This window comes from Fontimonas sp. SYSU GA230001 (genome assembly GCF_040066175.1).
Lineage (GTDB): Bacteria > Pseudomonadota > Gammaproteobacteria > Nevskiales > Nevskiaceae > Solimonas.
The window spans coordinates 1-56070 of record NZ_JBEAAM010000004.1; the positions used below are offsets into that span (position 1 = coordinate 1).

The window sequence follows — 56070 nt, forward strand, 5'->3', positions numbered from 1 at the left end:
ATCATCCTCCGATGATCCCGCCGCCCCGCCGGCCTTTCAGGCTCACTTCACGTTGGAATCACGCACCCCCTTCAGGCTCATGTGTCATTGGAAGAGGCTCCGCCTTGTGATCATGCTGTGGAAAAAGCTAATATATTGGACTTTGCAACGATCGACGATTATTCAAGTTTGGAGCTGGCAGCAATGAGTGTGACGGCAGAACGCAAGGCGGACGTGGTCAAGAAGTTCGCCCGCAACAACAAGGACACCGGGTCGCCCGAAGTGCAGGTCGCGCTGCTTACCGAGCGCATCAACGCGCTGACCCCGCATTTCGAGCAGCACAAGAAGGACAACCATTCGCGGCGTGGGCTGCTCAAGATGGTCAATCAGCGCCGGCGGATGCTCGACTACCTCAAGCATTCCGACGAAGGCCGCTACTCCAAGCTCATCGCCGAGCTCGGACTGCGCCGCTGATCGCAGCATCGCACGTCGTCGAGGGACGGAAGACCCACAGTGATCCTCCGGGTGTCACTGGGGTCTTTCGCTTTTGGCGATGCGTGCAAGTCCCTGACCTCCGCCGCCCGCACGGCGGCCAGCCTTAGCAATTGAGAATACCCATGGCCGTTCCAGCCACTCCCGCAGCACCTGTGCGCAAGTCGTTCCAGTACGGCAATCGCACCGTGACTTTCGAGACTGCCGCCATTGCCCGCCAGGCCACCGCCGCGGTGATGGTGAGTGTCGATGAAACCGTCGTTCTGGTGACCGTCGTCGCCAAGAAGGATGCCAAGCCCGAGCAGGATTTCTTCCCGCTCACGGTCGATTACATGGAGAAGTTCTACGCCGGCGGCCGGGTGCCCGGCGGTTTCTTCAAGCGTGAAGGTCGTCCGACCGAGAAGGAGACGCTGACTTCGCGCCTGATCGATCGTCCGATCCGTCCGCTGTTCCCGGAAGGCTTCTACAACGAAGTCCAGATCGTGGCGACGGTGATGTCGCTCAACCCGGATGTCGATGGCGACATCCCGGCGATGCTCGGCGCCTCCGCGGCGCTGGCGCTGTCCGGTGTGCCTTTCATGGGGCCGATCGGCGCCGCCAAGGTGGGTTACAAGAACGGGAACTACATCCTCAATCCGAGCGAAACCGAGCTGGAGAGCTCCGAGCTGGATCTGGTCGTCGCCGGCACCAAGGATGCCGTGTTGATGGTCGAGTCCGAGGCCAAGATGCTGCCCGAGCCGGTCATGCTCGGCGCGGTATTGTTCGGTCACGAGCAGATGCAGGCGGCGATCAACGCGATCAACGAATTCGCGGCGCAGGCCGGACGCCCGAAGTGGGAGTGGACGGCACCGGATCGCAGCGCGGTCAAGGCCTTCGTGGCCGCCTTCGAGAGCCAGATCGCCGAAGCCTACGGCTATACGGACAAGCAGACCCGCTACGGCAAGCTGGATGAGGTCGTCAAGGCGGCCAAGGCTGCGCGCCCGGCCGACGCGCCGTTCACCGAGAACCAGCTCAAGGCCGAACTGGAAGAGCTGAAGGCCAAGATCGTCCGCAACCGCATCCTCGATGGCGCGCCGCGCATTGATGGCCGCGACCGCTACACCGTGCGCCCGCTGGCGATCAGCACCGGCGTCCTGCCGCGCGCCCACGGCTCGGCGCTGTTCACCCGCGGCGAGACGCAGGCGATCGCGATCACCACGCTGGGCACGGGCAAGGACTACCAGATCATCGATGCCATCGATGGCGAGTGGCACGAGCACTTCCTGTTTCACTACAACTTCCCGCCGTACTGCGTCGGCGAAACCGGCCGCCTGAATGCACCCAAACGCCGCGAGATCGGCCATGGCCGACTGGCCAAGCGTGGCGTCGCCGCGGTGATGCCGGATCTGGAGAAGGAGTTCCCGTACGTGGTGCGCGTGGTCTCCGAGATCACCGAGTCGAACGGCTCCTCGTCGATGGCCTCGGTTTGCGGCGCCTGCCTGTCGCTGATGGACGCCGGCGTGCCGATCAAGGCGCCGGTCGCCGGCGTGGCGATGGGTCTGATCCTCGAGGAAGGCCGCTGGGCGGTGCTGACCGACATCCTCGGCGACGAGGATCATCTCGGTGACATGGACTTCAAGGTGGCCGGCACCGAGAGCGGCGTGACCGCGCTGCAGATGGACATCAAGATCGCCGGCATCACCGGCGAGATCATGGCGCAGGCACTGACGCAGGCGAAGACCGCGCGTCTGCACATCCTCGCCCAGATGAACCAGGTAATCGCCAAGCCGCGCACCGAGCTGTCGCCGTATGCGCCGCGCATCACGACGATCAAGATCCACCCGGACAAGATCCGCGAAGTCATCGGCAAGGGCGGGGCGACGATCCAATCGATCACCCGCGACACCGGCACGACGATCGACATCGACGACGATGGCACCGTCAAGATCGCCGCGGTGGATGGCAAGGCGGCCGAGGCCGCCGTGGCCCGCATCACCGCGCTGACGCGCGATGTCGAGGTCGGTGCGATCTACGAGGGCAAGGTCGCCAAGATCATGGATTTCGGTGCATTCGTCACGATCGCGCCGGGCAAGGATGGTCTGGTGCACATCTCGCAGCTCGCCGACAAGCGCGTCGAGAAGGTCGAAGACATCGTCAAGGAGGGCCAGATGGTCAAGGTCAAGGTCCTCGAAGTGAGCCGCGACGGCAAGATCCGCCTGTCGATGAAGGCGCTGGACGTCGAATCGGCCGTCTAATTGCTTGATCCAGGCCGGATTCTGAGCAAGAATCCGGCCTTCTCTTTTTTGACCTCCGCGCAGACTCGCTGTGCAGGAGGGCCTTTCTGGGGAGAGAGGTGAAGACCGTCCGCCGACGCAGCGGACAAAAAAAGAGCCCCCCGGGGGATTGGGGGGCAAGGTGCGAGAAAGGCGCATGGCCTTTCTGGAGGAGACTGGTCAGACCCGGCAGATCCCAGCGATCGCGCCGGGTTCTTTATTTCCGAATCATGTTGCAGTGCAGTATAAGGACGGCTGACTCCGATGTCAATAATGGCTGTCCAAGAATAAAGTCTTTTTCGTCAATGCCTTGCACGTGTGACCACGCTGATTGGTGACGTGCACGTCATTGGTGCGCTGCACTGCACCATGACGGCAGCGGGCCTTTTCCCTAGGAATCCAGCGACTTCAGCTGGTCGGGTTGCCATCCTGTTCGTCGATTCCGGCGCGGCGTTTGATCGACCGGGCGGTGGACGACAGATTGCGCAGAAACTCGGCGCGGATCGAGCGCCAGATCGGCACCTGGCGATCCGCCAGTTCCTTGAGCGTCTGCAGGGGCTGCTGGGCCTGGCCGAGCAGGTCGCGCAACTGCTCGGTGAAATGGTGCTGCTGTTCCTGGAAGATGCGCGCGGACAGTTCCAAATAGCGGCCGATGCTCTTCTGCATCGGATCGCCGTAGTAGCGGATGATGAACTGCAGCAGCTCAGTGGTGAAAATCGGGTTGCCGCCTTCTTCCTGCTCGGCGATGACCTGCAGCAGGATGCTGCGCGTGATGTCCTCCTGGGTGCGCTTGTCCTCGACGCGGAAGTCGATGTGGTTGAGGACCAACTGCCGGATTTCCTCCAGCGTGATGTAACGACTGATGTGCGTGTCGTAGAGGCGCCGGTTCGGATACTTCTTGATGATGCGCGGTTCGGTCATAAGCCCTTTATTCGCCTCGAATGTTGCAGTGCGTTTGCTGCGGGGCATCATGCCAGACTCAGGCCCATGGCTCCACTTGCACGCCGTGCTGCGCCGGTACCCGGTCGGGGTTCCAGTGCGCCGCGGCCCAGGCGAGGATTTCCGCAACGTCGGCCCCGTGCAGTGCGGCTGGAGGGTGCTGACGCAGCGCCTGCAGGCAACGCAGCAGATTCCGTCCGGCCGATGCAGCGTCGATGGGCGGTGCGTGATTCTGCTTCGACAGTTTGCGGCCATCGGCCGCCATCAACAGCGGCAGGTGGCGGTAGGCGGGGCCGTGCAGCCGCAGCCGATCCATGACGTAGCGCTGCATGAACGTCGAGCCGAGCAGGTCGCAGCCGCGCACGACTTCGGTGATGCCCTGCGCCGACTCGTCCACGGCACAGGCGAGCTGGTAGGCCGGCAGGCCGTCGCGCCGCCAGACGACGAAGTCGCCGATGTCGCGGGCCAGCACACAGCGCTGTGTGCCCTGCCAGCCGTCGTCGAACGCCATCGTCTCGTTGCCGACGCGCAGACGCAGGGCGCGGTTCTGTTCCGGCAGCGCCCGGTTCCGGCAGCGACCGCAGTAGATCGGCCCCTCCGGACCGGGCCGTGACTCCGCTTTCAGCCGTGCACGTGAGCAGCCGCAGGCATAGAGAGCGCCGGTTGCGCGCAGCTGCGCCAGCGCGTCGCGGTATGCGTCGAGGTGTTGAGTCTGGTAACGGGGCGGATCATCCCAGTGCAGTCCATGTGCTTCCAACTGCCGCAGGATGACGTCCGCCATCCCGGGCCGGCAGCGCTCGCGGTCGAGGTCGTCGATGCGCAGGAGCCAACGCCCGTTGTGCGCACGCGCCTGCAGCCAGCTCGCCAGCGCCGTGAGCAGCGAGCCCAGGTGCAGCGGGCCGCTGGGTGTCGGTGCGAAGCGACCGCGGTAGGTCGGTGCAGGGGAGGATGAGATGTCCGGCAGATCCGCCAAATGGATCACAAATGTCGCGAGACCGCATGCTACATTAACTCAGCTTCGTAACACGCTGATCGCCTGTTGAATGCAATCCGGCAAATTCCCGCTGCAGCGGACCATGCAATGACTCTGCGGGCCGTGCTGTTCGATGTCGATGGGACACTCGCCGACACCGAGGCGCTGGGGCATCGGCCCGCCTACAACCGGGCGTTTCGCAAGCTGGGCCTGCAGATGCGCTGGGGCCCCAAGCTGTACCGGCGGCTGCTCAAGCTGCCGGGTGGCAAGGAACGACTCAAGCACTACATCGAGCACTATCGCCCCGATCTGGGTGCGGAGCAGGCGGAGGTCGAACGTGATCTCGACGCCTGGGTCGCGAAGGTCCACGAACTCAAGTCCAAGTATTTCAAGCGCCGTATGCGTAACGGCCGCGTGCCGCTGCGCGCCGGCATCGCGCGCATCATGCGCGAGGCGCGCCAGCAGAACCTTCAGCTGGCGATCGTGACCAATGCCAGCCTCAAGACGCTCAAGCCGGTGCTGAAGTACTGCATGGGTCCCGAACTGGCCGCCGAGATCGAGGTCATCGCCAGCGGAGAAGAGGTCGCACACAAGAAGCCGGCACCGGACCTGTACCGTCTGGCCATGCGCCGGCTCGGCGTCAGACCTGCGGAATGCGTCGCGCTGGAAGATTCGGAGATGGGGTTCCGCGCGGCGACTGCGGCCGGTGTGCCCACGGTGATCACCGTCAACAGCGACACGCTCGAACAGGATTTCGCCGGTGCCGCGCTGGTGGTCAGCAGTCTGGGCGAGCCCGGTGCGCCGGCACGTGCGCTCAAGGGTGAGCTCGGGGTCCTGCCCTGGGTGACGGTCGAGACGCTGCGTCGCGTCAACGCCACTGCCGGGGCTGTCGCGCGCGCCGCCTGATACTGCGTGGCATCTGCGGTCAAGCCGCAGCCCGTGGGTCTGCCTATACTGCCCCACTCGCGATGACGGAGAACGGGCGTGCGGCGTTGGAACGGCTGGGGAGAGGACAGCGACGAGTTCGCGCTGGGTGAGGACGCGCGGGCATTCCTGAGCGAGCGGGTCGGCCCCGGCAGTGCGCCGCAGGACGCGACACTGGAACAGGCGCTGGCGACGGTGCCGGAGAGCCGCTTGCCCGCGACGAGTCCGTTCCAGACCGATCCGTTGCTGCGCCTCGTGCATGCGCGCGGGCACAGCTTTCCCGACTGGGTCGCGATGCGTTCGGGGCGCATGGGGCCGTATGCCGACGCTGTCGCGCTGCCGACGCGCCACGACGAGGCGGCACAGGTGCTTGCCGCAGCGCGCAGTCTCGGCGCGATCGTCGTACCTTACGGAGGCGGCACCAGCGTGGTCGGGCACCTGAACGTGCCGCGGACCGATCGCCCGGTGGTCAATATCTCGCTGGAACGCATGAACCGCCTGCTGGCGGTGGATGACCGCGCCTGGCTGGCGACGCTGGGCGCCGGCACGCCGGGTCCGCAGGTGGAAGCGCAGCTGCGCACCCATGGCTTCATGCTCGGTCACTATCCGCAGTCCTATCCGTACTCCACCCTCGGCGGCTGGGTGGTCACGCGTTCATCGGGGCAGCAATCGCTGCGCTACGGGCGCATCGAGCAGCTGTTCGCGGCCGGGCGCTTGAGCACGCCGCGTGGCGAACTGCGCGTCGGCGGTGTGCCTGCGTCCTCGGCCGGACCGGATCTGCGCGAAGCCGTGCTGGGTTCGGAAGGGCGGCTCGGCCTGTTGACCGAGGTCACCGCACGCCTGCGCCGCATCCCGGATTGCGAGGACTTTCACGGCGTGTTCTTCCCGGACTGGGATTCGGCGATCGAGGCCACGCGCGCGCTGGTGCAGGCGGATCTGCCGCTGTCGATGCTGCGCCTGTCCAATGAAGTGGAAACGGAGACCCAGCTGCGGCTGGCCGGGCACGCGGCGCTGATCCGCTGGCTGCAGCGCTACCTGGGCATGCGCGGTATCCAGCAGGGGCAGTGCATGCTGATGATGGGCGTGACCGGATCGGTCGCGGAATGCCGGCGCATGCGCCGCGACGCGCTGGCGGTCGCGCGTCGCTTCCGCGGCGTGCACGTCGGCAAGTCGATCGGCAAGGGCTGGGCGAAGAACCGCTTCCGGGGCCCGCTGCTGCGCAACGCGCTGTGGGATCTCGGCTACGCGGCCGACACGGTCGAAACCTGCGTCAACTGGCCGAAGGCGACTGCACTGATGCGCGCCATCGAGCAGGCGGCGCGCGACGCGCTGGCGGCCGACAACGAGCGCGTGCATGCCTTCACGCACTTGTCGCACATGTACCGGCAGGGCTGCAGCATCTACTCCACCTTCGTGTTCCGTTCCGCCGGCGACCCGGATGCCGATCTCGAACGCTGGCGCCGCCTCAAGACGCGCGTATCCGAGACGATCGTCGCCCACGACGGCACGATCAGCCACCAGCACGGCGTCGGTGTCGATCATGCGCCGTATCTACCGGCCGAGAAAGGTGCGCTGGGCATGGACCTGATCCGCGCGATGGCGCGCGAGTTCGACCCCGATGGCATGATGAACCCGGGCAAGCTGTTTCAATGAGCCGCACGACGCGCTGCGGTTTCGCGGTCGTCTATCAGTGGCGCATCAAGCCGGGCAGGGAAGCGCAGTTCCGCGATGCCTGGGCGCTGCTGACCGCGGTGCTGCTCGAACAGCGTGGCGCGCGCGGCTCGCGTCTGCACCGCACCGACAATGGCACTCTGGTGGCGTATGCACAGTGGCCGGATCGCGGCACGTGGGAGCGGTCCTGCGCGCTGCACGAACTCGACGACGAGCTGTCGCGGCGCATGCTCGATGCGGTCGAGGAAACCTGGCCGCCGATGCTGCTGACCACGGTCGCGGACCAGCTGATCCCCGAGCACGCGGCACACGAGCGGCCCGATGACCTCACGCATTGACGCGCTCGACGCGCATTACGATCTGATCGTCGTCGGCGGCGGCATCACCGGCGCCGGGATCCTGCGCGAGGCGGTGCGCAGCGGAGCGAACGTGCTGCTCGTCGAGGCGCGCGATTTTGCCTCCGGTACCTCGTCGGGTTCGTCGAAGCTCGTGCATGGCGGCCTGCGCTACCTGAAAAACGGCCAGTGGCGGCTGACGCTCGAATCCGTGCGCGAGCGCCAGCGCCTGCTCGACGAGGCGCCCGGCCTGGTCGAGCCGCTGCGCTTCCTGATGCCGATCCATGCCGACCGCAAGCCGTCGCGCGCGCTGATGCAGATCGGCCTGCGCGTGTACGACTGGATGGCCGGCGTGCGCCGCTCGCGCTGGCTGCCGGCCGACGAGGCACTCGCCGCCGAGCCGGACATCGACCGGCAGGCCCTGCGCGGTGCGATGCTCTACGAGGACGCGCGCACCGACGACGCACGCCTGGTGCTGCGTCTGATCCTCGAAGCGCGGGCGCTGGGCGCAACGGCGCTGAACCATGTGCGTGCGGAGATCGTGCAGGCGCAGGGGCGCGTGCGCGGCGTGCGCCTGCAGGACGCGGTTACACAGGCGCAGCGTGACCTGACCGCGGACGTGGTCGTCAACGCCACCGGCGTATGGGCCTCGCAGCTGCCTGGTGCGCCGCCCGGCGCACCGAAGCTGCGCCCGCTGCGCGGCAGCCACCTGTTGTTTCGGGCGCAGCGTTTCCCGCTACACCATGCCGTGTCCTGGCTGCATCCGCGCGATGGGCGTCCGGTGTTCGCCTACCCCTGGGAGGGCGCGGTGCTCTACGGCACCACGGATCTGGACCATACCGACGATCCGTGGGAACCACGGATCTCGGCGGCCGAAGTCGCGTATCTGCTCGAAGGTCTGACCCGCCAGTTTCCGCGGCTGCGCCTGCAGGCCAGCGATGCGATCAGCAGCTATGCCGGTGTGCGTCCGGTGGTGGACAGTGGCAAGGCCGATCCGTCCGCGGAGTCACGCGAGTCGGCGCTGTGGAGCGGACCGGGCTGGGTCAGCATCACCGGCGGCAAGCTGACCACGTTCCGCACCACGGCGCGCGAGGTGCTGCAGCAGGTCGCGCGCCAGGCCGCGCGCTTCGATCCGGGGCCCGACCGGCCCGTGTTCACGCCGAGTCGAGCCACCGACCAGCTGCGGCTGCGCGGCCGCCTGGGCGATGCCGCGGCCGACGCGCTGCTGCGCGAACTGCCGGCCGACGAACTGCAGGCCGTCGGCGATACGCCGTACTGCTGGGCCGAGCTGCGCTGGGCGGCGCGGCACGAAGCGGTGATCCATCTCGACGACCTGATGATGCGGCGCACGCGCCTGGGACTGGTGGCGGAGCAGGGCGGCGAAGCCTATCTGCCGCGCATTCTCGACCTGTGCGCGCAGGAGCTGGACTGGAGCGCCGCGCGCTGCGCCGAGGAGGCGCAGCGTTATCGCGCGTACTGGCAGGCCCGCCACGCACTGCCGGGTGCCGCGTGAAACCGGTGCGCATCCTCAGTCTGGACGTCGGCACGCAAAGCGCGCGCGCGATCGTGTTCGACGCGCAGGGCCGTCTGCTGGCCAAGGCGCAGCGCGTGTTCGAGCCGACCTATGTCTCGCCACAGCCGGGCTGGGCCGAGCAGGATCCCGAGGTCTATTGGCGCGCCATCGCCGACAGTTGCCAGGCCCTGTGGCAGCAGGGGATCGTGCGGGCCGACGAGATCGGCGCGCTGACGCTGACGACGCAGCGCGCGACGATGATCTGCACCGATCGCGAGGGCCGCGTGCTGCGTCCGGCGATCCTGTGGCTGGACCAGCGCCGCTGCACGGCGCCGCCACGGCTGTCCGCGCTCTGGCGCACGGCGTTCGCGCTGGCGGGCGCGACGCCGCTGGTTGCGCACCTGCAGCGCGAGGCCGAGGCGAACTGGCTGGCGCAGCACGAGCCGGCGCTGTGGCGCGAGACCGCGCACTTCCCGTTCCTGTCCGGCTGGCTGAGCCAGCGCCTGGTCGGCGAATACGTCGATTCGGTCGGCTGCCAGGTCGGCTTCGTGCCGTTCGACTACCGCAGGCTGGACTGGGCCGGCCCGCGCGACTTCAAGTGGCAGGCGGTGGCGGTGCGGCGCGAACAGCTGCCGCGCCTCGTGCCGCCGGGCCAGCGCCTCGGCACGCTGACGAAGGTGGCGGCCGAGGCGCTGGGCCTGCCGGCCGGCCTGGCGGTGATCGCCGCGGCCGCCGACAAGGCCTGCGAGGTGCTGGGCTGCGGCGTGCTCGATCCGGACGTCGGCCAGCTGAGCTTCGGCACCACCGCGACGATCAACACCACGCAGTCCCGCTATGTCGAGGTGCAGCGCATGCTGCCGCCGTACCCCGCCGCGGTGCCGGGCGCGTACAACACCGAGATCCAGATCTACCGCGGCTTCTGGATGGTGTCCTGGTTCAAGCGCGAGTTCGCGCACCGCGAACAGGCGCTCGCCGCCGAGCGCGGCGTGCCGGTCGAGGCGCTGTTCGACGATCTGATCCGCACGGTGCCGCCGGGCTCGATGGGCCTGATGCTGCAGCCGTACTGGTCACCGGGCGTGCGCGATCCGGGGCCGGAGGCCAAGGGCGCGGTGATCGGTTTCGGCGACGTGCACACCCGTGCGCACTTTTACCGCGCGATTCTCGAGGGCCTGGTGTACGGCCTGCGCAGCGGCCGCGAGCAGATCGAGAAGCGCATCGGCCGGCGTCTGACACGGCTTTGCGTGGCCGGCGGCGGATCGCAGTCCGACCAGGCGATGCAGATCACCGCGGACGTGTTCGCGCTGCCGGCGGAGCGCCCCGAGGTGTACGAGACTTCTGCGCTCGGCGCCGCGATCAATGCCGCGGTGGGGCTGGGCGTGCATCCGGACTATCCGGCGGCGGTGCGCGCGATGACGCGCAGCGGCCGGTGCTTCGAGCCGGATCCGCAGGCGGTGAAGATCTACGACGCGCTGTACCGCGAGGTCTACCAGCAGATGTACCGCCAGCTCAAACCGCTGTACGCGCGCATCCGCGCGATCACCGGCTATCCGCCTTAGGCGCTACCGGCTGCCGGCTTCCAGGTTGCGCAGCCAGCCGCCGCTGAGCACGAAGCGCGGGAAGGTGATGAACTGCTCGGCAACGATGCGCCGGACGAAGTCCCAGGCCCCGGCGAAGGCCTGTGGCTGCAAAGCCTCGCGGTCGTGGCCGATGCCCTGGGCGAACAGCGACAGCGCCATCAACAGCAGCCCGCCCAGCGCGGCGAACAGGCCTGAGAACAGCAGCGCGCCGAGCGCGTTGATGCTGCCGATCCAGAACAGCGGCACGGCCACGATGTGGATCAGCAGGTTGACGCGGTCGCGGTGGCGCTCCGCGTACTCCGACCACTGGACTTTCAGCAGCTCTTCGAAGGTCATGGTGTCTGCCCCTGGCCGGTCGGATCGACGTGCCACGCCGGCGGCGGCAGGCTGCCGGCCCAGCCGGCCTTGCGGTATTCGGCGCTGACGTGCGTATAGACGCCGCCGCGCACGTTGAACACCGCGGTCAGGCGCATGAAGCGTGGCTGTGTCGCGGCGACGAGGTCGTCGAGCATCTGATTGGTCACGGCCTCGTGGAACGCGCCTTCGTTGCGGAAACTCCAGATATAGAGCTTGAGGGATTTCAGTTCGACACAGGTGCGGTCGGCCACGTACTCCAGGTACAGGGTGCCGAAGTCCGGCTGCCCGGTCTTCGGGCACAGGCAGGTGAACTCCGGCAGGCGCATGCGAATCGCGTAATCGCGCTGTGGTGCAGGATTCGGGAAGGTTTCCAGCGTCTTGCTGGGCTGGGTTGACATGCGCGGTGGGTCCGACGTCCGGGAACTTGGGTGAAAATCCCGCAGGCAGCTGGATGCTGGACGGCGGGCGTTCATAATTTACACTACGCGGCCTCCGGCACCCTGCCGGGGCTCGAATCCGACGCCAAGAACAGCGCCCCGCAGGGGGGCGAGAGAAACCCGAGCGCATGCGACTTTCTGGCATCAAACTCGCCGGCTTCAAGTCCTTCGTGGACGCGACGCAGCTGCCGCTGCCGGCCAACCTGACCGGCGTCGTCGGTCCCAACGGCTGTGGCAAGTCGAACATCATCGACGCGGTGCGCTGGGTGCTGGGCGAAACCAGCATGAAGAACCTGCGTTCGTCGGATGCCGAGGACGTGATCTTCAACGGCTCAAAGACGCGCAAGCCGGTCGGCCGCGCCTCGGTCGAACTGATCTTCGACAACAGCGACGGCACCATCGGCGGCCCCTACGCGGCCTACAGTGAAATCTCCGTGCGCCGCGAGCTGGTGCGCGACGGCGGTTCGCAGTACTACCTCAACGGCGCCAAGTGCCTGAAGCGCGACGTCACCGACCTGTTCCTCGGTACCGGCCTGGGCGGCAAGAACCAGTACGCGATCATCGAGCAGGGCATGGTGTCGCGCATGATCGAGGCCAAGCCCGAGGAGCTGCGACAGTGGCTCGAAGAGGCCGCCGGCATCTCCAAGTACAAGGACCGCCGCCGCGAGACCGAGTCGCGCATCAAGCAGACGCGCGAGAACCTCGCCCGCCTCAACGACCTGCGCTCGGAAATCCAGCAGCGCCTCGAAGTGCTGTCCAAGCAGGCGGCGAACGCCGAGAAATACAAGGAATACAAGTCGCAGGAGCGTCGGCTGCGCGCCGAGATCCTGGCGCTGCGCATGCGCCAGCTGCAGGCGCAGAGCGAAGGACACGAAAGCGCGATCGCCGAACTGGAACAGGCGCTGGACCAGGCGCGTCTGCGCGTCAATCAGGCCGGCGACGCGCGCGTCGCCGCCGAGGTCGAGAGCCGCGCGCTGTCGAACCGGCTCAACGACGAGCAGAGCAAGGTTTACGAGGCCGAAGCAGGTCTTGCGCGCCAGGAGCAGGGCCTGCAGCACGCACGCGAACTCAAGCAGATCAAGGCGCGCGAGCTGGACCAGATCCTGCGCCAGCTCGGCGAACTGGAAGCGCGGCAGACGCGCGAGCAGCAGCGTCTGGACGAAGCCGGCCGTCAGCTGGCCGATCTCGAGCGCCAGGTGCAGACCTCCGAGGAATCCGAAGGCGAGGCACAGTCGGCGCTGATTGCGGCCGAGGAAGAGGCGCAGGAGGAACAGCGCCGCTGGGATGGCTTTGTGCAGGATGCGGAAACGCCGCTGACGCAGACCGAAGCCGAGCGGGTGCGCGTGCAGCAGCTGGAGCGTGCGCGCTTCCAGAACGAGGAACGCCATCGCCGGGTGCAGGCCGAGCACGCCGCGCTCAATGTCGAACCGATCCGCAACAGTCTCATCGAAGCCGACCAGGAACTGGGCGCGCTCGGCCAGGAGCTGGCCGCCGCCGAGGAGCGGCTCACGGCCGTCGATGCGGAGCTGCAACGCTTGCGCGACGAGCGAAGTGCGGCCGAGGCCGGACTGCACGAGGCCCGGCAGACGCTGCAATCCGCCCGCGGTCGTGTCGCTTCGCTGGAGACGCTGCAGCAGGCCGCGCTGCGCGAGGACGACGCCGAGCTGAACCTGTGGCTGCGGCAGAATCAGCTGTCCGAGTGCCCGCGTCTGGCGACGGCCTTGCAGGTCGATGGCGGCTGGGAGACGGCGGTCGAGCAGGTGCTGGAAGGTCTGCTGCAGGCGCCGCTGGTCCCGGCGTTCGAAGAGCGCCTGCGCGCACTGGGGCCGGCGCCCAAGTCCGGTGTCGCCCTGCTGGCCGATAACGGCAGTCGCGGTGCATCGGGACTGGCGGCGCAGGTGAGCGGACCGCAGGCGGTGATCGACCTGCTGTCCGGCATCCACACCGCCGAGTCGCTGGACGAGGCGCTGGCGCTGCTGCCCGGCCTGCCGGCGGCGCAATCGGTGATCACGCGCGAGGGTATCTGGTGCGGTCGCCATTTCCGCCGCTATCCGAGGCAGGGCGACGACCGCGGCGGCGTGATCGCGCGCAGCCAGCTGCTGAAGCAGCTCAGGCTCCAGGTCGAGGAACTGCAGCAGCAGGTGCTCGACCGCGAGAAGCTGCTCGGCGAGCTGCGCGGGCGCACGCACGCGATGGAGCAGGAGCGACGCGAGCTGTCGTCGAAGTTCGACCAGACGCGGCATCGTCAGGCGCAGAAGCTGGCGTTCCGCCAGGCCCAGGCGGTGCGCCTCGAACAGGTGCAGGCGCGCGAACAGGCACTGGCGAAGGAGCTGGAGACGCTGGAGCAGGCGCGGCTGCAGCAGCAGCACGAGCTGGACGAGTCGCGTACCCGCCTGCTGTCGCTGGAGCAGGTCGCGCAGGAACTGCGCGAGCGCCGTGCGCAGATGCAGCAGACCTTGCAGAAGAAGCGCGACGCGGTCGGCAGGGCACGCATGCTCGCGGCGCAGGCGCAGCAGGCGCGCAATCAGCTGCAGGTGCAGCTCGCCGGCCGGCGCAGCGCAGTCGCCGCGCTGGAGCAGGCGATCAAGGACATCCACGCCAGCCGCGAGTCGCTGCAGATCCGTCGCGTCGAGGAGGAGCAGAACGCCGCCGATCTCGATGCGCCGTTGCAGGATCGCGCCGCCGAAGTCGAGCAGGCACGGGCGGTCGTGCAGGCGGCACGCGAGCAGTTGCGCGCGGTGCGCGAGCAGGTCGAGGCCGCCGAACAGATCCTGCAGGCTGCCGTGCAGGCAGCCCGCGCCGCCGAGCAGGACAAGGACGCTGCGCTGGAACGCGTGCAGCAGGCGCGCCTGGAGTTCGAGAACCTGCGCGCGCATCGCGAGAGCCTCGACGAACAGATCGCCGAGACCGGTTTCGAGCGCGAGGCCCTGTTCGGCGGTCTGGCCGAAGACGCCAGCCTGCCGGACTGGGAGGAGCGCCTGGCCACGGTCACGCGCCGCATCGAGCGTCTGGGCGCCATCAACCTGGCCGCGATCGAGGAGCTGGAGGAGGCGCGTGGGCGCGAGACCTATCTTGCCGAGCAGCACGCGGACCTGCACGGCGCACTGGAGACCCTCGAAGAGGCGATCCGCAAGATCGATGTCGAGACCAAGGAGCTGTTCAAGCAGACCTTCGACAAGGTCGATGGCGTGTTCCGGGATCGCTTTCCCAAGCTGTTCGGCGGCGGCGAGGCCTATCTGGAGCTGACCGGCGAGAATCTGCTCGATACCGGCGTGCGCGTCATGGCGCGTCCGCCCGGCAAGCGCAATTCGACGATTCACCTGCTGTCCGGCGGCGAGAAGGCGATGACCGCCGTGGCGCTGTTGCTGGCCTTGTTCCAGCTCAATCCCGCGCCGTTCTGCCTGATGGACGAGGTCGATGCGCCGCTGGATGACGCCAACGTCGGGCGCTTCTGCGAGATCGTCCGCGAAATGTCGCAGAACGTGCAGTTCATTATCATTACCCACAACAAGATCACCATGGAGCTGGCGCAGCAGCTGCACGGTGTGACGATGCAGGAGCCGGGCGTGTCGCGGCTGGTCAGCGTCGACATCCAGCAGGCGGTTGAACTGGCCACAGAGCAGGAAACGCAGCAATGAGTCCATTGCAATGGGCGCTTCTGGTCGTCGGCGCCGTCGCGGTCGTCGCGATCTATGTCTATAGCCGCCGCGAGCAGGGCCCGTCCAAGTCATCGGGCGCGCCGCCGCCTGGGAAGATGCCGCCGATTCCCGCGGCCGACCAGATGGACATGTTCGCGCGCCAGGGCGAGTTCGACGAGTTCGGCGTCGGCAAGCCGCGCAAGCGGGTCGCGCCGAGCCTGTCGGGCGGCGCGGCGCCGGGTGAATCACCGACGGCCGCGGCCAGCGCGGCCCCGCGGGCGGTCGAAGAGCGCCTGGTGGCCGTGCTGATCGCCGAGCGTGAGGGCACGGCAATCTTCGGTCCGAAGATCCACGCTGCGCTGCGTGCGCAGGGACTGCAGTTCGGCGAACGCAAGATCTATCACCGCATCGACGCGGGCCGGCCGGTGTTCTCGGTCGCCAGCCTGATCAAGCCGGGCTATCTCGATCCCGCAGAGCAGCACGCCTTCTCGACTCCGGGGCTGTCGGTGTTCATGGTGCTGCCGGGGCCGATGCCGGCGGAAACCGCAGTCGGTGACATGCTCGGCACCGCGCGTGCGCTCGCCCAGCAGCTCAATGCCGAGGTGTTCGACACCAACCGCCAGTTGCTGACGCCGGCGGCCGAGAAAGCGATGGTCGCCGAGATCCGGACCTGGGCGCGCCAGCTCGGGCTGTGAAGATCCCCGAGGCGGTGCGCCGGCGCGCCGAGGCGCTGCGCCGGCAGCTCGACGAGCACAACTATCGCTACTACGTGCTCGACCAGCCGACCGTGTCGGATGCCGAATACGATCGCCTGTTCGACGAACTGCAGCGGCTGGAACAGGACCATCCCGATCTGGTGACGCCGGACTCGCCGACGCAGCGGGTCGGCGGCGCGCCGCGCGCCGATTTCGCGCCGGTGCGTCATGGTCAGCCGATGCTGTCGCTGCGCAAGGTGACGACCGAAGCGGAGCTGCAGGACTTCGACCGCCGCGTGCGCGAGACGCTGGGCGTGGCGTCGGTCGATTACGTCGGTGAGCCCAAGCTCGACGGGCTGGCCGTGTCGCTGACCTACGAGCACGGCGTGCTCGTGCGCGGCGCGACGCGCGGCGACGGCGAAACCGGCGAGGACATCACCGCCAATCTGCGCACGATCCGCCGCATTCCGTTGCGGCTGCGCGGCGAGGCGCCGCGCAGCATCGAGGTGCGCGGCGAGGTCTATCTGCCGCTGGCCGGCTTCCGGCGCTGGGTCGAGGAGGCCACGCAGCGCGGCGAGCGCGCCCCGGTGAATCCACGCAATGCCGCCGCCGGCAGCCTGCGTCAGCTCGATCCCGCCGTCACCGCGCGCCGGCCGCTGGCGTTCTACGCCTACGGTGTCGGCCAGCACGACGGCTGGGAGCGGCCGGCCCGGCACATGGAGGTGCTGGACTGCTTGCGCCACTGGGGCTTTCCGCTGTCCGACCTGATCGAGCGCGTGCGCGGGCCGGACGGCTGCCAGCGCTATTTCGAGGCGATGCAGGCACGGCGCGCGCATCTGCCCTTCGACATCGACGGGGTCGTGTTCAAGCTCGACGACCTCGCCGGCCGCGAGGAACTGGGCGCGGTGTCGCGCGAGCCGCGCTGGGCGGTGGCCTACAAGTTCGCCGCCGAGGAGGCGCAGACGGTGATCGAGGACATCGATTTCCAGGTGGGCCGCACCGGCGTGCTGACACCGACCGCGCGGCTGCGCACGGTCTTCGTCGGCGGAGCTCATGTGTCGAACGCGACGCTGCACAACCTCGACGAGATCGCGCGCAAGGACATCCGCATCGGCGACTGGGTCGTGGTGCGCCGTGCCGGCGACGTGATCCCCGAAGTCAAGGAAGTCGTGTTGGCCAAGCGTTCGCACCACGTGCGTCACGCGCAGGTGCCGCAGCGTTGTCCGGTCTGCGACAGTCCGGTGGTCCGCGAACCCGGCGATCCGGTCGCGCGCTGCAGCGGCGGCCTGACCTGCCCGGCGCAGCTCACGCGTGCACTGCAGCACTTCGCGAGCCGGCGCGCGCTCGACATCGAGGGGCTGGGCGAGAAACTGCTCGGCCAGCTGATCGAGCAAGGGCTCGTGCGCAAGAGCAGCGACATCTACCACCTCGACGTGCAGCGCCTGGCCGGTCTGGAGCGCATGGGCGAGAAGTCGGCGCAGAACCTGATCGACGCGATCGAGCGCAGCAAGGAGACGACGCTGGCGCGTTTCGTCTATGCGCTGGGCATCCCGCAGGTCGGCGAGACCACGGCACAGGCCCTGGCCGCGCACTTCCGCACGCTCGACGCCCTGATCGCGGCGGCGCTCGCCGACGCACCGACGGCGGACGCGCAGGGTCTGAAGGACAAGGAGCGCTTCCCGCGACTGCGCGAGGTGCCGGATGTCGGGCCCGAGGTCGCGCGGCAGATCAGCCTGTGGTTCGCACAGGACAAGCATCGCGCACTGATCGACGAACTGCGCGCCGCCGGCGTGCGCTGGCCGCAGGCGCAGGCACCGCGGGAAGGGCCGCTCAACGGCAAGACCTTCGTGCTGACCGGCACCTTGCCGGGCATGAGCCGCGACGAGGCCAGCGCGCTGATCGAAGCGCAGGGAGGCAAGGTGGCCGGCTCGGTGTCGAAAAAGACCGACTATGTCGTCGCCGGCGACGCGGCTGGTTCCAAGCTGGCGAAGGCGCAGGCGCTCGGCGTGCCGGTGCTCGATCTCGACGGACTCAAGGCGCTGCTGAAGGGAGGGGCGTGATGGAACTCGTGACTTCCTTGATGAGCCTGCTGCCAGCGCAGCCGGCGCGGGCCAGCGCGGTCATTCTCGTGCTGGCCGTCGTGGTGGTCGTGTTCCTGCATCGCCTCGTCAGCGGTCTGAACACCGGGCGGACGTTCTGGCAGCGCCGCCTGCGTGCCCGTCTGGGCGTCGCCCAGGGCAGGGTCATCGGCGAGCTGCGCTGGATGCTGCTGTCGTTCCATCTGCTGCTCTGGCCGGGCGTGACCTGGGCGGTGCTGCACGTCTGGGGCCTGCACGAGACCGGCAGCGACCTCGTCGCGCGTCTGTTCTCGACCGGCTTTGCATTCGGCAGCGTCCATCTGGTGCCGGGCAAGCTGCTGCTGGGCGTGGTCTATTTTCTGGTCCTGTTCACCTTCACGCGCTGGCTGAAGAACAAGATCGAGTACGACTGGCTGCCGCGCGCGGGCGTCGAAGCGAGCACGCGCGAATCGGTCGCGACACTGTTCGGCTACGTCACGTTCGCGCTGGCGGTCGTCGTCGGGCTGTCGTCGGCTGGGTTCGATTTCACCAAGCTGGCGATCGTCGCCGGAGCGCTGTCGGTCGGCATCGGCTTCGGCCTGCAGAACATCGTCAACAACTTCGTGTCCGGCCTGATCATCCTGTTCGAGAGGCCGGTGCGCACCGGCGACTACGTGTTCGTCGGCCAGACGCAGGGCTTCGTGCGCCGCATCCGCATCCGCTCGACCGAGATCCAGACCTGGGACCGCGAATCGGTGATCGTGCCGAACTCGGACCTGCTGTCGAGCCACCTGCGCAATCTCAATCTGCGCGACAACTACGGGCGGGTGATCGTGCCGGTCGGCGTGGCCTACGGATCGGACACGGCGCGAGTCAAGGCAGTGCTCCTGGAGGTCGCCAATGCGCACCCGCTGGTGATCCGCGACAACCAGGTCGAGGGCATCAACGGACCGGGCGTGCTGTTCGTCAACTTCGGCGCCAGCTCGCTGGATTTCGAACTGCGCGCCTATGTCCGCGAGGTGGACAAGCGCATGGCGGTGGCCAGCGATCTGCGCTTCGCCATCGACACGGCCTTCCGCGCCGCCGGCATCCAGATTCCGTTCCCGCAGCAGGACGTCTGGCTGCGGTCCGAGCCTCAGGCCTCGCCGGGGGCGCGGGCCGACAGCGACAAGGCGTGAATGTCGGACGGCATCATGTCGCCCAGTGCGGCATAGACCGCGCGGTGCCGCTGGATCGGGCTCATTCCGGCGAACGCGGTGCTGACGATCTCGATGCGATAGTGGCCGCCTCCGGCGGCGGCACCGGCGTGACCGGCATGCAGATGGCTTTCGTCCTCGATGTGCAGGCGCTGTGGCGCGAAGGCCCGTTCGAGCGTGCTGCGGATGCGTGCGACGCGACTCAAGGCAGTGCGCGCACGAAGGGTTGCACGATCACGCGCTCGAACACGCCGGCCTTCGCGTAAGGGTCCTGCCGCGCCCAGGCCTGCGCGTCTTCCAGCGTGGGGAACTCGGCGACGATCAGGCTGCCGTGAAAGCCCGCGTCACCCGGATCGGTACTGTCCACGCGCGGGCGCGGGCCGGCCAGCACGAGCCGGCCCTGGTCGATCAATGCGCGCAGGTGCTGCAGATGCGCCGGCCGCGTGGCGCGCCGTGCGGGCAGGCTGTCGGGCGCGTCGTCGGCGAGGATCATGTAGAGCATCGGCGCTCACTCCTCCGGCAGGTAACGCTTGAGGAAGGGCACGTGTGCGATCAGGAACACGAACATCAGGGCGGTGAAGCCGAAGGTCTTGAACTGCACCCAGGTCTTCTCCGAGAAGTGCTGGGCGACATACACGTTCAACACCGCCGACAGCGCGAAGAACGCCGCCCAGGCCAGATTGACGCGCCGCCAGATTTCGTCGGGCAGCTGGATGGTGGTCTGCGGCAGGCGGGCGAGCAGCACCTTGTCGCCGACCAGGTGACTCAGCAGCAGCGCGAGCGCGAACACCGCATACACGACCGTCGGCTTGTACTGGATGAAGGCCGGGTCGTGGATCCACAGTGTCAGCCCGCCCAGCGCGGCGGCGACGACCGCCGTGATCGCGTGCGACTTGTGCAGCCGTTTCTCCTTGAACCAGTAGATCGCGACCAGCACGAACAGCGCGACGATCAGCACGGCGGTCGCGACGTAGATGCCGTAGAAGTAGTAAGCGCCGAAGAACAGCAGGGCGGGCGCGAAATCGAGCAGCATGTTCACTGTGTACGTCCTATGCCAGCCGGCGCCGTCCTTGGCGGCCGACTTTCGAAACCAGCGGGTGGGCGGGAAGCCTTATTGTAGGCCGACATCGTGGGTAGAATGCGCGCTCCTCGCGAGGACCGACGTGGCCGACTGGTTCCAGCTCCATCCGCTGAATCCGCAGAAGCGCCTGCTGGCGCAGGTCGCCGTGCGCGTGCGCCAGGGGGCGGTGATCGCCTATCCGACCGATTCCTGCTATGCGCTCGGCTGCCATCTGGACGACCGCGAAGCCGCCGAGCGCCTGCGCCGCATCCGTGACTTCGATCGCCATCACCAGTTCACGCTGGTGTGCCGCGACCTGTCCGAGATCGCGACCTACGCGCGCGTCGACAACCGCCAGTTCCGCATGCTCAAGACGCTGACGCCGGGGCCGTACACCTTCGTGTTGCTGGCGACCAAGGAACTGCCGCGGCGCATCGCGCACGAGCGGCGCAAGACCGTCGGCATCCGCGTGCCGGAGCACGTCATCGCCCAGGAGCTGCTGGAGACGCTGGGTGAGCCGCTGATTTCGTGCACCCTCCAATTCCCCGGCGAGGCGCGGCCGGTCGGCGATCCGGAAGACTGGCGCGAACAGCTGGACCGCGCGGTCGATATCGTCGTGGACGGTGGACCCTGTGGAGACGATCCGACCACGGTGCTGGACTTGAGCGACGATGCCGGTGTGCAGCTCGTGCGGCAGGGCAAGGGAGACGTGTCGCGGATCGGGCTCTGAACCGGCCCTGCGGCCGGCCGGCGAGCCGGCGCCTGCCGCTTGCGCCGGCGCGCGCGTCCTGCCCCCGTATAATGCGCCATGCCCATCGAATTGACGCTGGTCCAGAAGATTGCGGTCTGGGCCTTGCCGGTCCTGTTCGCGATCACCGTGCACGAAGCCAGCCATGGCTACGTGGCGCGCCTGCTCGGCGACCGCACCGCGGAGGCGGCCGGCCGCCTGAGCCTCAACCCGCTGCGTCACATCGACCCGGTGGGCACGGTCCTGGTGCCGGTGCTGTTGCTGGCGCTCGGCGGTTTCCTCTTCGGCTGGGCTAAGCCGGTGCCGGTCAATTTCCGCAATCTGCGCCATCCGCGCCGCGACATGGCGGTCGTCGCCATCGCCGGCCCGCTGTCCAATTTCGCCATGGCGATCGGCTGGGCGCTGCTGCTCAAGATCGCCCTCGGGGCGGCTGTGACCGAGGGACTGTGGCTGGGCCTGCGTTACATGGCGGTCGCCGGAATCCTCATCAACCTGGTGCTGATGGTGCTCAACCTGTTGCCTCTGCCCCCACTCGACGGTGGTCGCGTGCTCAATGGCCTGGTATCGGAGCCGGTGGCGCGGCGCCTGGATCGCATCGAACCCTACGGTCTGGTCATTCTGGTCGTGCTGATGGCGACCGGTGTGCTCGGACAGATCCTGCAGTGGCCGCTGGCGCTGGCTCAGTTCGTCGTCCTCAGCCTCGTCGGGCTGCCGGCCGCTTCCAATTTCTAGCCTCCGGTTTCACTCGTGACCACCGTGCGCAAACCCGTCGTCCTGTCCGGCATCCAGCCGTCCGGCCATCTCACGCTCGGCAACTACCTGGGCGCGATCAAGAACTGGCTGCCGCTCAACGAGCGCTACGACTGCTACTACATGCTCGTCGATCTGCACGCGATCACCGTGCGCCAGGACCCGGCGGTGCTGCGCGAGCGCTGCTACGAGTTCCTTGCGCTGTACATCGCCTGCGGACTCGATCCGGCGAAGAACGTGCTGTTCGTGCAGTCGCACGTGCCGGCGCATGCGCGCCTGGCCTGGGTGCTGAACTGCTACACGCAGATGGGCGAGCTCAGCCGGATGACCCAGTTCAAGGACAAGTCGGCAAAGAACGCCGACAACATCAATGCCGGTCTGTTCGACTACCCGGTGCTGATGGCGGCGGACATCCTGCTGTACCAGGCCAATGCCGTGCCGGTCGGCGACGATCAGAAGCAGCACCTCGAGCTGACCCGTGACGTCGCTATCCGCTTCAACAACCTGTATGGCGAGGTGTTCACCGTTCCCGAGCCGATGATCCCGCCGGTGGGCGCGCGCATCATGGGGCTGCAGGAGCCGACGAAGAAGATGTCGAAGTCCGACGATGCGCCGACCAACGCGCTCTATCTGCTCGACGAACCCGACGTGGCCGTGCGCAAGATCAAGCGCGCCGTGACCGATCTGGGCAACGAGATCCGCTACGACCCCGCCGGCAAGCCCGGCGTGTCGAACCTGATGTCGATCCTGTCCGCGTGCACCGGCCAGTCCTTCGATGCGATCGTCGAGCAGTATCACGGACAGGGTTACGGCAGGTTCAAGCAGGCGGTGGCCGACGCCGTGCTCGACATCCTCAAGCCCATACAGGCGCGCTACCGCGAGGTGCGCGCCGACACCGATGGCCTCACGCGCGTGCTGCGCGCCGGCGCCGAGTCGGCGAGCGCGCGCGCCGATGCGACGCTCAGGCGCGTGCACGATGCGCTCGGCTTCATCCCGGAGTAGATCCGTGAACGAAGCCATGCCAGCGACCGAGTCCGCGCCGCCGATCGAGCCCACCATGCGCGCGCCCAAGGTCCACGGCCAGCCGATCGACAAGCTGCCGGAGGATCTTTACATCCCGCCGGACGCGCTGGAGGTGTTCCTGGAGGCCTTCGAAGGACCACTCGACCTACTGCTGTATCTGATCCGCCGGCAGAACCTGAACATCCTCGACATCCCGGTGCTCAAGATCACGCAGCAGTACATCCAGTACATCGAGCTGATGCGCGAGCTCAAGCTGGAACTCGCCGCCGAATACCTGGTGATGGCGGCGCTGCTGGCGGAGATCAAGTCGAGCATCCTGCTGCCGCGCCCGCCGCCGGATGAGGCGGTGGAGCAGGGCGATCCGCGCATGGAGCTGGTGCGGCGCCTGCAGGAATACGAGCGCTTCAAGACGGCCGGCGAGAACATCGAGAAGCTGCCGCGGGTCGGCCGCGACGTGTTCGTCGCGCAGGCGCGGCCGGAAGTGATCCCGCAGGTCGCGCAGGTGCCGATGCCGACGCTGCGCGAGCTGGTGCTGGCGTTCCGTGACGTGATGGAGCGCAGCGCGCTGTTCAAGCACCACGAGGTGTCGCGCGAGCCGTTGAGCGTGCGTGAGCGCATGTCGCGCATCCTGTCGCGCGTGCGTCAGGGGCCCGCGCGCTTCGTCGATCTGATCGATGTCGAGGAGGGGCGACTGGGCGTGGTCGTCTGTTTTCTCGCCGTGCTCGAACTGGCACGTTCGACGCTGATCGCCGTGCGTCAGGACTCGCCTTTCGATCCGATCCTGCTCGCACCGCCGGACCGATACGTGGAGCCGACCATCGAGGGAGAAGTGACATGAGCCAGGACAGCGTTCCCGATCTGATCGAGCCCGCGCTGCCGCCGGTGGACGAGGACCGCGGCCGCATGCTGGAGCGCGTGCTCGAGGCCCTGCTGCTGGCGTCCGACCAGCCGCTGTCGATCGAGCAGCTGCAGCGCATGCTCGGCAACGAGCTGGGCGTGAGCAAGAAGGATCTGCGCGATGCGCTGTCGCGGCTCGATGCCGCGCTCGCGGATCGCGCGGCGGAGTTGCGCGAGGTGGCGTCCGGCTTCCGCATCCAGGTGCGTCAGGAGTACGGCGAGTGGGTCGCCCGCCTCTGGCAGGAAAAGCCGCCGCGCCTGTCGCGGGCGCTGCTGGAGACGCTGGCACTGATCTGCTACCGCCAGCCGATCACCCGCGGCGAGATCGAGGAAGTGCGCGGCGTCGCCCTGTCGCCGAACATCATCCGCACGCTGCTGGAGCGCGGCTGGATCCGCGAGGTCGGCGTCAAGGAAGTGCCGGGCCGGCCGTCGCTGTTCGGGACCACGCACCAGCTGCTCGACGATCTGAATCTGAAGTCGCTCGACGATCTGCCGAGCCTGCCGGAGATCAAGGACCCGCAGCAGCTCGAAGCGGCCTTGCAGAGATTGGGTGAGCAGCTGCACGAGGTGTCGCACGTCGCCGATGGGGCCGGTGCCGAAGATGAAGACGAGGCCCGGCCGGTGGACGCTCCGCCGGACGCGACCGTGCACTGATGTCCGAGCGCATCCAGAAGGCACTGGCGACCGCTGGCATCGCGTCTCGCCGCGAGATCGAGCGACTGATCGCCGAGGGGCGCATCCTCGTCAACGGACGGCCCGCCCAGATCGGACAGTCCATCGATCGCGACGACAAGGTGCGCGTCGATGGCCGGCCGGTCGCACTGCAGCGCAAGGCCGATAGCCCGCGCGTCCTGATCTACAAGAAGCGCGTCGGCGAGGTGGTGACGCGCGATGACCCCGAAGGTCGGCGCACGGTGTTCCGCAAGCTGCCGAAGCTCGAACAGGGCCGCTGGATCGCGGTCGGCCGCCTCGACATCAACACGTCCGGCCTGTTGTTGTTCACCAATCACGGTGAGCTGGCGCGCCGGCTGACCCACCCCAGCTTCGAGATCCCGCGCGAGTATGCGGTGCGCGTGCACGGCGTCGTGGACGACGACCTGGTGCGCCGCCTGACCACGGGCGTCGAACTCGACGACGGTCCGGCGCGTTTCGATACGATGCGCCCGGCGCCCGGCGAGGACGGCGAAGCCTCGAACCAGTGGTACACGGTGACGCTGCGCGAGGGGCGCAATCGCGAAGTGCGGCGCCTGTTCGAGTCGCAGGGCCTGCAGGTCAGTCGCCTGATTCGCGTGCGCTACGGACCGATCGAACTGGGCCGCGGCATCAAGTCCGGCACGGCGCGCGAGGCGACCCCCGCCGAAGTGCAGGCGCTGATGGCGGCGGTCGGCCTGGAGGAGCCGGAGCGGCGCGCCGCCCGGGCCAAGTCGGGGCCACGCGCGCAGCGGTCATCGGCGCCGCGATCGGCCGGGCCGGAACCGCGGCGGTCGGCGAACAAGCCGCGCGCTCGCCGCCCGACGCGTTGATTACAGCGCCTGACCGCTGACGCCGCGACTGTCCGGTCCGAGCAGCCACAGCAGCTTCGGCGCCACGGACTCGGGGGGCTGGACCTGGGTGATCGACTCGCCGGGATAGCCGCGCAGGCGCACGCCCGAGCGCATCGGGCCGGGATCGAAACTGTTGAGGCGCAGGTGCGGCTTGCCGTCGAGCTCGGCCGCCCAGATCTTCATCATCTGTTCGATGGCGGCCTTGGCGATGCCGTAGACGTTGTCGTAGGCGTGCGCGATGCGGCCGTGACGGTCGGAGACGAACACCACGGACGCGTCGGCGGCGGCGTCGAGCAGCGGCAGCAAGTGCCGTGTCAGCGCGAACGGGGCGGTCAGATTGACTTGCAGACTCTCGATCCAGTCCTTGGGATCGATGTCGGTCATCGGCGTGAAGGCCTTGAAGTGGACTGCGCAGTGCAGCAGGCCGTCGAGGCCGCCGAACTCGCGTTCGACGGTGTCGGCCAGATCGCCGTAATCCTTCCAGCTCGCGCCGCTCAGATGCAGCGGGTAGATCGCCGGTGTCGGTCCGCCAGCTTGTTCGATCGCGTCGTAAGTCGATTCCAGCTTCCTCACCGTGCGGCCGAGCAGGATCACGGTCGCGCCATGCGCAGCACAGGCAAGCGCCGCGGCGCGGCCCAGGCCGTCACCGGCGCCGGTGATGAGGATGCGGCGGCCGGCGAGCATGTCCTTCGGCGGATGGTAATCGTCAGGCGGCAGTGCGGGCATGGAATCGGATCAGGCGTGGAGCAGTTCGGTCAGGGTGTTGGGCGTTTCGACGATCGCGTCGGCGCCCCAGTCGGAGATCGCCGCGCCATTGCCCAGATAGCCCCAGGCCGCCGCGATCGTCGGTATGCCGGCGGCACGGCCGGCGACGATGTCGCGTTCGTCGTCGCCGACATAGACGCAGGCCGATGGTTCGAGCCCGAGCAGGGCGCAGGCGCGCAGCAGGCTGTCCGGCGCGGGTTTGGCCTGGGCGACCTCGTCGGCGCTGACCGAGCACGCACAGCGTGCACTGAGGTCCAGTGCGTCGAGCAGCGGCCGCGTCAACCAGGACGGCTTGTTGGTGACCACGCCCCAGCGCCGGTCGCCGGATTCGATGCGCCGCAGGAGGGTGTCGATGCCATCGAACAGGCGCGAGCGCTCGGCGATGTGTGCGCGGTAGTGAGTGAGGAACAGCTCGCGGTGTGCCGGGTAGTCCGGGTGCTCGGGACCGATGCCCAGTGCCTTGCCGATCAGGCCGCGCGCGCCGGCCGACGCATGGCTGCGGTACTCGGCCAGCGGCAGCGGTGCCAGTCCGGCGCGCTCGCGCACGACGTTGGCGGCGGCGCCCAGGTCGGGCGCGGTATCGACCAGCGTGCCGTCCAGATCGAACAGCACCGCCCGTATCGCCGTGCCCTGCCAGCGAGGCGCAATGACGGATTCCCGGTTCACGGTTTCTGGCAGTGCATCAGGTAATTCACATCGACGTCGTCGGCAAGCGTCGCGCTGCGCAGCAGCGGGTTGTAGCGCAGGCCCTTGAGGCCGACGATGTCCAGGCCCGCTGCGCGCGCCCAGTCGCCCAGCTCCGACGGGCGGATGAACTTCTCGTACTGGTGCGTACCGCGCGGCACCAGGCCGGTCAGGTACTCGGCGCCGACGATCATCAGCGCGAAGGACTTGGGATTGCGGTTGATCGTGGAGAACACCAGCGTGCCGCCCGGGCGGGCGAGTCGCGCGCACGCGGCGACGACCGATGCCGGATCGGGCACGTGCTCCAGCATCTCCATGCAGCACACCACGTCGAAGGATTCGGGCCGCTCCGCCGCCAGTTCCTCGACGGCGATCCGACGGTACTCGAGGGCCAGACCCTTCTGCCGCGCATGGGCGCGCGCGACGTCCAGCGCCTCGCCGGCCAGGTCGATGCCCAGCGCCTGCGCGCCCGCCTCGGCCAGGGCCTCGGTCAGGATGCCGCCGCCACAGCCGACATCGACGGCAGACTTGCCGCGCAGGCCGCCGGCGCAGCGTTCGACATAGCGGGTGCGCGGGCCGTTGATCGCGTGCAGCGCCTGCATCTCGCCCTGCGGGTCCCACCAGCGTGCGGCGAGCCGGTCGAAGTGGGCGATCTCCTGGTCATCTACATTGGTCACGGTGCGATTTTCCTGCGCCATTCCTCGGCACGCGCGAGGATGGCGGTCTCGTCGAGCGTCATGAGCTGGCGCTCCCGCATCAGCGCCTTGCCGGCGACGTACACGTCGCTGACCTGCTCGCGTCCAGCGGCATAGACGAGCTGCGACAGCACGTGGTACACCGGCTGGGTGTTGGCGGCCGATAGATCGACCGCGATGAAGTCCGCGGACTTGCCTGCAGTGAGGCTGCCGATCTCCGCATCCAGGCCCAGCGCGCGCGCGCCGCCCAGCGTCGCCATGTGCAGCGCCGTCGCCGCGGGTACGGCACGGGCGTCGGCGGCGACGGCCTTGGCCAGCAGCGCCGCCGTGCGCATCTCGCCGAGCAGGTCGAGGTCGTTGTTGCTGGCCGCGCCATCGGTGCCGATCGCGACGTTGGCGCCGGCGCTGATCAGACTGCCGACCGGCGCGAAGCCGCTGGCGAGCTTGAGGTTCGACTCCGGGCAGTGCGCGACGTGCACGCCGAACTCGGCGACCTGCGCGATCTCCTCGTCGGTCAGCTGGGTCATGTGCACGGCGATGAAATCCGGTCCGAGCAGGTCCAGTTCGCGCAGGCGCTGCCACGGCCGCTTGCCGCTGGCCTGCACCGCCATCGCCACCTCGCCGGCGGTCTCGTGGACGTGCATGTGGATGCCGATGCCCAGTTCGTTGGCGTACTGGCGGATTTTCAGCAGCGGCGCATCGGACACGGTGTAGGGCGCGTGCGGGGCGAAGACTGTGCGCACCCGCGGTTCGTGCTTGAGCGCGTCGTGCAGTTCGAGGCCCTTGTGGATGTACTCGTCGGCGGATTTCGCCCAGGCGCTGGGGAAGTCGATCGCGATCAGGCCGACCGTGGCACGCAGCCCCGCCTCGACGGCGACACGCGCGCTGGCGTCCGGGAAGAAGTACATGTCGTTCACGCAGGTCGTGCCGCCGCGGATCATCTCGGCGAAGGCCAGGCGCGCGCCGTCCTCGCAGAAGCGTTCGCCGACGTGCGTGCCCTCGGCCGGCCAGATGTGGTTCTGCAGCCAGTCCATCAGCGGCAGGTCGTCGGCGACGCCGCGCAGCAGGCTCATCGCCGCGTGCGTGTGCGCGTTGACCAGACCCGGCATCAGTGCGTGCCGTTCCAGCGCCAGCGTCTCGCGCGGCGCATAGCGGCTGCGCGCCTCGGCCAGCGGCAGCACATCGAGGATGCGGCCGGCATCGACGACCAGCGCGTGTTGTTCGAGCACCGTGCCGGCGGGCACGATCGGAACCAGCCAGCGCGGTGCGACCAGCAGGTCGACGGTCATCATGGTGAGGGCGGCCAAACGTACAATGCGGGCTCGCATTCTAGCCGAGCCCCTGCATGTCATCCGTCGTCCGCCCCGTCGCCTGGCTGTCCGATTCGCTGCGCCTGCTCGACCAGCGCGTGCTGCCGCAGGAAGAGCGCTATCTCGATTGCCGCACGGCGGGCGAGGTGGGCGAGGCGATTCACGCGATGGCGGTGCGCGGCGCGCCGGCGATCGGCATCGCAGCCGCTTACGGACTGGTGCTGGCGGTGCGTGCACAGCCCGACGACTTCGACCGCGCCTTCGAGATGCTGGCGGCCTCGCGGCCGACGGCGGTGAACCTGCGCTGGGCGCTGGAGCGCATGCGCGGCGTCTGGCTGACGCGGCGTGACGTCGCCAGCCTCGAAGCGGAGGCGGTGCGCATCCACGAGGAAGACCTGGCGCAGAACCTGCGCATGGGTGAACTCGGCGCCGAATTGCTGCCATCCGGCGCGCGCGTGATCACGCATTGCAATACCGGCGCGCTGGCGACCGGCGGGCATGGCACGGCGCTGGGCGTGATCCGCAGCGCGCACGCGCGCCATCGCATCGCGATGGTTTACAACACCGAGACGCGGCCGTGGCTGCAGGGCGCGCGGCTGACCGCCTGGGAGCTGCAGCAGGAGCGCATCCCGGCGCGCCTGATTGCCGACGGCGCGGCCGCGCACCTGATGTCGTGCGAGAAGATCGACTGGGTGATCGTCGGCGCCGACCGCATCGCCGCGAACGGCGACACCGCGAACAAGATCGGCACCTACGCGCTGGCCGTGGCGGCACGGCGTCACGGCGTGAAGTTCATGGTCGTCGCGCCCAGCGGCACCTTCGACCTGCGCTGCCGCAGCGGCGCCGAGATTCCGATCGAGGAGCGTCCGGCATCCGAGCTGACCGGCTTCCGCGGGCAGCCGGTCGCGCCGCAGAACTACGATGCCTTCAATCCCGTGTTCGACGTGACCCCGGCCGAGCTGATCGACGCCCTGGTCTGCGAGCGCGGCGTGGTGTTGGCGCCGACCCGCGACACGGTCGCGGCGCTGCTGGGCTAAAAGACCCGGGCAAGGGTCGGTCCGTGTTAAGATTTATCGACAAATAGACGGGCCTCTCCGGACCCGCGATCCGCTCGATTGTTCGACCGAGAGCCGGCCGCTTCAGGCGCGCCGGCGGGTACCTGCCATGACCGATTTCGCCAAGGAAGTCCTCAGCGTCAATCTCGAAGACGAGATGCGGCGCAGTTACCTCGATTACGCGATGAGCGTGATCGTCGGCCGCGCGTTGCCGGACGCGCGTGACGGCCTCAAGCCCGTGCACCGTCGCGTGCTCTACGCGATGAAGGAACTGGGCAACGACTACAACAAGCCGTACAAGAAATCGGCGCGCATCGTCGGCGACGTCATCGGTAAGTACCACCCGCACGGCGACTCCGCCGTGTACGACACGATGGTGCGCATGGCCCAGGACTTCTCGATGCGCTACGTGCTCATCGACGGCCAGGGCAACTTCGGTTCGGTCGATGGCGACGCGCCGGCGGCGATGCGTTACACCGAAGTGCGCATGGCGCGGCTCGCGCACGAGCTGCTCGCCGACATCGACAAGGAAACGGTCGATTTCCAGCCGAACTATGACGGCTCGGAAACCGAGCCGAGCGTGCTGCCGACGCGCATCCCGCAGCTGCTGGTCAACGGCAGCTCCGGCATCGCGGTGGGCATGGCGACCAACATCCCGCCGCACAATCTCTCGGAAGTGATCGACGGCTGCGTCGCGCTGATCGACAAGCCGGACATCGAGCTGCGCGAGCTGATGCAGCACATCCCGGCGCCGGATTTTCCGACAGCGGGCCTGCTGCTCGACGCGCATGGCCTGGTCGATGCCTACGCCACCGGGCGTGGCCGCATCGTCATCCGCTCGCGCACGCATTTCGAGGACATCGGCAGCGACAAGCAGGCGATCATCGTCACCGAGTTGCCGTACCAGGTGAACAAGGCGCGGCTGCTGGAAAAGATCGCCGAGCTGGTCAAGGACAAGCGCATCGAGGGCATCACCGAGCTGCGCGACGAATCGGACAAGGACGGCACGCGCGTCGTGATCGAACTGCGCCGCGGCGAGAATGCCGAGGTCGTGCTCAACAACCTGTTCCAGCACACGCAGCTGCAGGACAGCTTCAATCTCAACATGGTCGCGCTCGACGGCGGCCAGCCGCGCCTGCTGTCGCTCAAACAGCTGCTCGAAATCTTCGTGCGCCATCGCCGTGAGGTGGTGACGCGACGCACGCGCTATCTGCTGCGCAAGGCGCGCGAACGCGCCCACGTGTTGGAAGGCCTGTCGGTCGCGCTCGCCAACATCGACGAGATCATCGAGCTGATCAAGCGCAGCCCCAGTCCGGCCGAAGCGAAGGCGGGACTGATGGCGCGGCTGTGGTCACCCGGGCCGGTCAGCGCGATGCTGGAACGCGCGGGCAGCGATGCGTCGCGGCCGCAGGATCTGGCCGCCGAGTTCGGCATCGTCGATGGCGGCTACCGCCTGTCGGAAGCCCAGGCCCAGGCGATTCTCGATCTGCGTCTGCACCGCCTGACCGGTTTGGAGCAGGACAAAATCCACGACGAGTTCAAGGAGCTGCTGGACAGCATCCTCGATTACCTCGACATCCTCGGCTCGGAAGCGCGGCTGCTGGCGGTGATCCGCGCCGAGTTGCTCGAAATCAAGGAACAGTACGGCGACGCACGCCGCACCGAGATCACCGACGCCGCCCTGAACATGGCGCGCGAGGATCTGATCCCGCCGCAGGACATGGTGGTGACGCTCTCGCACGAAGGCTATGTCAAGGCCGTGCCGCTGGACGAGTACCAGGCGCAGCGCCGCGGCGGGCGCGGCAAGCTGGCGGCGACCACCAAGGACGAGGATTTCGTCGATCGCCTGTGGGTTGCGCACTCGCACGACACGCTGTTGTGCTTCTCCAGTCAGGGCAAGTGCTACAAGCTGCGTGTGTTCGAGCTGCCGTCGGGTTCGCGCGGTTCGCGCGGCAAGCCGTTCAACAACCTGCTGCCGCTGGAAGAGCGCGAGAAGATCAACGCGGTGCTGCCGATCAAGGCTTTCGACCAGCCGCCGCCGAACGCGACCGCGCCGGGCCAGATCCCCTACGTGTTCATGGTCACGCGTCGCGGCACGGTGAAGAAGACCGAGCTGACCGCGTTCCAGAACGTGCGGGCGAACGGCATCATCGCCGTCGATCTGCGCGTCGATGACGAACTGGTCGGCGTGGCGCTGACCAACGGCGACAACGACGTGATCCTGATCTCGGATGCCGGTCGCGCGATCCGCTTTCACGAGGGCGACGTGCGCAGCATGGGCCGCGGTGCCACCGGCGTGCGCGGCATGCGCCTGCTCAAGGCGTTCGCCGGCTCCGAGGACGAGAGCGAGGAGTCCGTCGCCGACGAGTCGATCGACGAGGGTGCCGACACCGCCGCAGAAGGGGCGCGCGTGATCGCGCTGATCGTCGCCAACGGTGCCGACATCCTCACCGTCTCGGAACTGGGCTACGGCAAGCGCACGGCGGTCGATCAGTTCCCGCGCCGCGGCCGGGGTGGCCAGGGCGTCATCGCGCAAGCCCTGTCCGACAAGACCGGACGCCTGATCGGCGCGGTCGCGGTCGGCGAGAGCGACGAGGTGATGCTGATCTCCGAAGCAGGCATCCTGATCCGCTTCAAGACCAGCGACGTGCGCAGCATGGGCCGCAACACCCAGGGCGTGCGCCTGATGCGGCCGGGCGAAAACGACCGCCTGGTCGGCGTCGATCGCATCGTGGGCGAGGATGTGGACGGGAGTGAATTGGCGGCGGCGCCCGAGTCCGAATCCGAGTAGTCGGGCGTCGCGCCGGCCGTCCGGGCCGTGGAGTCTGCGGATCCACGGCCTTTTGATCGGCTAATTGACTAACATGACCTGTTAGGTGAGACTACGCGTATGAATTTCAGCGTGCATTTCGACGAAGCGACGCTCGCGCGCCTGAACCAGGCGGTGGAGCGCTCGGGTATGACACGCAACCGCATCATCGTGACCGCGGTGCAGGAATGGCTGGCGCGCAACGAGGAACGCGACTGGCCCGATGCGCTGCGTGCGCACTTCCGCAACCCGGCGCCGGAACTGACCGAGGACACGCTGGACTTCCAGGCCTGGCGCGCAGCGATCCCGGCCGAGACCGAGGTCCGGTGGTGAAGTACCTGCTCGATTCGGACATGCTGGCGGCGGCCGTCAAGGGCCGGTTGCCGGTGGTGCTGCGCCTCGCGCAGCTCAAGCCGACCGAGGTGGCGGTGTCGGTGGTCGCGCGCATGGAGGCGGAAACGGCGCTGCGGCTGCAGCCGCGCGGCCAGGCGCGCTACGGCAGGCTGCTGAAGGAGTTCCTGTCGGCGGTGAAGGTGCTCGACTTCGGCGCGGCAGAGGCGCAGCAGGCGGTGAATCTCGGCGCCTACCTGCAGGCGGCCGGTGACAAGCTCGCGGCGCTCGACCTGCTGCAGGCGGCCACCGCGCTCGCGCATCAGCTGGTGCTGGTCACCGACCGCGCCCAGGCGTTCGCCGCGGTGCCGAATCTGGACGTCGAACGCTGGTCGTGACAGGACATCATTCCCCACTTTCGCTTTTCAACCCAAGAGGCTGACATGAAAAGAATTATCAACTTCAGCGCCGGCCCTGCGACGCTGCCGCTCAGCGTGCTTCAGCAGGTTCAGGCCGAACTGCTCGACTGGCAGGGCTCGGGCATGTCGGTGATGGAGATGTCGCACCGCGACAAGGAGTTCATGAGCATCGCGCAGGACGCCGAGAAGACCTTGCGCGAGATCGCCCACATCCCAGCCAACTACAAGGTGCTGTTCCTGCAGGGCGGCGCGACCGGCCAGTTCACTTACGTGCCGATGAACCTGCTGCGCGGCAGGGCCGGCGTCGATTACGTGCTGACCGGCGACTGGGGCAAGAAGGCGGCGAAAGAGGCCGGCAAGTACGCCAAGGTCAACATCGCGGCGTCGAGCGAGGCCGACAAGTTCACGCACATCCCGGATCCGGCGGGCTGGAAGCTCGACCCGGATGCAGCCTACGTGCACATCACGCCCAACGAGACGATCCACGGCGTCGAGTTTCATCAGGAGCCGGACACGCACGGCGTGCCGCTGGTCGCCGACATGTCCTCGAACATCCTGTCGCGCCCGATCGACGTCACCAGGTACGGCCTGATCTACGCCGGCGCGCAGAAGAACATCGGTCCGTCGGGCATCACGATCGTCATCGTGCGCGAGGACCTGATCGGCCAGGCGCTGCCGACGACGCCGGGCATCTTCGATTACAAGCAGATGGCCGACAACGAGTCGATGCTCAACACGCCGCCGTGCTTCGCGTGGTACGTGTCGGGCCTCGTGTTCAAGTGGATCAAGGACAACGGCGGGCTGCAGGCGGTGGGTGAGCGCAATGCGCGCAAGGCGGCGCTGCTGTACGACTACATCGACTCGCAGTCGTTCTATCGCAACCCGGTCCGGAAGGAACATCGGTCGCGCATGAACGTGCCGTTCACGCTGGCCAATGCCGAACTGGACGCCGATTTCCTCAAGGGCGCGAAGGCGGCCGGCCTGTCCGGCCTGAAAGGTCACCGCTCGGTCGGCGGTATGCGTGCGTCGATCTACAACGCGATGACGCTCGAAGGCGTGCAGGCGCTGGTCGATTACATGAAGGAATTTGCGCGCACGCGCGGTTGAAACGACGGGAATCGGGAATCGGGAATGGGGAATCGTCAAGACCTGCCCAGAACCCGCTTTTACGATTCCCGACTCCCCATTCTCGGTTCCCGGTATTCATCCATGTTCAAGATCCTGACCCTCAACAACATCTCCATCAACGGTCTCGAGCGCCTGCCGCGCGAGAACTACGAGATCGCGTCCGAGATCGCGCATCCAGACGCGATCCTGGTGCGCTCGGCGGACATGCACAAGCTCGACATTCCGGCCACGGTCAAGGCGATCGGCCGCGCCGGCGCGGGCACCAACAACATCCCGGTGGCCGCGATGTCCAAGCGCGGCGTGCCGGTGTTCAATGCGCCGGGCGCGAACGCCAATGCGGTCAAGGAACTGGTTCTGGCCGGACTGTTCCTCGCAGCGCGCAACATCCCGCAGTCACTGGACTTCGTGAAGAAGCTCGACGGCGACGACAAGGCGATGCACGAGGCGGTCGAGAACGGCAAGAAGAAGTTCGTCGGTTTCGAGCTGCCGGGACGCACGCTCGGTGTCATCGGCCTGGGCGCGATCGGCGTCAAGGTGGCCAATGCGGCGCTGGAACTGGGGATGACGGTGTACGGCTATGACCCCGCGATGACCGTGCAGAATGCCTGGCAGCTCAACTCCGGCGTGCGCCAGGCGCTGTCGGTGGACGACCTGATGTCGAAGTCGCAGTTCGTTTCGGTGCACGTGCCGCTGCTCGACGCGACGCGCAAGCTCGTCAATGCCGAGCGCATCAAGCTGATGAAGAAGCAGGGTGTGGTGCTCAACTTCGCGCGCGAGGCGATCGTCGATGAGACTGCGGTGATCGAGGCGCTCAACGATGGCAAGCTGCACGCCTACGTCTGCGATTTCCCGTCCAACGCGCTCAAGGGCCACCCGCGTGTCATCGCCACGCCGCACCTGGGTGCGTCCACGATCGAGGCTGAGGACAACTGCGCGGTGATGGTCGCCGACCAGCTGCGCGAGTTCCTCGAAGCCGGCAACATCCGCAACTCGGTGAACTTTCCCGAGGCCGTACTGCCGCTGCTGCCGGGCAAGACCCGGCTGTGCATCGTCAACGAGAACGTGCCCAACATGGTCGGCCAGATCTCCACGGCGCTGGCCAAGCGCACGCTCAACATCGCCGACCTGCTCAACAAGTCGCGCGGTGATCTGGCCTACACGATCGTCGATGTCGATTCGCCGGTGTCGGAGGATGCGGCTGCGGAGATCCGTGCGATCCAGGGCGTGCTCGCGGTGCGGGTGATCTCGGCGCGCTGACACCGTTCGGAACGGCAGGGGGAGTGACTCGGTGTCATTCCTCCTGCAGTCGAACGCGGGCGGGGGTGCGGTGCAAAACTGCGTACAATCGCGCTCCCAGCCATTTCCGATCCATCCATGACGCAGAACGAACTGGCCCAGGCACGCCAGCAGATCGATGCGCTGGACGAACAGATCCAGTCGCTGATCTCGCAGCGTGCGCGTATCGCGCAGGCGATCGCGCACATCAAGCAGCGCATGGGCGACACGGGCGATCACTATCGTCCGGCGCGCGAGGCCGAAGTGCTGCGCGCGGTGATCGCGCGCAATCAGGCCAACGGCGGGCCGCTGACCGACGAGGCGATCGCGCGGTTGATGCGCGAGATCATGTCGGCCTGCCTGTCGCTGGAGTCGCCGCTGACCGTCGCGTACCTGGGCCCCGAAGGCACCTATACGCAGGCCGCCGTGCTCAAGCACTTCGGTGACAGCGTGCGCGCGCGGCCGATGCACGCGATCGACGAGATCTTCCGCGACGTCGAAAGCGGCGCCGCGGACTACGGCGTCGTGCCCGTCGAGAATTCGACCGGCGGTGTCGTCAGCCACACGCTCGACGAACTGGTGTTCACCAAGCTGCGCATCTGCGGCGAAGTCATGCTGCCCGTGCACCACCACCTGCTGTCGGCCGGAACCGATCTGGACAAGGTGACCAAGGTTTACTCGCACCCCCAGTCGTTCGCACAGTGCCGCAAGTGGCTCGACGCCAAACTGCCCAAGGCGATCCGGGAGACCGTCTCCAGCAACGGCCAGGCGGCCGCGCAGGCCCGCGCCGAAGGTGTGGGCGTCGCAGCGATCGCCAGCCTTCAGGCTGGCCGCATCAACGCGCTCAACATCCTGGCCTCGAACATCGAGGACGATCCCAACAACACCACGCGGTTCCTGGTGCTGGGCAAGCAGGATCCGGCGCCGACCGGGCAGGACATCACGTCGATCGTGCTGTCCGGACATCGCAACCAGCCGGGCTCGCTGCTGAAGCTGTTGCAGCCGCTGGCCAACGCGGGTCTCGACATGACGCGCATCGAGTCACGCCCGGTGCGCGGCTCGGCGGTGCAGGATTACTACTTCTTCATCGACTTCGTCGGCCACGCCGCGACGCCGGCAGTCCGCAAGGCGCTGGACGAGGTCAGCGCCGCGGCCGGATTTTTCAAGATTCTGGGTTCGTATCCCCGGGCCGTCGTCTGATTCTTTCGGGATCGCAATGGGACAGACACTCCACACGCACGCCGCGCCGGGCATCCTCGGCATCGAGCCCTATACGCCGGGCATGCCGATCGACGAACTGCAGCGGCGCCTGGGCGTCAAGAGCGCGATCAAGCTCGCGTCGAACGAAAACCCGCTGGGCATGAGCCCGAAGGTCCGGGCGGCACTGGCCGAGGCCGTGGCCAGCCAGAATCTGGCGCTGTATCCGGACGGCAGCGGTCATCGGCTCAAGCAGAAGCTGGCGCGGATGTTCGACATCGCGCCGGAACGCATCACGCTGGGTAATGGTTCCAACGACATCCTGGAATTTCTCGCGCGCGTCTATGCCGGACCCGGCCGTGCGGTGATGTTTTCGGAGTACGCCTTCGCGGTGTACCCACTCGCTGCCCAGGCGCAGTCGGCCGAGAGTGTCGTCGTGCCGGCCAGGCCGGCTGAGGATCCGATGCCTTACGGGCACGACATGGCCGCGTTCGCGCGCGTGCTGCGCGGCCGGCCGGATGTGGCGCTGGTGTTCGTCGCCAATCCGAACAACCCGACCGGCACCTGGCTGGAGCCGCAGGCGATCGAGGACTTCCTGCGCCAGGTTCCGCCGGACGTCATCGTCGCGCTCGACGAGGCCTATTTCGAGTATCAGGACCCGGCACTGCGTCCCGATACGCGACGCTGGCTCGACCAGTTCCCGAACCTGCTCGTCGCGCGCACGTTCTCGAAGGTGTACGGGCTCGCCGGGCTGCGCGTCGGCTATGCGTTCTCGCATCCGGACGTGGCCGATCTGCTCAACCGCGTGCGCCAGCCGTTCAACAACAACAGTCTCGCGCTGCTCGCCGCCGAGGTGGCCCTGGACGACCAGGCGCACGTCGCCCAGTCGGTGGAACTGAACGCGCGCGAACGTGCGCGCCTGACGCGCGAGCTGCGGGCGCTCGGCCTGGGCGTTCTGCCATCGCAGGCGAATTTCGTCACCGTGGATTTCCACCGCGATGCCCAGCCCATCCACCAGGGTCTGCTCGAACGCGGCGTGATCGTGCGGCCGATGGGTTCCTACGGCCTGCCGAATTTCCTGCGCGTGACCGTCGGCACCGTCGCCGAGAACGATCGTTTCCTGGGTGCGCTGAAGGAGGTTCTGCGGGGATGAGTGCGCCGCGTCTGGCGATCATCGGCCTGGGACTGATCGGCGGTTCGCTGGCGCGAGCCTTGCGCGAGGCCGGCGCCGCCGGCCCGATCGCCGGTTACGATCCCGATCCGGCACAGCGCGACGCGGCCCAGCGATTGCGCGTCGTCGATCACGTGCACGACACCGCGGCCGCGGCGGTGGGCGACGCGGACGTCGTGGTGCTGGCCGTGCCGGTCCTGCACACCGCCGAGGCGCTGCGCGCGTGTCTGCCGGCGCTCAAGGCGGACGTGATCGTCACCGACGTCGGCAGCACCAAGCAGTCGGTGCTCGATGACGTCGAACGCGTCTGCGGCAAGCTGCCGCCACGGTTCGTCGCGGCGCATCCGATCGCCGGCACCGAGAAGAGTGGCGTTGCCCATTCGCAGCCGGACCTGTTCCGCCGGCATCGTGTGATCGTCACGCCACATGCGCAGCAGGACAGGACCGCACAGGCGCTGGTCACCCGTCTGTGGGAGGCGGTCGGCGCGCGGGTGGTCGAGATGGACGCGCGCCGTCATGACGCGATCTTCGCCGCGACCTCACATCTGCCGCATGTGCTCGCATACAGCTTCGTCGATATGCTGGCGCAGCTCGATCGGGACCACGACATCTTCTCCAATGCCGGCGGCGGTTTCCGCGACTTCACGCGCATCGCGTCGAGTTCGCCGCAGATGTGGCACGACATCGTGCGCGCCAATGCCGCGGCCGTTGGCAGCCTGCTCGACCGGCAGATCGACGAGCTGCGGCAGATCCGGACGATGATGCGCGAGTCGCGCTGGGATGATCTGAAGCGGCTGTTCGAGCGGGCGCGCGCGGCACGCGAACGCTATCTCGCGCAGATCGAATGAGCGTAGCGATGCCGCCCTTTCTGGACCTGGCGCCGATCCGCGGGGCGCGCGGTACCTTGCGGCTGCCGGGTTCCAAGAGCGTATCGATCCGCGCGCTGCTGCTGGCCAGTCTTGCACAAGGCGAGACGCGGCTGACCGGTCTGCTCGATTCCGACGACACGCGCGTGATGCGCGAAGCCCTGCGCGCCTGCGGGGTGCCACTGCACGATGAAGGTGAGGCGGGTCTGTGTGTGCGCGGAGCGGCGCGTTTTCCGCTGCGCGAGGCGCAGATTTTCGTCGGCAACTCCGGATTGTCGATCCGCACGCTGGTCGCGGTGCTGTGTTTCATGGACGGCCGTTACCGGCTGTCGGGCGTGCCGCGCATGCACGAGCGGCCGATCGGTGATCTCGTCGATGCACTGCGGCCGCTAGGCGCGCGCATCACTTACCTGGAGCGTGAACGTTTTCCGCCACTGCTGATCGAGCCTGCGCTGCCGCGCGTGGCGCAGCCGGTGCGCGTGCGCGGCGACGCGTCCAGCCAGTTCCTGACCGGCATCCTGCAGGCGGCACCTCTGCTGGCGCGCGAGCAGCCGCTGACCGTGCAGGTCGAGGGCGAGCTGATCTCACGTCCGTACATCGACCTGAGCATCGCGCTGATGCGGCGCTTCGGTGTCGAAGTGGAACGCGGTGCAGGTGCATCGGGCGCCCCGCGCTACACCGTCGCCGCCGGTGCGCGCTATTGCTCGCCGGGCGTATTCGCCGTGGAAGGCGATGCCTCGTCGGCATCATACTTCCTGGCGCTCGGCGCACTCGCCGGCGGGCCGGTGCGCGTGCTCGGCATGGGTCGCAGCAGCCTGCAGGGCGACGTGCGCTTCGCCGAGGTGCTCACGGCGATGGGCGCCGAGATCGCGCAGGGTGATGACTGGACCGAGGCGCGCTCGATCGGACTCGCCGCGGGCTTCCGTCCACGTGCGATCGACGCCGACTTCAACCACATTCCGGACGCGGCGATGACCGCGGCAGTGATCGCGTTGTTCGCCGACGGACCGAGCGTGCTGCGCAACATCGGCAGCTGGCGCGTCAAGGAGACCGACCGCATCGCAGCGATGGCGACGGAGCTGACCAAGGTGGGCGCGCGCGTCGAGGTCGGTGCCGACTACCTGCGCATCGAACCGCCGACCGTGCTGCGTGCGGCGAGCATCGACACCTACGACGACCATCGCATGGCGATGAGTTTCTCTCTGGTTGCCTGCGGTGGCGTGAACGTCCGCATCAACGACCCCGGCTGCGTCTCCAAGACCTTCCCGGATTACTTCGCGCAGCTGGCTGCACTGACCTCGACCTGACATGGCCCGGCCGTCCACGCCCCAGGACTCAGGTCTCACGCATCGCGGACCCGCGACGCCGGTCGTCACCGTGGACGGTCCCAGCGGCGTCGGCAAGGGGCTGGTGACGCGCTGGCTGGCACAGCGCCTGCCGGGCTGGCACCGGCTCGACAGCGGCGCGCTCTATCGCATTCTCGCCCTGGCTGCGCACCGGCGCGGGATCGACCTGCATGACGCGGGCGCCGTCGCAGCGCTGGCACCGGCGCTCGACATCCGCTTCGCGGGGATGACCGAGGACGACGAGGCGATCCTGGTCGGCGGCGAGGACTGGACCCACGACGTGCGCAAAGAATCGACCGGCGCGCTCGCGTCGCTGATCGCCGCGGCGCCGGCGGTGCGTGCCGCGCTGCTGCAGCGGCAGAAGGATTTCCGCCGTGCACCGGGATTGATCGCGGATGGCCGCGACATGGGCACGATCGTGTTCCCCGACGCGGTCCTCAAGATCTTCATGGACGCGAGTCCCGAGGAACGCGCGCTGCGCCGGCTCAAGCAGTTGAGCGAAAAAGGGATAAAGGCTACACTCGCGCCCCTTTGCGAGGAGATTCGCGCCCGCGACGAGCGCGACCGCAACCGCGCCATTGCGCCGCTCAAGCCGGCCGATGATGCGGAAGTGGTTGATACGACAGGGCTTTCCCCCCAAGACGTGCTGTCGAAGGTGGAAGCGCTGCTGCAGCGGCACCGCTTGGCGTAGCGTGCGTCTCCAAGACAAGACAGGTCCGGCTCCACAGGGATGTGCAGCCGGCGGTTTCCTTTTGACGGGCCCCCGAGCAGGACGCGAGGGGATGTTCAACTTTTCGAGTGATTAGATGAGCGAAAGTTTCGCTGAGTTGTTTGAGGCCAGCCTCAAGAGTGGCCAGTCCATGCAGTCCGGCACCATCGTCAACGCCAAGGTGCTGGAGGTCAAACCCGATGTCGTGATCGTCGATGCGGGCCTGAAGTCGGAGGGCGTGATTCCGATCCAGGAGTTCATGATCGACGGCGAACTCAAGGTCGCGGCCGGCGATGACGTGGAAGTGGCGCTGGAAACTGTCGAGGACGGCTTCGGCGAAACCAAGTTCTCCAAGGAAAAAGCCGAGCGCATCAAGACCTGGGAGCGCCTGGGCAAGGCGTTCGAGAACAAGGAGACGGTGGTCGGCACGATCACCGGCAAGGTCAAGGGCGGCTTCACGGTCGATATCGGTTCGGTCCGCGCGTTCCTGCCCGGCTCGCTGGTGGACGTGCGTCCGGTGCGCGACACGGCCTACCTCGAAGGCAAGCCGCTCGAGTTCAAGGTCATCAAGCTCGACAAGCTGCGCAACAACGTGGTGGTCTCGCGTCGTGAAGTGCTCGAGGCCGAGTACAGCGCCGAGCGCGACACGCTGCTCGCCAACCTGCAGGAAGGCGTGGTGCTGCGCGGCGTCGTCAAGAACCTGGTCGAGTACGGCGCCTTCGTCGATCTCGGCGGCATCGACGGCCTGCTGCACATCACCGACATGACCTGGAAGCGCGTCAAGGACCCGAGCGAGGTCGTGACGGTCGGCCAGGAAATCGACGTCAAGGTGCTCAAGTACGACCGCGAGCGCCGTCGCGTCTCGCTGGGCCTCAAGCAGCTGGGTGCCGATCCGTGGGTCGATATCGAGCGTCGCTACCCGGACAAGACCCGCCTGTTCGGCAAGGTCACCAACATCACCGATTACGGCGCTTTCGTCGAGATCGAGCCCGGTGTCGAAGGCCTGGTGCACGTCTCGGAGATGGACTGGACCAACAAGAACGTCAATCCGGCGAAGGTCGTGCAGGTCGGCGACGAGGTCGAGGTGATGATCCTCGACATCGACGGCGAGCGCCGCCGCATCTCGCTGGGCATGAAGCAGTGCCGCCCGAACCCCTGGGAGGAGTTCGCGCAGAACCACCAGAAGGGCGACCGCGTGCACGGTGCGATCAAGTCGATCACCGACTTCGGCATCTTCATCGGACTGGACGGCGGTATCGACGGCCTCGTGCACCTGTCGGATCTCGACTGGAACGAGCCGGGCGAAGTCGCGGTCCGTCGCTACCAGAAGGGTCAGGAACTCGATGCCGTGGTGCTGGCGATCGACGCCGCGCGTGAGCGCATCTCGCTGGGCGTCAAGCAGGTCGGTGCCGACCCGCTGGCCGAGTTCATCGCCCGCAATGCCAAGGGTGCGGTGGTCAAGGGGATCGTGCGTTCGGTCGAGCCGCGCGGCGCCGTGATCGACCTGGGCAACGGGGTCGAGGGCTACATCCGTGCCAACGACCTGGCCCGCGAGCGCGTCGAGGACGCGACCAAGGTGATCAAGGAAGGCGACACGCTCGAGGCGCGCTTCGTCGGTGTCGATCGCAAGAACCGCACGATCCAGCTGTCGGTCCGCGAAAAGGAGATCCAGGAAGAGCAGGAGGCGGTGGCCGAGTACAGCCGCAATGCCGCCACTGGCAAGACCAGCCTGGGCGATCTGCTCAAGGAACAGATGGGCGGAGGCAACAACTGATACCGGTCCGGGCGCGGCGCCCGGAGTGCGCTATCCAGATCGGGGGCCGCGCTTGCGCGGCCCTCTTTTTTTCTTTATCGTTCAAGCTGATACGAATACTCAGCGCCTAGCGCCATGACCAAGTCGGAATTGATCGAGCGGCTGGCCAACCGCCAGTCGCACCTGATGTACAAGGACGTGGAACTGGCGGTGAAGCTGGTGCTCGACCAGATCAGCAACGCACTGGCACGCGACGAGCGGGTCGAGATCCGGGGCTTCGGCAGCTTTTCGCTGCATCACCGGCCGGCGCGCGTCGGGCGCAATCCGAAGACCGGTGCGCCGGTGACCATCCCGCCCAAGCGCGTGCCGCATTTCAAGCCGGGCAAGGAGATGCGCGAACGGGTCAACCTCAGTGACAGTGCGTCCCCCGCCGCGCCGATGCCCGTGACCGGCAGCGCGGACTGAGCCTCGACATGTCGCGCATCGTGCTGATGGGCGGGTTGATCCTGGTGCTGGTGCTGGGTGCGGCGATCGGGTATTTCAACGCACAGCCCGTCCACTTCGATTATCTGGTCGGCGTCCTGGAGCTGCCCTTGATCGCCGTCCTGATCCTTGCGTTCTGCGCAGGCGTCGTGGTCGCCTTGCTCGTGGTCGGTGCGCGCCTCCTCAGCCTGCGTCTCGAGCTGCGGCGCAGCGCGCGCCAGCTCCGCGAGCTCGAGATCGAGCTGCGCAACCTGCGCAATCTGCCCGTGACGACCGAAACCGGCGCCAGCCAATGATCTGCGAAGGTCGGCTGCCGCATTCCCTGACTCACGGTGCTTGATCCGTTGTTTTCGTGGTTGCTGCTGCCGCTGGGCATGGCGCTCGGCTGGGCGCTGGCCCGGCGTCGGTCGCCGGCCGTGACGGCGATCAGCGGCGAGCAGCTCGGTGGACTGATCGGCCAGATCGCGTCCGACGATCCCGATCAGGCCATCGCGGCGCTCAATACTGCAGCCGAACTCGACCCCTCGACAGCCGAACTGCATCTGCAGCTGGGCCGCATGTTCCGCAAGCGTGGCGAGGTCGATCGGGCGCTGCGGGTGCACGAAGCGCTGGCCACGCGCGGCGGCCTGGCGCCGGCCGTGCAGCTGCGGGCGCGCTACGAGCTGGCGCAGGACTACATGTCCGCAGGTGTGATGGATCGCGCCGAACAGCTGTTCACCGAGCTGGCGGGGCAAGGGGCCTACGCCGTCGAAGCAGCCGAGGCGATCCGGACGATCCACGAGCAGGCCCGTGAATGGCGGCCGGCCATCGAGGCGGCGCGGCGCCTGCAGGCCGTCAAGGGCGAGTCGCAGAGCGCCGCGATCGCGCAGTACTTCTGTGAGCTGGCCGAGGAGGCGCGGCGCGAGAAGCGCACGGATGAAGCGATCCGGCTGGTGCAGCAGGCGCTGGGCGAGGACCGCACCTGCGTGCGCGCGCACCTGATGCTCGGCGAACTGCGCGAAGCCGCCGGCGATCACGCCGCGGCGGCGCGCGCCTACCTGAAGGCCTTCGAGCACGATCCGCGTTTTCTGCCCGACGTGATCGAGCCTCTGCAGCGCTGTTTCGCGGCCAACGGCGACCGTGACGGTTTCCTGTTGTTCCTGAAGGATGCCAAGGAGATGTCGTCGAGCAGCCTGCCGTTCGTCGCCGAGGCGCGATTGCTGGCCGAAACCGGCGTCGATCCGCTGGACCACCTCGTGCAGGGGCTCGAAAGCCGGCCGAGCCGCGCGGTGCTCGCGGAGTTCCTGGAAGCGCTCGAGCGCCAGCCCAACCTGATCGACTCGGGGCTCGGGCGGCCCGCGGCCAGTCTCCGCAAGGCCTTGCTCAGGCTGATGGAGGCCACGCCGAAGTATCAGTGCAGTCACTGCGGCTTCACGCCGAAGCAGATGTTCTGGCAGTGTCCGGGCTGCAAGCACTGGGGCACCACGGCGCCGGCCGACGACGTCCTGCGCGCGTGAAAGTTCGTGCCGCAGTGGCCCGGACTGCGGTAATCTCGAAGCATCGTGGGTGGAGGGCAGCTTGGCGAAGACGGCGTTCGTCACCGGGGCGACGGGGTTCGTCGGCCTCAATCTGGTCGAGGCTTTGCGTCAGCAAGGCTGGGACGTCATCGCGCTGCACCGCTCGAGCTCGGACCTGAGCGTTCTCGATCGCTTTCCCGGCGTCGGCCGCGTGGTCGGCGACATCACCGATGCACGATCCCTCAAGAATCTGATCCCGCGCCACGTCGATTGCGTGTTCCATGTGGCCGGCAACACGAGCCTGTGGGGGCGGGTCCAGGTCGAGCAGACCAAGGTCAACGTCCGCGGCACGCGCAACGTCGTGCGCGCCGCCCTGGAGGCGGGCGCCAAGCGCTTCGTGCACACGTCGAGCATCGTCGCCTATGGTCTGCACGGCGGGACGATCACCGAGGACACACCGACGCGCGGCAGTGCGGTGCCGATCAATTACATCCGCAGCAAGGCGTTGTCCGAGCGTGAGGTACGCAAAGGCATCAGCAGCGGCCTGCGCGCGGTGATTCTCAACCCCGCGAACATGATCGGCCGCTACGACACTGGCAGCTGGGCGCGCATGTTCCGGCTGGTCAAGCAGGGGCGCCTGCCGGCGATGCCGCCGGGCGGTGGCAGCTTCTGCCACGTCAGCGAGGTCGCCGTGGCGATGATCGCTGCGGCCGAACGCGGCCAGGTCGGGCACAACTATCTGCTCGGCGGCGCACAGGCAAGCTATGTCGGCTTCGCCAACGCGATCGCCGATGCACTGGGACTGCGCCGCCGCTACGTCGCGCTGCATCCCGGCGTCCTCAAAGCCTACGCGCGCCTGGAGGAGTGGATCGCGCCGATGTTCGGACGCGAACCGGACATCACGCTGGACGCCGTCGCGCTGCTGGCGCAGAACTTCTACTGCCATAGCCGCAAGGCGCAGAAGGAACTCGGCTACCGCCCGCGGCCGCTCGAAGAGATGGTGCAGGACTGCCGCGACTGGATGCGTTCCGCCGGCCTGCTGTGACCGGTCAGGTGGCGCGCCCGCGCTCGCCGGGCGGGCGCCAGTTGCTCGGCAGCGAATCCCGCACTTCCTTGCGCTTGGCGAGCAGGCGTGCGCGCTGTTTGGCGTCCAGATCGGGCAGCCGCAGGCCCGCATCCAGCTGGGCCAGCGCGTTGCCGGCGTCGCCGCGCAGGAACAGATAGCTCGCCATCTGGTACGAGGCCTCCGCCATGTTGCCGCTCTCGCGTGCGGCCTGGGCGAGCAGGCTGTAGGTCTGCAGCTGCACGCCCAGAGCCTGCTCGTGGGACAACAACACCTGACGGGCGTCTTCCGGGCGGCGCGCGGCCATCAGACCCTCCGCATACGCCAGGATCGCCGGCGCATAGCGCGGGTAGAGGCGGATCATGCGTTCCAGCGTCGCCAGCCCGCCAGCGCTATCGCCGGTCCACATCTGCAGCTGGCCGGCCAGGAGCTGCACGTTGACCTGCTTGGGATATTTCTCGACCAGGGGATCGAGCGTGTCCTTGGCGCGCGCGTACTGACCGAGCTCCGCAAGGGCGAGGGCGAGTCCGTAGCGGATCTCCGCGTCGTCCTGCCCGGCGCCGAGCTTGCCCGCAAAATGGTCCACGGCGATGCTCGGCCGTTCCGCCGACAGGACGCGGGTGCGCGCGCGCATCAGGCCGAACTCGACCGGATCGACGCGCTTGACCGCCGGCATCTCCGCTGCGCGCGCCCGTGCTTCGGCGACACGGTTGGTGTTGAGTGGATGGGTGCGCAGGATCTCGGGGATGCCGCCGCCGTAGAGACGCGACTGCTGCTCCAGCTTCTGGAAGAAGCTGGCCATGCTGTCCGGGTCGTAACCGGCCTTCGACATCGTCAGGATGCCGATGCGGTCCGCCTCCTGTTCGTGCGCGCGGGTGTAGCTGACCTGGCGCTGATAGCTCAGGGTCTGGCCCAGGGACAGTGCGCCGATGACGACGTCCGGATCGGCGGAGCCGGCGATGATCGCGGCGATCACTGCCAGCCAGGTGGCGACGTTGGCGACTTCGGTGTCCTCGGCGGTGCGCGCGATATGCCGCTGCGTGACGTGCGCCAGCTCGTGTCCCATCACGCCGGCGACCTCGCTCTCGTGGTCGGCGGCCAGCAGCAGCCCGGCGTTGAAGCCGATGAAGCCGCCCGGCAGGGCGAAGGCATTGATGCGCCGGTCGTTGACGACGAAAAACGTCAGCGGCGGTGGCGCCGTGCTGCTGGCGGCGGCCAGCTTCCAGCCCATCGTCGAGATGTAGTCGGTGATCTCCGGATCTTCGAGGATGTAGCCGCCGGCGTAGAGCTGGGCCATGACGCGCGAGCCCAGCTGCTTTTCCTGCGTCGGCGACAGGGTGTTGTCGGCCGGCTCGCCGATCTGCGGCAGATCGAGCGCGGAAGGCGGCACCGCGAGCGCGGCGGATGCGGACAGCAGCGCGACCGCAAGGGTGCTGAGGATTCGGTGCATGAACGGTGGTTGGGAGCGGTCGGCGATCTGTTCTTTAGAGGCGCGCGAGCGGCAAAGGTTCGTCAGCCGTGTTGTCGCCAGCGTCCGATCGCCTCGCCCATGCGCACGGTCCGGCCGGGTGCGAGCGTCGGATCGAATTCCACCGCGCCGGGCGCGGCGAGCAGGATCACCGTCGAGCCCATGTTGAAGCGGCCGAGCTCCTCGCCGCGGCCGAGGATCACCGGATTCATCGGCTGGTAGTGCGCCGGTTCGCCGCGCAGGTGCGGCGGTGTGACGCGGCCGGCCCAGACCGTCTCCAGCGAACCGACGAACAGCGCGCCGACCAGGGTCAGCCCGAATGGACCGGCGCGGGTGTCGAAGACCGCATTGAGGCGTTCGTTGCGCGCGAACAGCCTCGGCAACGCGCGTGCGGTGGCTGCATTGACACTGAACAGGCGTCCGGGCACGTAGGACCACTTCCGCAGGCGCCCTTCGAGGGGCATGTGAATGCGGTGGTAGTTGTACGGTGCGAGGTAGATCGTGCAGAAGCGGCCGTTCATGAAAACCTGCGCGGCCTCGGCATCGCCGGCGAGCAGCTCGGTCACCGAGTATTCGTGACCCTTGGCCTGGAAGATGCGGCCGTCGCGGATGTCGCCGAACTGGCTGATCGTGCCGTCCACCGGGCTGAGCAGCGCCTGCGGATCGGCCGCCAGCGGCCGCATTCCCGGCTTGAGCGCGCGCGTGAAGAAATGGTTGAAGCTGTCGTAGTTCTCGGGGATCGCATACTCGGCTTCGGACAGATCCACCGAGAACCCGCGCAGGAACAGGCGGATCAGGGCGTTCTTGAAGCCGGCGTGACGGATCTGCGTGATGCGGAAGACCAGCATCGACAGCCAGCGCGTCGGCAGCAGCCGTTGCAGCAGCGCGAAGGCGCGATCACGGACGGTGGCATCGGTTTGGGTGTTGGCCATGAGAGAACGGATCAGTCCGCGGCACGCACGGTGAATTCGATGGTCGTGCGGATTTCACCGCATTCGAGTGTCAGCAGGCTGCGGTCGCCGGGCGACAGGGGTCGCTGCGGACGGAACAGCATCAGATGATAGCCGCCCGGTGCGAGCGCGGCGCGGCCGTGTGCCGGGATCTCGACCACCTGGTCGCGCAGCATCCGCGACTGGCCCTCCTCGATCAGGGTGCGATGGATTTCGATCGCGCCGAAGTCCGCACCGCTCGCGGCGTCGCAGCGCAGCGGCACGTCACCGCGGTTGACCAGTTGCACGTACCCCGCCATGACGCGTGCGCCGGGCGGCGCGGCGCGGATCCAGGCGTCCTCGCTCGTCAGCGCGGGTGCCGGGCCGCCTTCGGCCTGCGCCGTCCACGCCAGGATCGCGCCGAGCAGGAGGAAGGCGGTTCTCATGACGGTTGCTCAAGGATGCGCGCGAGGTCGCGGACCAGGCTGTCCACGCGCAGCGGTGGCGTGAAATACCCGGCGAGCTCGCCGCGCGGGTTGATCAGGACCAGCGCCGCCGAATGGTCCATCGTGTAGTTGTCGGCCCCATCGACGGGCGATTCACCGGGAACCTTGACGTAGGCCACCCCCAGCGCCTGCGCCAGCGTCTTGAGCGCGGGTTCGGCGGTCGTCGCGCCTTTGAAACGCGGGCTGAAATGATGGACGTACCGGTTCAGTGTCTCCGGCGTGTCGCGCTCCGGGTCCACCGAGAACAGCACGATTTGCAGCTTCTGTGCCTTGTCGCCGAGCTGGGCCTCGACGTTCTTGAGCAGTCCCAGCGTGGTTGGACAGACATCCGGGCAGTAGGTGAAGCCGGGAAAGATCAGCGTCCAGCGACCCTCCAGCTGGCGGTTGGTGAACGGCTGGGCGTTTTCGTCGAGCAGCGCGAAGTCGGGCAGGGCGCGCGGCGCCTGCAGCAGCGTTCCCGACTCGATCGGCGCGCGGCTCGCCGGTGCACGCAGCAGAACCGCCGCGAGGAGGCCGGCGATGGCGGCCAGCGCGGCGACCAGGATCAGGACCGTCTGGCGATGGTCGGGAGTGGCAGTACTGGGAGGCACGTCGAAGCCCGTCGTCGTTGGCGCGGTGCCGGGGGGCACCGCATAATGCGCGCCCATTATCCCACATGGCCCCGCACCGCTCCGCCGCATGTCTCCGCCGAACGACACCCAGACGCTGACGACGGTGCGCGACTTCGTGCGCTGGGGCGCCAGCCGTTTCCGCGAGGCGGGCCTGCACTTCGGTCACGGCACCGACAACGCACTGGACGAGGCGTACTTCCTCGTCCTGCAGGGACTGCACCTGCCATTCGACCTGCCGGCCACCTATCTCGAAGCGGCGCTGACCGTCGCCGAGCGCGACGCGGTGCTCAAGCTGCTGCGCGCGCGCATCGTCACGCGCAAGCCGGCGGCCTATCTGCTCGGCGAGATCCAGTTCGCCGGCTTCGACTTTCACGTGGACGAGCGCGTGCTGATTCCGCGTTCGCCGATCGGCGAGCTGATCGAGCGCGGCTACGCGCCGTGGCTGGGTGGCGATCCGGCGCGCATCCTCGATCTGTGCGCCGGCAGCGGCTGCATCGGCATCGCCAGCGCGCTGGTGTTTCCCGAGGCGCAGGTGGACCTCGCCGATCTCAGCGCCGGGGCGCTCGCGGTGTGCCGCAAGAACATCCGCCGCCATCACGTCGAGCGCCGCGTGCGTGCGCTCAAGTCGGATGTGTATGACGGCCTGGGCGATGCCCGCTACGACCTGATCGTCACCAATCCGCCTTACGTCTCGACCGCGGAGTGGAAGGCCCTGCATCCGGAATACCGCCACGAGCCGCGCATGGCGCTGGATGCGGGCACCGACGGGATGGACGTGGTGGCGCGCATCCTGGAGGGCGCCGCCGCGCACCTGAATCCCGGTGGCACGCTGATCTGCGAAGTCGGCGGCAGCGTCGAGGCGTTCGAGGCACGCTGGCCGCGTCTGCCGGTGACCTGGATCGAGTTCGAGCGCGGCGGCGACGGTGTGTTCCTGATCGGCCGCGAAGCACTGCTGGAGCATCTGTAGTCATGTCGGGTCACACGCGCGGGCGAGCCGGACAGAGCCGAATGTCCACTGGACATTCGGCCCGGCGAGCGCCCGGCCATGGATGGCCGGGCCGGGGGTTGGTGCGTGGGCGTGGTCGCGTCATGGATGGCCGTAGGGACGCCTATGTCAGGTAACACACTCGGAAGACTATTCTGCGTCACCAGCTTCGGTGAGAGCCATGGCCCCGCGATCGGCTGCGTCGTCGATGGCTGTCCGCCGGGTCTGGCGCTGAGCGAGGCCGACATCCAGGGCGAGCTCGACCGGCGCAGGCCCGGCACGTCGAAATACGTCACGCAGCGCAAGGAGGCCGATCGGGTCGAGATCCTGTCGGGCGTGTTCGAGGGCCGGACCACCGGCACGCCGATCGCCTTGCTGATCCGCAACACCGATCAGCGTTCGTACGACTACGAGAAGATCAAGCAGGTGTTCCGGCCCAATCATGCCGACTACGCCTACATCCAGAAGTACGGCATCCGCGATCATCGCGGCGGCGGGCGTTCGAGTGCACGGGAAACCGCGGTGCGGGTCGCCGCCGGTGCGATCGCCAAGAAATATCTGCACGAGCGCCTGGGCATCGTGGTGCGCGCCTGCGTCGAACAGGTCGGCCCGATCGAGATCGAGCGCAAGGACTGGGATGCGGTCAACGCCAATCCGTTCTTCTGCCCGGATCTGGCGCGCGTGCCGGAACTGGAAGCCTTGATCGACCGGCTGCGTGCCGAGGGCGACTCGATCGGTGCGCGGCTCTATGTCGAGGCACGCAACGTGCCCCCGGGGCTCGGCGAGCCGGTCTATGACCGACTCGATGCCGACATCGCCTATGCGCTGATGTCGATCAACGCGGTCAAGGGTGTGGAGATCGGCGACGGCATGCGCGTCGCGCAGATGCGCGGCACCGAGCATCGCGACGAGATGGCGCCGGAAGGGTTCCTCGGCAATCACTCGGGCGGCATCGCCGGCGGCATTTCCACCGGCCAGACGGTGTATGCGCGCCTGGCGATCAAGCCGACGTCGAGCATCACCACGCCGGGCAAGTCGATCGACGAAAGCGGCGCGGCCGTCGAGATGCGCACGACCGGTCGGCACGACCCCTGCGTCGGGCTGCGCGCCGTGCCGATCGCCGAAGCCATGCTCGCGCTCGTCCTGATGGATCACTGGCTGCGCCAGCGCGCGCAGAATGCCGACGTCGTTCCCGCAACGCCGCGACTGCCTGCTGGAAGCGAGTAGGTCCATGCGCCCACCCCTTGCAGGTGACGAGCGCCTGCACTGGCGGCTGGCGGGCTTCTACCTCTTTTACTACGCCACGGTCGGCGCGTTCCTGCCGTACTGGGCGCCGTACCTGCAGTCGCGCGGCTTCAACGCGGTGCAGATGGGTGTGGCCTTTGCGTTGATGGGCGTGATGCGCTCGGTGATTCCGCTGGCCTGGGGCTGGTGGGCCGATCACAGCGGCGCACGGATGCCGCTGATCCGCATGGCGGCGGTCGCGTCGCTGCTGACGTTCCTGGCGATCCCGTTCGTCGATGGCGTCCTGCACATCGGCGCGTTGATGCTGGCGTACACGCTATTCTGGCACGCACTGCTGCCGCAGTTCGAGGTGGTCGCGCTCAATCACCTGCACGCCAGCGGCGGTGATTACAACCGCGTGCGCTTGTGGGGCTCGGTCGGTTTCGTCCTCGCGGTGATGGGCCTGGGCGCCGCGCTGGATGTCACCGGCATCATCTGGCTGCCGTGGCTGGTGGCGGTGTTCTGGCTGGGTATGGCCGGGGCGGCCTGGGCGGTGCCGGAGCCACCGGTGCTGCATGCCCGCAACGCGGCGCGCAGCTCGCTGTGGGCGGTCCTGCGCCGGCGTCCGATGCTCGTGCTGCTCGGCGCCTGCTTCGCTTCGCAGCTCAGCTTCGCGCCGTACTACAACTTCTTCACGCTGTTCCTGGAGCGGCATGATTACAGCCGCAGCGCGGCCGGCCTGTTCTGGACGCTCGGCGTCGTCGCCGAGATCGGCCTGTTCATGATCGTGGGGCGCCTGATCACCCGGGTCGGTGCGCGCCGTCTGCTGCTGGTCGTGCTGGCCGCGACCGTACTGCGCTGGTGGCTCACTGCGGCAGCAGTCGATGTCTGGGCGCTGCTGGTGCTCGCGCAGCTGTCGCACGCAGTGACGTTCGGTGCGTATCACGCCGTGGCGGTGCACTACGTCCAGCGCATGTTCCCGGCGGATCTGCAGGGGCGGGGACAGGCGATCTACAACGCGGTGGCCTATGGCGTCGGCGGCTCGGTCGGCAGCCTGACGGCCGGATATGTCTGGGACGGCATTTCGCCGGAGGCCGTGTTCTACGGCGCCAGCGTCGTCGCGCTGGCCGGCTGGTGGATCGCGCGCCGCTGGTTGCCCGACGATCCCGCGCCGCTAGGCGAGCGCGCGGAAACCCAGTAGCAGGTCGGCGGCCAGTCCCTGGCTACCGTCGCTGCGCGTGAAGCTGCCCTGCTGCGCGACACGGTCGATGGCATTCAGCGGCTGGTTCGTGTCGGCGTAGTTCAACGAGATCGCCGCGACGCCGGCGTCGGCGAGCGTGCGCAGCCGCTGGCTGCCATCGGCGTTCCAGTCGAGCAGACGCAGCCGCTGATAGATCGCGTCCGCGGCGTCGATGCGCCCGTCGCCGTTGTCGTCGTGACCACGCAGCGCCTCGAATCCGTTCGCGGCGCCGGTCTGGTCGCCGAACAGCTCGCGGCCGTCGTCGATGCGGCCGTTGCCGTTGGCGTCGAGCGCCAGGAACGCATCGCCGCCGGCGACGACGCTGGCGCGGTCGCGCCGTCCGTCGGCGTTCAGGTCGAATACGCGGCCGCCGTCCACGCCCGTGGTGGTGATGCGGCCGTCGCCGTCGAGATCGAGCGCCAGGGGATCGGATTTCTGCACCGGCGGTTCCGGCGCCTTGCGCACGGCCAGCCGCTCATAGGTCAGATCGAGCTGAGTGACGCGCACGCCGCGATCATCGACGCTGACGTCCGCGACGTGCAGTTCGACGCGGATGGCTTCGACGTCCACGCCCGGCGCAGCGGCGACGGATTGTGCAGGGGTGGTCGGCGGCGGCGGTGGTGCCGCATCCGTGGTGACGGCGGCGGGATCGTCCGATGCGGAAGCGTCTTCGCCGACGGTCTGCCGGATCAGCTGCCAGGCCACCGAGCGCTCGCGCTGATCCTTGAGCTGACGGTTGAGCTCGTCCGCCGAGGTTCCGACCGGTTCGCCGTCGGGCCGGGTCATCGCCTGGCCGCGGCCCGGCGGGACCAAGACGAGACTGGATGCCGCACTGATTGCCATAGAGGTTCTCCGCCGGTTCCTGCACGTCGCCACCGGCTGCCCGCGGACGGGCAGCTGTCTTAGCGGCCGCGCACCGCGGAACTTGAGCGTCCGGCACCCGGACTACGGGGTCTCGCTGGCGATGCGGTCGGTGGTCCGCCGTGCCTTGGCCGCGGGACGATGTTCGCCGCCGAGCGTGCGCAGGCGTGCCCGCAGCAGCGTCAGACGGTCGCGCAGCCGCTCCCACAGCGTGCTGCGCACGACGCGCAACTCGATGGCGCCGGCGGCGGTGAGCCGGTACCAGGTGTCCTTGCCGACGACGCTGCGATCCAGGTGTCCCGACGCGAACAGCGATTCGAGGACGCGATCGAGATCGTCGTTGCGCAGCCCGGTGTCGGCCCAGTCATCGACGAGATCGCGGTACGCGAACATCGCGCCCGGTTCGATCTGGTCGTCGAGCATGCGCGCGAAAGCGACGTGGATCGTATTGCGTGTGACTCTCATCCTCTCCGACTCCGGCATGCTGCCGTTGCAGCGGCAGCCCAGAGTCATTCTGAAGGCAAAACGATTCAGGGAGCCGTGGGTAAAAGATCTAGGAGGGCTTGCGCAGCGCGCGACACGGCGCGGTGGCGATGGCGGGCGCTACCGAGACTGCGCTGCATGCGCAGGCCAGGGATGTGGATGACCTTGAGCGTCGCATCGACCATCGACAGCGGCAGCACGCTCCAGCCCAGGCCGATGCCGGCCAGCATCTTCAGCGTCTCCAGATAGTTGGTCGCCAGCCGCACGCGCGGCTCCAGACCCAGATGCTGCAGGGCCTGACGGACGATGCGGTGCGTATAGGTGGCCGCGTCGGGCAGTACCGCCGGATGCGCGGCCAGATCGCCGAGTTGCGGGCGGCGCAGACGTGCCAGCGGGTGCGTCGGTGCGGCGACGACCGCCAGCGGATCGTGCCAGACGGCGCACGTGTCCAGGTTCGGAATGGGTGCCAGCGGCAGCGTCACGATGCCCAGTTCCAGCCTGCCGCTCAGCACGGCTTCGCAGGCGATTTCGGAATCCATGAAGTGCAGATCCAGATCGACGTCAGGGTAGCGCTCGGTGAACTCGCGCAGCACCGGCGGCAGGCGGTGCAGGCCGATGTGATGGCTGGTGCCGATCGACAGCCGGCCGGACACCTGCGTCGTCAGCTGCGAGAGTGCGCGGCGCGCATCCTCGATGTCCTGCAGGGTCTTGCGGGCATACGGCAGCAGCGCGCGGCCGGCGTCGGTCAGCGTGATCTGGCGGCCGATGCGATCGAACAGCGGTGCGCCGATCTGCTGCTCGAGTGTGGTCACGCGCTTGCTGATCGCGGGCTGCGACAGGTGCAGAGAATCGGCGGCGCGGGTGAACGAAGCGTGGTCGGCAACCTCGACGAAGGCGTTGAGCAGCTGGGTGTCCATGGCGTAAGGCGTGAGACCTTGAGGCGTGGGCGCGACGCGCCGATCATGCCACATGGGAATGATGATCATGAAAACGATTCATTGGAGTTATCCATGCTCCAACCCTAGAATCGCCGCCGTTTTCAGCACGTCCGGGAACGGAACATGGCCAAGACGCTGTACGACAAGATCTGGGACGCCCACGTGGTCGCCGACAATGGCGATGGTTCGGCGCTGATCTACATCGACCGCCACCTGGTTCACGAAGTCACCAGCCCGCAGGCCTTCGACGGCCTGCGTATCAATGGCCGCAAGCCCTGGCGTCTGTCCGCCAACCTCGCGGTCGCCGATCACAACGTGCCCACCACGCCGGACCGCGTGCACGGCATCGAGGACCCGATCTCGCGCGCGCAGGTCGATGCGCTGGATGCCAACTGCGTCGAGTTCGGCATCACCGAGTTCCGCATGAACGACCGCCGTCAGGGCATCGTCCACGTGATCGGGCCCGAGCAGGGGGCGACCCTGCCGGGCATGACCGTGGTCTGCGGCGACTCGCATACCTCGACCCACGGCGCCTTCGGTGCGCTCGCGTTCGGCATCGGCACTTCCGAGGTCGAGCACGCGCTGGCCACGCAGACCCTGGTGTTGAAGAAGTCGAAGTCCATGCTGATCCGCGTCAACGGCCATGTCGGCCCGGGCGTGACCGCCAAGGACATCACGCTGGCGATCATCGGCAGGATCGGCACCGCCGGCGGCACCGGGCATGTCATCGAGTACGCCGGCGAGGCGATCGAGGACCTGTCGATGGAAGGCCGCATGACCCTGTGCAACATGGCGATCGAGGGCGGCGCCCGCGCCGGCCTGGTCGCGGTGGACGACAAGACCCTCGCCTACGTCAAGGGTCGCCCCTACGCGCCGAGGCCGGAGCAGTGGGACGCCGCCGTGGCGAACTGGAAGCAGTTGAAGAGTGATCCAGGCGCGAAGTTCGACACCGTGGTCGAGATTGACGCAAAGGACATTGCGCCGCAGGTCACCTGGGGCACCTCGCCCGAGATGGTCGGCCCGGTGACCGCGCGCGTGCCCGATCCGGCACAGGAAGCCGATCCGGTCAAGCGCAGCGGCATGGAAAAGGCGCTGGCCTACATGGGCCTGGCCGCCAACACGCCGATCGAGCAGATCCGCATCGACAAGGTCTTCATCGGCTCCTGCACCAATTCGCGCATCGAGGACCTGCGTGCGGCCGCTGCGGTGGTGAA

General features: G+C 67.8%; 55 protein-coding genes (1 of these 55 only partly in view). 37 read left to right on the plus strand and 18 right to left on the minus strand.

The window, feature by feature from the left end; translation table 11 throughout:
• Positions 1 to 183 precede the first annotated feature (183 nt).
• Entirely contained in the window at positions 184 to 453 is a 270-nt protein-coding gene (gene rpsO, locus AAG565_RS02120) for a 30S ribosomal protein S15 (RefSeq protein WP_348817893.1), read from the plus strand.
• Positions 454 to 596: 143 nt separating this feature from the next.
• The gene (gene pnp, locus AAG565_RS02125; protein WP_348817894.1) at positions 597 to 2705 is read left to right on the plus strand and encodes a polyribonucleotide nucleotidyltransferase; all 2109 of its coding nucleotides are present in this window, start codon (positions 597 to 599) and stop codon (positions 2703 to 2705) included.
• 426 nt (positions 2706 to 3131) lie between these two features.
• On the opposite strand, the gene phaR is transcribed toward pnp, so the two are convergent.
• Both phaR and gluQRS read right to left on the minus strand, forming a co-directional pair.
• The gene (phaR, locus tag AAG565_RS02130; protein ID WP_348817895.1) at positions 3132 to 3644 is read right to left on the minus strand and encodes a polyhydroxyalkanoate synthesis repressor PhaR; all 513 of its coding nucleotides are present in this window, start codon (positions 3642 to 3644) and stop codon (positions 3132 to 3134) included.
• A gap of 58 nt (positions 3645 to 3702) precedes the next feature.
• Entirely contained in the window at positions 3703 to 4644 is a 942-nt protein-coding gene (gene gluQRS / locus AAG565_RS02135; protein WP_348817896.1) for a tRNA glutamyl-Q(34) synthetase GluQRS, read from the minus strand.
• A gap of 99 nt (positions 4645 to 4743) precedes the next feature.
• On the opposite strand from gluQRS, the gene AAG565_RS02140 reads away from it, so the two are divergent.
• The 5 genes from AAG565_RS02140 (at position 4744) to AAG565_RS02160 (ending at position 10634) form a co-directional block, all read left to right on the plus strand.
• Entirely contained in the window at positions 4744 to 5541 is a 798-nt protein-coding gene (locus AAG565_RS02140; protein ID WP_348817897.1) for an HAD-IA family hydrolase, read from the plus strand.
• Between the two features lie 78 nt (positions 5542 to 5619).
• Positions 5620 to 7212, plus strand: a complete 1593-nt coding sequence (locus tag AAG565_RS02145) for an FAD-binding oxidoreductase (protein ID WP_348817898.1) — start codon at positions 5620 to 5622, stop codon at positions 7210 to 7212.
• Positions 7209 to 7568 (plus strand): antibiotic biosynthesis monooxygenase, encoded by a 360-nt coding sequence (locus AAG565_RS02150; protein ID WP_348817899.1) that lies wholly within the window; start codon positions 7209 to 7211, stop codon positions 7566 to 7568. The genes AAG565_RS02145 and AAG565_RS02150 overlap by 4 nt, the downstream gene beginning before the upstream one ends.
• Positions 7552 to 9078 carry a glycerol-3-phosphate dehydrogenase/oxidase gene (locus tag AAG565_RS02155; protein WP_348817900.1) on the plus strand — a complete coding sequence of 509 codons (1527 nt, stop codon included), beginning with the start codon at positions 7552 to 7554 and terminating at the stop codon, positions 9076 to 9078. The genes AAG565_RS02150 and AAG565_RS02155 overlap by 17 nt, the downstream gene beginning before the upstream one ends.
• A complete protein-coding gene (locus tag AAG565_RS02160) occupies positions 9075 to 10634 on the plus strand; it encodes an FGGY-family carbohydrate kinase (RefSeq protein WP_348817901.1) in 1560 nt (519 codons plus the stop codon). The genes AAG565_RS02155 and AAG565_RS02160 overlap by 4 nt, the downstream gene beginning before the upstream one ends.
• Positions 10635 to 10637: 3 nt before the next feature.
• On the opposite strand, the gene AAG565_RS02165 is transcribed toward AAG565_RS02160, so the two are convergent.
• Positions 10638 to 10991: a terminase gene (locus AAG565_RS02165; RefSeq protein ID WP_348817902.1), complete on the minus strand. Its 354-nt coding sequence runs from the start codon at positions 10989 to 10991 to the stop codon at positions 10638 to 10640.
• On the minus strand, positions 10988 to 11410 hold the full coding sequence (queF, locus tag AAG565_RS02170; RefSeq protein ID WP_348817903.1) for a preQ(1) synthase: 423 nt from the start codon (positions 11408 to 11410) through the stop codon (positions 10988 to 10990). The genes AAG565_RS02165 and queF overlap by 4 nt, the downstream gene beginning before the upstream one ends.
• A gap of 167 nt (positions 11411 to 11577) precedes the next feature.
• Here queF and smc point away from each other — a divergent pair, with 167 nt between their 5' ends.
• From smc to AAG565_RS02190, 4 genes are read left to right on the plus strand one after another with little or no spacing between them, the layout of a single operon-like run.
• Positions 11578 to 15087, plus strand: coding sequence for a chromosome segregation protein SMC (smc, locus tag AAG565_RS02175; RefSeq protein ID WP_348817904.1), 3510 nt, complete (start codon positions 11578 to 11580; stop codon positions 15085 to 15087).
• On the plus strand, positions 15084 to 15782 hold the full coding sequence (locus AAG565_RS02180) for a cell division protein ZipA C-terminal FtsZ-binding domain-containing protein (RefSeq protein WP_348817905.1): 699 nt from the start codon (positions 15084 to 15086) through the stop codon (positions 15780 to 15782). Before smc ends, AAG565_RS02180 begins: the two co-directional genes overlap by 4 nt.
• On the plus strand, positions 15779 to 17842 hold the full coding sequence (gene ligA / locus AAG565_RS02185; protein ID WP_348817906.1) for an NAD-dependent DNA ligase LigA: 2064 nt from the start codon (positions 15779 to 15781) through the stop codon (positions 17840 to 17842). Before AAG565_RS02180 ends, ligA begins: the two co-directional genes overlap by 4 nt.
• Positions 17842 to 19017: a mechanosensitive ion channel domain-containing protein gene (locus tag AAG565_RS02190; protein ID WP_348817907.1), complete on the plus strand. Its 1176-nt coding sequence runs from the start codon at positions 17842 to 17844 to the stop codon at positions 19015 to 19017. The genes ligA and AAG565_RS02190 overlap by 1 nt, the downstream gene beginning before the upstream one ends.
• Here AAG565_RS02190 and AAG565_RS02195 read toward each other — a convergent pair.
• Genes AAG565_RS02195 through AAG565_RS02205 form a run of 3 tightly spaced genes read right to left on the minus strand, consistent with a single transcriptional unit; the run spans position 18975 to position 20068 of the window.
• Positions 18975 to 19241: a BolA family protein gene (locus AAG565_RS02195; protein ID WP_348817908.1), complete on the minus strand. Its 267-nt coding sequence runs from the start codon at positions 19239 to 19241 to the stop codon at positions 18975 to 18977. The genes AAG565_RS02190 and AAG565_RS02195 overlap by 43 nt on opposite strands.
• Positions 19238 to 19537, minus strand: a complete 300-nt coding sequence (locus tag AAG565_RS02200) for a YciI family protein (RefSeq protein ID WP_348817909.1) — start codon at positions 19535 to 19537, stop codon at positions 19238 to 19240. Before AAG565_RS02200 ends, AAG565_RS02195 begins: the two co-directional genes overlap by 4 nt.
• Positions 19538 to 19543: 6 nt before the next feature.
• Positions 19544 to 20068 carry a septation protein A gene (locus tag AAG565_RS02205; protein ID WP_348818069.1) on the minus strand — a complete coding sequence of 175 codons (525 nt, stop codon included), beginning with the start codon at positions 20066 to 20068 and terminating at the stop codon, positions 19544 to 19546.
• 130 nt (positions 20069 to 20198) lie between these two features.
• Between AAG565_RS02205 and AAG565_RS02210 the strand changes: the two genes are divergently transcribed.
• From AAG565_RS02210 to rluB, 6 genes are all read left to right on the plus strand, one after another.
• Positions 20199 to 20825, plus strand: a complete 627-nt coding sequence (locus AAG565_RS02210; protein ID WP_348817910.1) for an L-threonylcarbamoyladenylate synthase — start codon at positions 20199 to 20201, stop codon at positions 20823 to 20825.
• Between the two features lie 78 nt (positions 20826 to 20903).
• On the plus strand, positions 20904 to 21575 hold the full coding sequence (locus AAG565_RS02215) for a site-2 protease family protein (RefSeq protein WP_348817911.1): 672 nt from the start codon (positions 20904 to 20906) through the stop codon (positions 21573 to 21575).
• A 24-nt stretch (positions 21576 to 21599) separates the two neighbouring features.
• A complete protein-coding gene (gene trpS, locus AAG565_RS02220; RefSeq protein ID WP_348818070.1) occupies positions 21600 to 22595 on the plus strand; it encodes a tryptophan--tRNA ligase in 996 nt (331 codons plus the stop codon).
• 16 nt (positions 22596 to 22611) lie between these two features.
• Positions 22612 to 23454: a ScpA family protein gene (locus AAG565_RS02225; protein WP_348818071.1), complete on the plus strand. Its 843-nt coding sequence runs from the start codon at positions 22612 to 22614 to the stop codon at positions 23452 to 23454.
• Positions 23451 to 24167 carry an SMC-Scp complex subunit ScpB gene (gene scpB / locus AAG565_RS02230; protein ID WP_348817912.1) on the plus strand — a complete coding sequence of 239 codons (717 nt, stop codon included), beginning with the start codon at positions 23451 to 23453 and terminating at the stop codon, positions 24165 to 24167. Before AAG565_RS02225 ends, scpB begins: the two co-directional genes overlap by 4 nt.
• Positions 24167 to 25036 (plus strand): 23S rRNA pseudouridine(2605) synthase RluB, encoded by an 870-nt coding sequence (rluB, locus tag AAG565_RS02235; RefSeq protein ID WP_348817913.1) that lies wholly within the window; start codon positions 24167 to 24169, stop codon positions 25034 to 25036. Before scpB ends, rluB begins: the two co-directional genes overlap by 1 nt.
• On the opposite strand, the gene AAG565_RS02240 is transcribed toward rluB, so the two are convergent.
• The 4 genes from AAG565_RS02240 to AAG565_RS02255 are packed head-to-tail and all read right to left on the minus strand — an operon-like array spanning position 25037 to position 28493.
• Positions 25037 to 25783 (minus strand): SDR family NAD(P)-dependent oxidoreductase, encoded by a 747-nt coding sequence (locus tag AAG565_RS02240; RefSeq protein ID WP_348817914.1) that lies wholly within the window; start codon positions 25781 to 25783, stop codon positions 25037 to 25039. It lies immediately after the preceding gene.
• A 9-nt stretch (positions 25784 to 25792) separates the two neighbouring features.
• Positions 25793 to 26488, minus strand: a complete 696-nt coding sequence (gph, locus tag AAG565_RS02245) for a phosphoglycolate phosphatase (RefSeq protein WP_348817915.1) — start codon at positions 26486 to 26488, stop codon at positions 25793 to 25795.
• A complete protein-coding gene (ubiG, locus tag AAG565_RS02250; protein ID WP_348817916.1) occupies positions 26485 to 27183 on the minus strand; it encodes a bifunctional 2-polyprenyl-6-hydroxyphenol methylase/3-demethylubiquinol 3-O-methyltransferase UbiG in 699 nt (232 codons plus the stop codon). Before ubiG ends, gph begins: the two co-directional genes overlap by 4 nt.
• Complete coding sequence (locus AAG565_RS02255) at positions 27180 to 28493, minus strand: TRZ/ATZ family hydrolase (RefSeq protein WP_348817917.1); 1314 nt, start codon at positions 28491 to 28493, stop codon at positions 27180 to 27182. Before AAG565_RS02255 ends, ubiG begins: the two co-directional genes overlap by 4 nt.
• A gap of 53 nt (positions 28494 to 28546) precedes the next feature.
• On the opposite strand from AAG565_RS02255, the gene mtnA reads away from it, so the two are divergent.
• The 16 genes from mtnA (at position 28547) to AAG565_RS02335 (ending at position 45593) form a co-directional block, all read left to right on the plus strand.
• Entirely contained in the window at positions 28547 to 29548 is a 1002-nt protein-coding gene (mtnA, locus tag AAG565_RS02260) for an S-methyl-5-thioribose-1-phosphate isomerase (protein WP_348817918.1), read from the plus strand.
• A 127-nt stretch (positions 29549 to 29675) separates the two neighbouring features.
• Positions 29676 to 32357 (plus strand): DNA gyrase subunit A, encoded by a 2682-nt coding sequence (gene gyrA, locus AAG565_RS02265; RefSeq protein WP_348817919.1) that lies wholly within the window; start codon positions 29676 to 29678, stop codon positions 32355 to 32357.
• A gap of 99 nt (positions 32358 to 32456) precedes the next feature.
• Positions 32457 to 32708, plus strand: a complete 252-nt coding sequence (locus AAG565_RS02270) for a ribbon-helix-helix protein, CopG family (protein ID WP_348817920.1) — start codon at positions 32457 to 32459, stop codon at positions 32706 to 32708.
• Positions 32705 to 33103, plus strand: coding sequence for a PIN domain-containing protein (locus AAG565_RS02275; RefSeq protein ID WP_348817921.1), 399 nt, complete (start codon positions 32705 to 32707; stop codon positions 33101 to 33103). The genes AAG565_RS02270 and AAG565_RS02275 overlap by 4 nt, the downstream gene beginning before the upstream one ends.
• A 45-nt stretch (positions 33104 to 33148) precedes the next feature.
• On the plus strand, positions 33149 to 34231 hold the full coding sequence (gene serC / locus AAG565_RS02280; protein WP_348817922.1) for a 3-phosphoserine/phosphohydroxythreonine transaminase: 1083 nt from the start codon (positions 33149 to 33151) through the stop codon (positions 34229 to 34231).
• A 102-nt stretch (positions 34232 to 34333) separates the two neighbouring features.
• Positions 34334 to 35509 carry a phosphoglycerate dehydrogenase gene (locus AAG565_RS02285; RefSeq protein WP_348817923.1) on the plus strand — a complete coding sequence of 392 codons (1176 nt, stop codon included), beginning with the start codon at positions 34334 to 34336 and terminating at the stop codon, positions 35507 to 35509.
• A gap of 117 nt (positions 35510 to 35626) precedes the next feature.
• Positions 35627 to 36727: a prephenate dehydratase gene (gene pheA, locus AAG565_RS02290; protein WP_348817924.1), complete on the plus strand. Its 1101-nt coding sequence runs from the start codon at positions 35627 to 35629 to the stop codon at positions 36725 to 36727.
• A 16-nt stretch (positions 36728 to 36743) separates the two neighbouring features.
• Positions 36744 to 37877 carry a histidinol-phosphate transaminase gene (gene hisC, locus AAG565_RS02295; RefSeq protein ID WP_348817925.1) on the plus strand — a complete coding sequence of 378 codons (1134 nt, stop codon included), beginning with the start codon at positions 36744 to 36746 and terminating at the stop codon, positions 37875 to 37877.
• Positions 37874 to 38743: a prephenate dehydrogenase/arogenate dehydrogenase family protein gene (locus AAG565_RS02300; protein WP_348817926.1), complete on the plus strand. Its 870-nt coding sequence runs from the start codon at positions 37874 to 37876 to the stop codon at positions 38741 to 38743. Before hisC ends, AAG565_RS02300 begins: the two co-directional genes overlap by 4 nt.
• An 8-nt stretch (positions 38744 to 38751) precedes the next feature.
• Positions 38752 to 40068: a 3-phosphoshikimate 1-carboxyvinyltransferase gene (gene aroA / locus AAG565_RS02305; RefSeq protein ID WP_348817927.1), complete on the plus strand. Its 1317-nt coding sequence runs from the start codon at positions 38752 to 38754 to the stop codon at positions 40066 to 40068.
• A gap of 1 nt (position 40069) precedes the next feature.
• Positions 40070 to 40798, plus strand: a complete 729-nt coding sequence (cmk, locus tag AAG565_RS02310) for a (d)CMP kinase (RefSeq protein ID WP_348817928.1) — start codon at positions 40070 to 40072, stop codon at positions 40796 to 40798.
• Positions 40799 to 40913: 115 nt separating this feature from the next.
• Positions 40914 to 42590, plus strand: a complete 1677-nt coding sequence (gene rpsA / locus AAG565_RS02315; protein ID WP_348817929.1) for a 30S ribosomal protein S1 — start codon at positions 40914 to 40916, stop codon at positions 42588 to 42590.
• Positions 42591 to 42704: 114 nt separating this feature from the next.
• On the plus strand, positions 42705 to 43034 hold the full coding sequence (locus AAG565_RS02320) for an integration host factor subunit beta (protein WP_348817930.1): 330 nt from the start codon (positions 42705 to 42707) through the stop codon (positions 43032 to 43034).
• Positions 43035 to 43042: 8 nt separating this feature from the next.
• Positions 43043 to 43348 (plus strand): lipopolysaccharide assembly protein LapA domain-containing protein, encoded by a 306-nt coding sequence (locus AAG565_RS02325; RefSeq protein ID WP_348817931.1) that lies wholly within the window; start codon positions 43043 to 43045, stop codon positions 43346 to 43348.
• Between the two features lie 36 nt (positions 43349 to 43384).
• Positions 43385 to 44548 carry a tetratricopeptide repeat protein gene (locus AAG565_RS02330; protein ID WP_348817932.1) on the plus strand — a complete coding sequence of 388 codons (1164 nt, stop codon included), beginning with the start codon at positions 43385 to 43387 and terminating at the stop codon, positions 44546 to 44548.
• A 61-nt stretch (positions 44549 to 44609) separates the two neighbouring features.
• Positions 44610 to 45593: an NAD-dependent epimerase/dehydratase family protein gene (locus AAG565_RS02335; protein ID WP_348817933.1), complete on the plus strand. Its 984-nt coding sequence runs from the start codon at positions 44610 to 44612 to the stop codon at positions 45591 to 45593.
• Between the two features lie 4 nt (positions 45594 to 45597).
• On the opposite strand, the gene AAG565_RS02340 is transcribed toward AAG565_RS02335, so the two are convergent.
• The 4 genes from AAG565_RS02340 to AAG565_RS02355 form a co-directional block, all read right to left on the minus strand.
• The gene (locus AAG565_RS02340) at positions 45598 to 47061 is read right to left on the minus strand and encodes a M48 family metalloprotease (protein ID WP_348817934.1); all 1464 of its coding nucleotides are present in this window, start codon (positions 47059 to 47061) and stop codon (positions 45598 to 45600) included.
• Positions 47062 to 47123: 62 nt separating this feature from the next.
• The gene (asd, locus tag AAG565_RS02345) at positions 47124 to 48011 is read right to left on the minus strand and encodes an archaetidylserine decarboxylase (RefSeq protein WP_348817935.1); all 888 of its coding nucleotides are present in this window, start codon (positions 48009 to 48011) and stop codon (positions 47124 to 47126) included.
• 11 nt (positions 48012 to 48022) lie between these two features.
• Positions 48023 to 48454: a copper chaperone PCu(A)C gene (locus AAG565_RS02350; RefSeq protein WP_348817936.1), complete on the minus strand. Its 432-nt coding sequence runs from the start codon at positions 48452 to 48454 to the stop codon at positions 48023 to 48025.
• Positions 48451 to 49104 (minus strand): SCO family protein, encoded by a 654-nt coding sequence (locus AAG565_RS02355; RefSeq protein ID WP_348817937.1) that lies wholly within the window; start codon positions 49102 to 49104, stop codon positions 48451 to 48453. The genes AAG565_RS02350 and AAG565_RS02355 overlap by 4 nt, the downstream gene beginning before the upstream one ends.
• A gap of 88 nt (positions 49105 to 49192) precedes the next feature.
• Between AAG565_RS02355 and prmB the strand changes: the two genes are divergently transcribed.
• From prmB to AAG565_RS02370, 3 genes are all read left to right on the plus strand, one after another.
• Positions 49193 to 50092 (plus strand): 50S ribosomal protein L3 N(5)-glutamine methyltransferase, encoded by a 900-nt coding sequence (prmB, locus tag AAG565_RS02360; protein ID WP_348817938.1) that lies wholly within the window; start codon positions 49193 to 49195, stop codon positions 50090 to 50092.
• Between the two features lie 144 nt (positions 50093 to 50236).
• Positions 50237 to 51337: a chorismate synthase gene (gene aroC, locus AAG565_RS02365; RefSeq protein WP_348817939.1), complete on the plus strand. Its 1101-nt coding sequence runs from the start codon at positions 50237 to 50239 to the stop codon at positions 51335 to 51337.
• A gap of 4 nt (positions 51338 to 51341) precedes the next feature.
• Positions 51342 to 52535, plus strand: a complete 1194-nt coding sequence (locus AAG565_RS02370) for an MFS transporter (protein WP_348817940.1) — start codon at positions 51342 to 51344, stop codon at positions 52533 to 52535.
• Here the strand turns inward: AAG565_RS02370 and AAG565_RS02375 are convergent.
• From AAG565_RS02375 to AAG565_RS02385, 3 genes are all read right to left on the minus strand, one after another.
• Positions 52509 to 53417, minus strand: a complete 909-nt coding sequence (locus AAG565_RS02375; protein ID WP_348817941.1) for a hypothetical protein — start codon at positions 53415 to 53417, stop codon at positions 52509 to 52511. The genes AAG565_RS02370 and AAG565_RS02375 overlap by 27 nt on opposite strands.
• Before the next feature lie 102 nt (positions 53418 to 53519).
• Positions 53520 to 53900 carry a hypothetical protein gene (locus AAG565_RS02380; RefSeq protein WP_348817942.1) on the minus strand — a complete coding sequence of 127 codons (381 nt, stop codon included), beginning with the start codon at positions 53898 to 53900 and terminating at the stop codon, positions 53520 to 53522.
• A 65-nt stretch (positions 53901 to 53965) separates the two neighbouring features.
• Complete coding sequence (locus AAG565_RS02385; protein WP_348817943.1) at positions 53966 to 54835, minus strand: LysR family transcriptional regulator; 870 nt, start codon at positions 54833 to 54835, stop codon at positions 53966 to 53968.
• A gap of 144 nt (positions 54836 to 54979) precedes the next feature.
• On the opposite strand from AAG565_RS02385, the gene leuC reads away from it, so the two are divergent.
• Positions 54980 to 56070 carry the 5' portion of a 3-isopropylmalate dehydratase large subunit gene (gene leuC, locus AAG565_RS02390; protein WP_348817944.1) on the plus strand. Its footprint extends 313 nt past the window's final position, so 1091 of the gene's 1404 nt are visible here — the first part of the coding sequence; it begins with the start codon at positions 54980 to 54982; the stop codon falls past the right edge of the window.

Excerpts from the sequence above, each read along its gene's own strand:
- phaR (WP_348817895.1), bottom strand. The coding sequence starts at position 3,644 with ATGACCGAACCGCGCATCATCAAGAAGTATCCGAACCGGCGCCTCTAC.
- AAG565_RS02205 (WP_348818069.1), bottom strand. The coding sequence starts at position 20,068 with ATGCTGCTCGATTTCGCGCCCGCCCTGCTGTTCTTCGGCGCTTACTAC.
- mtnA (WP_348817918.1), top strand. The coding sequence starts at position 28,547 with ATGTCATCCGTCGTCCGCCCCGTCGCCTGGCTGTCCGATTCGCTGCGC.
- AAG565_RS02380 (WP_348817942.1), bottom strand. The coding sequence starts at position 53,900 with ATGAGAGTCACACGCAATACGATCCACGTCGCTTTCGCGCGCATGCTC.
- AAG565_RS02255 (WP_348817917.1), bottom strand. The coding sequence starts at position 28,493 with ATGATGACCGTCGACCTGCTGGTCGCACCGCGCTGGCTGGTTCCGATC.
- AAG565_RS02140 (WP_348817897.1), top strand. The coding sequence starts at position 4,744 with ATGACTCTGCGGGCCGTGCTGTTCGATGTCGATGGGACACTCGCCGAC.
- AAG565_RS02285 (WP_348817923.1), top strand. The coding sequence starts at position 34,334 with ATGTTCAAGATCCTGACCCTCAACAACATCTCCATCAACGGTCTCGAG.
- AAG565_RS02375 (WP_348817941.1), bottom strand. The coding sequence starts at position 53,417 with ATGGCAATCAGTGCGGCATCCAGTCTCGTCTTGGTCCCGCCGGGCCGC.
- AAG565_RS02350 (WP_348817936.1), bottom strand. The coding sequence starts at position 48,454 with ATGAGAACCGCCTTCCTCCTGCTCGGCGCGATCCTGGCGTGGACGGCG.
- AAG565_RS02270 (WP_348817920.1), top strand. The coding sequence starts at position 32,457 with ATGAATTTCAGCGTGCATTTCGACGAAGCGACGCTCGCGCGCCTGAAC.
- AAG565_RS02225 (WP_348818071.1), top strand. The coding sequence starts at position 22,612 with ATGCCAGCGACCGAGTCCGCGCCGCCGATCGAGCCCACCATGCGCGCG.
- AAG565_RS02320 (WP_348817930.1), top strand. The coding sequence starts at position 42,705 with ATGACCAAGTCGGAATTGATCGAGCGGCTGGCCAACCGCCAGTCGCAC.
- asd (WP_348817935.1), bottom strand. The coding sequence starts at position 48,011 with ATGGCCAACACCCAAACCGATGCCACCGTCCGTGATCGCGCCTTCGCG.
- AAG565_RS02150 (WP_348817899.1), top strand. The coding sequence starts at position 7,209 with ATGAGCCGCACGACGCGCTGCGGTTTCGCGGTCGTCTATCAGTGGCGC.
- rpsA (WP_348817929.1), top strand. The coding sequence starts at position 40,914 with ATGAGCGAAAGTTTCGCTGAGTTGTTTGAGGCCAGCCTCAAGAGTGGC.
- AAG565_RS02180 (WP_348817905.1), top strand. The coding sequence starts at position 15,084 with ATGAGTCCATTGCAATGGGCGCTTCTGGTCGTCGGCGCCGTCGCGGTC.
- prmB (WP_348817938.1), top strand. The coding sequence starts at position 49,193 with ATGTCTCCGCCGAACGACACCCAGACGCTGACGACGGTGCGCGACTTC.
- AAG565_RS02385 (WP_348817943.1), bottom strand. The coding sequence starts at position 54,835 with ATGGACACCCAGCTGCTCAACGCCTTCGTCGAGGTTGCCGACCACGCT.
- AAG565_RS02165 (WP_348817902.1), bottom strand. The coding sequence starts at position 10,991 with ATGACCTTCGAAGAGCTGCTGAAAGTCCAGTGGTCGGAGTACGCGGAG.
- serC (WP_348817922.1), top strand. The coding sequence starts at position 33,149 with ATGAAAAGAATTATCAACTTCAGCGCCGGCCCTGCGACGCTGCCGCTC.
- AAG565_RS02240 (WP_348817914.1), bottom strand. The coding sequence starts at position 25,783 with ATGCCCGCACTGCCGCCTGACGATTACCATCCGCCGAAGGACATGCTC.
- rluB (WP_348817913.1), top strand. The coding sequence starts at position 24,167 with ATGTCCGAGCGCATCCAGAAGGCACTGGCGACCGCTGGCATCGCGTCT.
- AAG565_RS02215 (WP_348817911.1), top strand. The coding sequence starts at position 20,904 with ATGCCCATCGAATTGACGCTGGTCCAGAAGATTGCGGTCTGGGCCTTG.
- AAG565_RS02155 (WP_348817900.1), top strand. The coding sequence starts at position 7,552 with ATGACCTCACGCATTGACGCGCTCGACGCGCATTACGATCTGATCGTC.
- AAG565_RS02370 (WP_348817940.1), top strand. The coding sequence starts at position 51,342 with ATGCGCCCACCCCTTGCAGGTGACGAGCGCCTGCACTGGCGGCTGGCG.
- rpsO (WP_348817893.1), top strand. The coding sequence starts at position 184 with ATGAGTGTGACGGCAGAACGCAAGGCGGACGTGGTCAAGAAGTTCGCC.
- AAG565_RS02200 (WP_348817909.1), bottom strand. The coding sequence starts at position 19,537 with ATGCTCTACATGATCCTCGCCGACGACGCGCCCGACAGCCTGCCCGCA.
- AAG565_RS02190 (WP_348817907.1), top strand. The coding sequence starts at position 17,842 with ATGGAACTCGTGACTTCCTTGATGAGCCTGCTGCCAGCGCAGCCGGCG.
- aroC (WP_348817939.1), top strand. The coding sequence starts at position 50,237 with ATGTCAGGTAACACACTCGGAAGACTATTCTGCGTCACCAGCTTCGGT.
- aroA (WP_348817927.1), top strand. The coding sequence starts at position 38,752 with ATGCCGCCCTTTCTGGACCTGGCGCCGATCCGCGGGGCGCGCGGTACC.
- smc (WP_348817904.1), top strand. The coding sequence starts at position 11,578 with ATGCGACTTTCTGGCATCAAACTCGCCGGCTTCAAGTCCTTCGTGGAC.
- queF (WP_348817903.1), bottom strand. The coding sequence starts at position 11,410 with ATGTCAACCCAGCCCAGCAAGACGCTGGAAACCTTCCCGAATCCTGCA.
- cmk (WP_348817928.1), top strand. The coding sequence starts at position 40,070 with ATGGCCCGGCCGTCCACGCCCCAGGACTCAGGTCTCACGCATCGCGGA.
- pnp (WP_348817894.1), top strand. The coding sequence starts at position 597 with ATGGCCGTTCCAGCCACTCCCGCAGCACCTGTGCGCAAGTCGTTCCAG.
- scpB (WP_348817912.1), top strand. The coding sequence starts at position 23,451 with ATGAGCCAGGACAGCGTTCCCGATCTGATCGAGCCCGCGCTGCCGCCG.
- AAG565_RS02340 (WP_348817934.1), bottom strand. The coding sequence starts at position 47,061 with ATGCACCGAATCCTCAGCACCCTTGCGGTCGCGCTGCTGTCCGCATCC.
- gyrA (WP_348817919.1), top strand. The coding sequence starts at position 29,676 with ATGACCGATTTCGCCAAGGAAGTCCTCAGCGTCAATCTCGAAGACGAG.
- pheA (WP_348817924.1), top strand. The coding sequence starts at position 35,627 with ATGACGCAGAACGAACTGGCCCAGGCACGCCAGCAGATCGATGCGCTG.
- AAG565_RS02325 (WP_348817931.1), top strand. The coding sequence starts at position 43,043 with ATGTCGCGCATCGTGCTGATGGGCGGGTTGATCCTGGTGCTGGTGCTG.
- hisC (WP_348817925.1), top strand. The coding sequence starts at position 36,744 with ATGGGACAGACACTCCACACGCACGCCGCGCCGGGCATCCTCGGCATC.
- AAG565_RS02300 (WP_348817926.1), top strand. The coding sequence starts at position 37,874 with ATGAGTGCGCCGCGTCTGGCGATCATCGGCCTGGGACTGATCGGCGGT.